Origin of the sequence: Paenibacillus sp. FSL K6-1096 (assembly GCF_037977055.1) — a bacterium.
Lineage (GTDB): Bacteria > Bacillota > Bacilli > Paenibacillales > Paenibacillaceae > Paenibacillus_AQ.
Genome location: NZ_CP150274.1, coordinates 1,787,815 through 1,845,485 on the forward strand (window position 1 = coordinate 1,787,815; position 57,671 = coordinate 1,845,485).

Sequence of the window (57,671 nt, forward strand, 5' to 3'; positions counted from 1 at the left end):
GCCGAAATGCTGTTTCCGGTCTTTGCCGCCAGCTATGAGCGCCGTATTCTAGTCCTAACCACGAATTGGAACTATCAATAGTGTTCCCCCAACAATAGCACTTCTCTATGATACGGCCTCAATATAGTTCGTGTTTCTCTCTGTATATTTTCTTCAAACAAAATAACGCCCTGCCAGCCTAAGCCAACAGGGCGATTGCGCCGATACTTTCGGACTACACGCCGGTGCTTCCGATCCGTGTAGCTTCACATTAACACGATTGTAACAATCTGTAAATCGACAATTTCTAGTCATAAAGTGGCTACGGCCATAGCAACCCAGCGGTCAGAAATGGTGCCAATGGCACAGAGATCCGGGTCTTTACTGACAGCAACTTTTCTTCCTCCCAAATAAAAACACACATCAACCATAGAGTAACCACCGCTCGTTCCATGCCTATACATAATCCAAGCAGTCCAACCAATTTTACATCACCTGCCCCCAATGATCGGGGGCTGATCGTGAAGACCAGGAACAACACTGCGCCTGGGACCAGTCCCCATAAATATTCGGGACTGAATCCTATCCTGAGCACTAGCAGTGATAAAATTGTTGGGTACGCCAGCTTATTTGATATCCGCCGCTCCGTGACATCCGTGTAGCTGAACCAGCAGCAAAGCATAATTAGGGATACTATCAGCAACATATTGACTGTGGCCATCAATCTATACTCCTAGTTCCGGAAATAGCAGTTGCAGGCCACAAACCACGATTACCTCCAGCAGTGTACATAAGTTAGATATCATGTTTTCCTCCCTCATACGAGCCTTCTCGTTACTTCACAAGTAAAACCCCAGCGAGAACGATGGGGTTAGATGTTTACTGTTTATTTGATCAATCTGACATTCTGCACATCATCATACATACTGCCATAGTTTTCTACTTGCTTCGTGATACAAGTTACTAAGCTATACATCCCTGCAGGATCGGTGGAAATTTTAATCAGGTAATAGCCATCTGTAGCCGTCACCGAGATGAATTTTCGGTAGAGTTGTTCAGCTTTTCGTGCTGCCGGTGCTGCCCCGATGTATGCCGGAGAACCAGGATACTCTCAAAAACTTGATCGAGACAGTGACGGCGAAGCGTGTGAATAGATTTAACCCCGAATAAATTATCCGGGGTTTTATTATGTACTAAAGCCGTTTTTAATTATGCGCCCCAGTTCTGAGGTATACTTGGTAAGTCGTAAGCTTATCTCAGTGCGCATCACATCCCGTGTGAGTCCAAATCGCTCCTCGTAACCACGGCAAAAGACTTTATGATATATGACGAAATCGGTATGTTCGTCTAGGACAAAACGGATGTTCCTTTGCTTCAGCTCCTTCTGAAGTCTTTGAGTATCCTGCATGACCTTTCTTTGGATGGCCTCACCGGCTAGCAGACAAGCCCGCTTAAGGATGCTGCTGGAGTGCTCCAGTTCTCGCAGACTCTTGGTGACCATCGTATCTATATGAGGTAACAAGATCAGATCCCTTATTATGGTCCGCTCTTCAGCAGTGAGCATCCTATTACTGCCACCAGCCGCCTGTTCCGCTTTCTCATACGCCTGAACGTGCTCCGTCATGAGCATCTTAGTCTTCCAACGCTCGTTGCCATCCAACTTACTCATAGCAACCTCCTAATGGTATAGCCAGTAATCCCACGCTGCGCCGTCTGTGCGCCTCCCTGCGGTGCTGAATCATCTGATAAATGGCGTTCCCATCCCTCCACTATTACCGCTGTCTGAATGGGCTTACCCGCATCCCATACTATATAATGCTCTGCCGCCAGCACTTTAAAACCTTTGATCACATCCGCCGGCCTCCGCCCGCTTAATTTCCCCAGTTCCCGGATCGTTGGCATCCTTTTAAAAGGATACTTAAACTGGACGATGATCCTAAGCAGCTTACGCGGGGTATCGTCAAGCATGCTGCCGCTCCGGCACCGGACGCCAAGACAAAATATTGGCCGTCAGGAACACACGGGGCTGGCCGGTGCTCAAACAAGTAGCCCGGATTCGACCGCCCCGAATCCCGCGCACCTCATTTTCCGTTGTGTGATCTTGCCCGCTTTGTCCAGATATATCAATTCTATGGTTTGGCCGATGCTCATCTTCATGACTGATCGCCTCCGAATTAAATAAGAACACTTGTTTGTATTATACCCAAACAAATGTTCTCTAATCAATCATGATTATATGCCTATCTTCCCATTATTATGTACTTTTAATGTCTTAAATCTATATATCCCAAATATAAGAATTAATGTTTAGACATATCCCAATTATTGCCTTAGGATAGTCCAGGCAACTGAATACAAATTAATCTACGAAAGGGGAAATAAGACTGTTGTATATTGAGTACATAGAAAACTATTAATGATGACTTAAAAATTATTGTGAGGTGGGTTAATTGAAAAAGGTATTATTAATCATTGTTTTATTGTTTGCGGCGCTGCCTATGCAGGGGGCTTTTGCAGCCAACTATGACCCAGACAATTATATTGATGGGGTTAAGTATACGGTGACTGATACCGGGCAGGATGTAACCAGTATTTTAACAGACAAAAAATACGGTACATCAAATCCTTATATTACGCTTAAAGCTTATGGTACCAAAAATAGTAGATTAACAGTGGAATTTGCTGCGCCTGTTAATATTGCGTATATAACGATACGGGCACAGTATCCGGCTTTTGTAGCTTTTTATGGCGAAGACGGTGCTTATTTAGGGCAGACCAATGCTAACCGCGATCCTGTTGTTTCAAGGTACAACAATGTTAAGAGTGCGCAGATATACCATCCTTATGACTTTGATAATCAGATTTATGAGGTAGGGTTTCATGCTTTCATATCGGATACGCCGACACCAACGCCGACGCCAACTGCTACACCAACACCGACCGCTACACCTCAACCTACACCAACAGCAACACCTGAACCTACACCAACAGCAACACCTGAACCTACACCAACAGCAACACTTGAACCTACACCAAGCCCTACTCCAACACCAGCACTGGAGCCCACTCTTGATGTAGCCATCGCACCAGAAAAGATTGGTTTAGGCAAAGAATTTACAGCTGATGTATCCCTAAAAAATGTGAAGGATATTTATGCGGAAGACTTTGAAGTGAAGTACGACAAGGAACACTTGCAATACCTCGGGTTTGAAGAGGTAACCGGCTTTAAGGTGTACAATAATCCCGTTGATAAAAACGGCGTTGTCCGCTTTGTAGTAGCCAGCCAAGGTGAAGAATACGGCATCAACGAAGACACAGTTGTTGTAAAACTCAAGTTTAAGGCCAAAGCCAAAGGTACAGCCATTGTCGATGCAACCAAAGCGAGGATTGCAGATACCGAAGAGGAATATGACCTGGAGAAAGATAACTGCCTAGAAGACAGTGTAATCATCGAGGCAACAGACGTCAATAAGTCTGGTACGTATACTCTTGTTGACCTTGCTATTGATGCCAGGTACTTCAAATATTTTGCGCCTGATGTTGATCCGGTAAAATACAATGCAGACCAAGCCGGCGATGAATATGTAAATGATGATGACTTGCTTTTTATTGTTGATCAGATTTTAAACAACCCGGATTATTTGCCGAATACTTAACTAATGAATAAAAAATGAGCTCGCCGACCGTTTAAGGTTGACAGGCTTTTTAACTTTTCTTGAGTTAACCACCTGTTTCCATAATTATGTACTTTCGATGTCTTAAATCTATTTATCCCATATATAAGATTTTTTGTTTAGACAATACTCACCTTTAATTTTACTATTACAACATCTAATTCTATAAAAGGTGGAATATATAAGTGTCTAAAAGATTGAAAGTTATTTTTTCATCATTGGCAGTGGCTTTAATCATCGCTCTAGTTTCATCGCTTTATCCAGCCTCTCCGTCGTATGCTTACACCGGTGGATTATTAAATGGGAAGAGTATAAATTACGGTCCGAATGAAATTACGATAAATGGAACGTTTTCAGAACTTACAGATAATAATGAAACTACATCTTACAGTTTAGGAGGATATAACTCACCTTCTATTAAAACTATTTGGTACAAATTTCCTGAGGTTGCCTCAATTAATGCTTATCAGATAAAAGCGATCACAAATAAAATGAAATTTAGTTTTTATGATCTTACTGGTAATTTGATAGGAGATGTGGCTTCACCTGATGTTAGCGGCACGAAAATTGATGGGCTTTCATTTGATAATGTCTCTAAAATTGCTATAACAAATACTACAAATTCTGCATTTGGAATTTATGAAGTTGACTTTTTTGGGGAGGAACATGCTGCTTCAACACCAACACCTGAGCCTATACCAACCGTAACACCTGAACCATCACCTTCCGCAACTCCAGAAGTACCTTCGGGTGGTCGTGCGATTCTCACAATCACTTTAACCACTGGTCTAGATAAAGAATTCGATCTTCCTATTTCTGAAGTTAATGAATTTCTTAACTGGTACGACTCGACGAACGGATCTGCTCGGTACGGAATTGATAAGCACGACAACAACAAAGGCCCGTTCAGTAAACGAACTGAATACGTAATACATGATAAGATCCTAACCTTTGAAGTAAGTGAGTACACAGCTCAGTAAAAACAAAACCGTCTGGCATACGCCAGGCGGTTTTGTTTTTATCGACTCAGCCTTCATTCTCATAATTGTGTACATTAATCGAAAACATCTAATAAATCCATTTTTTAGGTTTTAATGTTTAGACATAGTCTTTTTTTCATAATAGTATTTTTTTGTAGATTTCAAAGGTTGAAATTTTTTTGATAAAAAAATCTATATTATAAAAAGGAGGCGTGCAATAAGAACGGCATACGAACTAAAGTCAGAGACTTAAGTTATATAATGGAGGGTTAACATTGAAACGTAAAATATTAGTAATACTCTTAGTTTTCAGTCTATTAATTATTCCGAGTACTCGAAATCTTCCCCAGGTACACGCTACTCCATTGTTGAAGGAACCAGTTAAGTGGGCAATAAAGGAGTTAATCAAAAAAGAGACAAAATCCGCAGCAGAATCCATTTTGGTAAAGCAAGGTGTAAGAACAACAGAAAAAAGGGCGTTAGAGAAGGCGAATGAACGGTGGTTTCAGAGGCTTACTGCGGAGGAAGTTGCGGGCGTGCAAAAGGCTGTAGAATTTGCGGTCCCTAGTGGTACGCCTGGTTGGCTTAAGACAGTTGTAGGTGCGGGTATGTGGATTTCGGGTGCGGATTTAGCTTATGAGATTTACGACTATATGCGCCCGTCTAATGTTGGTGTTCCTGATTCCGTGTCTTACTATACGACTTCGGATTATACACAAAATGATCTTACTGGCATGGTTTTAAGTTCCGATAAAATTGAACGGTTCAAACAGTATCGTCCTATATATGCTTGGCTTGACCCTGTAGTACACTCCTTTGCAGACGGAATTGTTGTTAAAGTTGATGGTAAATTTTATTTCCGGTTGCATGGAGTGGATTACCTATTTACCAATGGTTACGATTATGAGAATACCGCAACATATCCTCATTATGTAGACTCGTACGATTGGAACAATGGTTACTGGAGCTTATTTGCTTTACCACCTGAACCTACATCAAGTGTAGATAAGAATTTTGTGTATATCGCATTAGCTTATCCTTATGGCTCTCAAATTATTTACGCTCTCAATCCAAGTACGAGTGAAGTAGAACGAAAAGGTTTTTTGGATGCAGCTTATCATTCTAACATGTCTTATGGTTACGCTAAAGTTCCGAAGTCTGTGCTTGAAGCAGATATGAGTACAGGTGTTGGCAGGTACAGTGTACTGATTAACAGCAGTGAAGGCGGTGACTATGAAATTGATCGCAATGCTAAGACAGCCCCGGAATTGGTTCCTATTCCTGATGAACTTAAAGAGGCATGGCCTAATGATTCTGAAGGCGTTGAGATTTTGTTTCCTGATCCGGATTTCTTCCCAGATACTACCGCGACGATAATCGCCAATCCGCAAATTGTGACCAACCCAGTGCCTGAGCCTAAACCGTCTGCACAGCCTACAGTAGCGCCTAATCCATCCGCGCAGCCTACATCAACACCTAACCCGTCTGCACAACCAACTGCCGAGCCAAGTCCATCTATAGAACCTACACCAAATGTTGATCCTACACCGTCAGCAGTACCAAGTACACAACCTACTAATCCTCCTGTTATAGGTGGGGAAGATCCTAATCCAACATCATCACCAGACGACGATGACGACGATGGCTACAACGGTCCACCTATTGACTTTCCTGAAACTCCAGAGGAAGCGATAGCTGAAGGTTGGGAGGATGTTACTCCTCCACTTATAAAAGAATATAAAGATCCAAAGACAGGTACTGTGGTGAAATTTAATACTAAGACATGGGAGATCACTTATAATAAATATTATGAAGTTGAAATCATAAATCCTCAAGGAAAACCGATTGGCGAAATTGATGAAATTGATATGGAAAAAGAGATTTTTTATGAAGATAAAGCTGCTAAAGGTCTTGAAATTATTAATCCCTCAACAGGCCTACCAGCCCAAACCGCGCAACAATGGGCCGAAAAACAAATATTAGACAAAACACGAAAACGTATTGATGAAGCTCTCAAAACTGGAATCGCTACGCGAGCAACAAAAAGTGGATCTAAAATAGTACCAGATATTGAACTAATCAGAAACTTCAAGGAGTTTGTTTTTAGGCTAGATGGAGATTCTGCAGATTTAATACAAGCGACTGATAATGTTGTAAATCAGCTTAGAGAGGAATATCCTGATTATAAATTCAGTGCTACCTATGGAGGTAAATAGTATATGACAGTAAGCGCATTTGTTCTTAATGCACAAAATGATTTTGAAGAAAAATTTTTCATTCCAATTGCTGGTGAAGCTTTTTTTTATAAATGCTGGGTACCTGGAATTCAAGCTTTAAAGTTGAAATGGTTGAGTTGTTTTCAGGTAGGTCTTGATACAAGATTGGAAGATTTGCCCAACTTATTTGCAGAACTAGAGCAATTGAAAAAATGGGCAGACCTTAATCTTAAGGGTGATGAGAAAGAACATTTCTTTACGAGAGTAACCTTATTTGAGGAACAATTACCAAAAGCATTTCAACGTAAGGACGCTGTTGTTTTTATCGGTTAAGAACTTAATTTAACAAAGAAACTTTACACGCATTAACCCCAAAAACACAAAGACCCGTCAGGCATAAGCCCGGCGGGTTATTTTATGTACGCTCTGAATTCAAAACGATCTCGTTTGAACCATTTCCATGCAATCTTAACCATACACGGATGATACCCTTCTACTTCTGGATAATCATTATATTGGTGCCAGACAGATACTTTCGTTTGTGAAATGTCCGCAATCATGAAGTCTGTATCGCTCTCTAGGACTTTATATGTAGTACTCAAAACAATCACTCCTACGTATAGTAACGAATCTTTAATGTACTACTTTTGCCACTCGGCGTAGAGAAAAGAATCTCATCAATTCTCTTTTTATAATCGTACATCGCTTCGCAACAAATTGGCATCCTGTGATTTCCATCTTGCGCAGGGTATCCACCAAGGTTTTTATGAACCTCACCAGATACTACATCTACATACTCTGCCCCTGCCTCACGAGCTTCATCTACTAGTCTTTTAACTTCGCGGAGAAATTCACTTCTTTTTGGAGTTTGACTCATAACTCATCCCGCTTTCTGCTTATATACGACCAGTATATTTTATTTGGAACATTATGTATATGTAGGTAAGAGAACTTTTCCTGAACACAAAGAAATACCCCACCAGTAATGGCGGGATAGGCTAAGACAATATTCTATTCTGCGGAGTATTCGTCCACACTGAATGTAAGTATCTTATCAAAGATTACATAATCTTTACGGCTGGTAAATGGCCCTTTGTTGTTATCATGTTTATTAATACCATAATGGGCCGATCCAGAGGCAGTGTCGTACCAGTTTAAAAAGGCATTGACCTCAGACATAGGAAGATCAAATTCTTTTTCAAGTCCATTGGTCATCGTTACGACCAAGATTGCTCGGTTACCTGTTGGCTGTTCTGGAGTCGGTGACGGTGTTACCGTAGGTGTTGGCTCAACGGTTGGTTCTGGTGTGATAGTAGGCGTTGCTGTTGGTGCTATAGTCGGCTCAGGTGTCACAGAACCTATAGTAACTTCCGTAATATCGATCCAAGTTTGACTTGAAGTAGCTACTATTCGAATCCCGCTATATTTTCCGGGGGTTATTTCGAACGGATCAAGAATGGTATAGGATTTAAGAGCATGGTGTTCCACACTTTTAGTAATATTGCCAGTTATCTTTACCCAAGTGTCGGACTTTAAACCGTATAAACTATAGGTAACATCAGATTTAGGATTTGCAGTGGCCGATAACTGAACAAAATCAAGATATAGTTCTTCAGGAAAAATAATATCTAGTGTGCCATTGTACCCCCCACTGTTCCAAAAACTTTCTAAATTCGAATCTATTACATTGTTAGGGGTCATATCGAGATATGACTTATTTGCAGATGCTATAGTACCTGCAGGCGGTGTTACTCCCTGCATTCCATTAACTACTTTCCCGCCCTCAGCATATGAAACATCCCCTTGAACTGTTGGGTGGATTAAAATAATAGATAACAATAGACTCACCGCCATTACCAACTTACTTATAATGCTCATTCTCTTTTTCACAAATGTCCATCTCCTTTAATATGTATGCTTCAAGCCTACAACAAAAAGAGGCGAACAAACAGTCTGTTTCTCGACAGCAATTTACAATACACTTAAGGGTTATTGAGGAAATATGTGGAATGATAAAGAAGTGAGGGAACAGGTGAAAGGCATTGCAGAGGTATCTGCTGATCCTGATCGAGCTTCGGACTCACCAGGGATTTGATTCGCACAGAGATCAGCCTGCGGCTGACCCGATAAACGGCTGTTTAGCTAAGTCTCTAGAGTTTAAAAAGCCCGTCAATCATATCAGATTGACGGGCTTTACCCTTGAAACTCATATCATATTAATGACGATTAAATATAATTAGCAATACACTTAGCTACTTTTTTGTATTCTCCGATAACGGACGTATGTGTCCCAAACTCCAAATAATAACTAAGTGAACCCACAATACCTGCTAAAAGGCACTTGCTACTCTCAGCTGTAGCCGTCATATCCGTCCCACTATGCACTACTAAAGTAGGGACATCCAACTTAGGTAGCATATCAGTTAAGTCGCATGATTGTAACGCTTTAATATCTGCAATACAAGCTGCTGCGCTTACTGACATATCCGGAATGCGGGCAATTAAGTCTCTGGTTCTTTCCTGGTTGTTGATAGCTTCAAATTCACCGATCATCATTTGCTGAAATGCTGCTACTAATTGATCCCCGGACATTTCACTAAAAGGTGCCATGCTAGGCCATGATGCTGCGCTCTGAAGTAAACCTAGTTTTGTTACCTTCATTCCATCTATAACAGCTTTAGCTGCTACAGTCCCACCCATTGAATGACCAAATACATAAAGCCCCTCTGTAAATATAGCACTATCTTGCATGGCTTTAACAAATCCACACACGATATCAGACAAACTACTTATTGTTTCAAGCGGATCTCCTCCAGATGCTCCATGTCCGGGATTATCCATTTGAAATACACAAACATCAGGTCTTAGCAAGGCTAATTCATTACACATGTCAGTGGTAGTTTCAGCATTACCGAGAGCTCCATGTAACACTAATACTGTTTTTTCAGGCAAGGTACTACCAGCATAACGACTATAATAAGCAATCGGAATGCCCCCCACTTCAATAACTGCTTTACCAACAACTACTGCATTTTTCGTCTCATTCATCACTAACAACCTCCAATAGTTTTAATAGAAATTTGTAGAACGACAAATAACCCCAAGCTGAGAAATGGGGAAAGGGGAATTGAGTTAGGTAATTTACCTGAGCGGAGTTTTGTATATCCGAGATACAGATATACGAAAATACACATCATTAACAATGCCGAAATAGTTCGCTCAAAACCTACACTCATTCCAATTAGAGCGATTAACTTAATATCTCCAGCTCCAAGAGCTCTTGGGTTGATCATGAAGACCAGGAACAACACTGCAGCCGGGACCAGTCCCCATAAATATTCAGGGCTGAATCCTATCCTGAGCACTAGCAATGATAATATTGCTGGGTACGTCAGCTTATTGGAGATCCGCCGCTCCGTGATATCCGTGTAGCTGAACCAGCAGCAAAGCATGATTAAGTGTATTATCAGCAACATATTTACTGTGGCCATCAATCTATACTCCTAGGTCCGGAAATAGCAGTTGCAGGCCGCAGATCACGATTACCTCCAGCAATGTACATAAGTTAGATATCATGTTTTCCTCCTTCATACGAGCTTTCCGTTACTTCACAAGTAAAACCCCACCGAGAACGATGGGGTTAGCTATTTATTTGGCCCGTCTTACATTCTGCACATCATCGTACATGCTGCCGTAGATTTCTACTTGCTTCGTAATACAAGTCACTAAGCTATTCATTCCTGCGGGATCAGTTGAAATTTTAATCCGGTAATAGCCATCTGTCGCATTCACAGAGGTCATGTATTTTCTGCTTTGATAGACTTTTCCAGAGTCAGAGGTGATCTTCGTTAAAGGTAACTCCCAGGTAGCGTTATTGCGGTCCCCGCTAGTCTTCTCCAGCTTAACTTGCCGCTCGTACTTCCAGTTCGAGTCATAGAAGGTAGCGTACACCGCATCAGGACCGTAGTAAGTTCCCCCTAACGGATAGGCTGTTCCTTCCAGGCCTGTCGGTATCTTAGTCTCCCAATTAGTGTTGTACGTTGTATTCACTTTAAGCTCAATGCCGTAACCGGCTCTGGTAATTGTATTGGCATCCTTTCCGCTTCTCTTGGCGTAAGGTATAATCTCCCAGGAACCCCGACTCTCCCTGTCCGTCTCTTTGGGGCGATTAAGATCTGTTGCTATGCCCTGCTTGGTGTTCACTTCTGCAGAGATCTTCAGATGCTCCTGGTACGTTACAGGAGTATTGCTCCAGTTAGGGTCACCGTAGTCGGTGTAGTACTCAGTGAAATAGTGAGTCTTACCATCCGCCGTTGTGTAGCTTGAAGTGTAATACTTCGTAGGATAACCAGTGATCACTGGATAGGATACAGACCATTCGCCAGCAGCCTCCGGCTGATTACATTCGCTTCCACTTCCTGAAGCTCCTGAGACGACACTACAGCCTGTCGTGACTATGTTATTGCTCCTATTCTGATCTACCTTTTCTTTCTCGGGATCAACGGAGAGCGTAAGATTGTGAATTCCTGTCGAGGTGCCTGTCCAATTAAAAGGACCCACGGTTAGCGTCTGACCCGCAGCAAAAGATTTTCGCGTCTCATAGATTTTGCTGGCGTTATCGTATAAGCGAATGAGCACATCATTCTGGTCAACTTCGCTGTCGTTCTTCACCTTGCCGGTGATGCTTGAATGGCCTCCCTTGGTGATGGAACTTGGAGATGCTGTGATCGATACCGCAATGAGATCCGCCTTCGGAGCTACACGTTCAATCATCCATTCCCCATGTAGCTTATTGTTGTTGTACGCTGCTGCCGGTGACTCTAGCGCCCGATCCTGATGCACCGGATTGTTAATCGTAGCATCGACTTTGATGTAGTACTTCCCTGGATTATCACCAATTTCGATTTTACCGAGCATGTAGTTGAACTCCTGCCCATTCACTATTGTCGCAGGAAGAGATTGGTTCATCGAAGCCAGCGAAAACTCTGCGGTAAGTACACCGCCAATCTTGACTGCAGCATTCATTGGCATCCCCCGCGTATTCGCATAATCGGAAGCCATAATATCATCTCCGTCATAACGGAACTTCACCCATAGCTGTCCACCGTCCGTAAGAGTCAACTTGGTAGGAACGAAGTCCAATGCTTGCTCATCTGGAAGCGTAATGCTCTTAATGGCTGTCCGGCCATAACCATCATCCACGATGATATCTACGTCTTTGCCGAGGACTTTGGAGATATCCTTCGCATTCACGCTTACATTGCCGTTATAGACCGTTTCAGCAGTGTGAATGAGTTTACCATCCGTTAGACTAACCACTTTGGATAAGTCCGGAAAAGCCCCCTTCGGGACTGCGATCACCCGAATATCCCGTTCAGAGTATCCGTAGGAGGAGAAAGTGATATTCAATGCGTTACCTTCAACATTACTTTGGAAAAGTATCTTTACGAATATCTTGAGACTCACGCAAAACCAAATTTTAAACCAACATCATACGATACAGAAAAAACTATTATCGAAGCCCGAATTATTCCGGTACTCGGCAAAGTAAAATTGCAGGCACTTACCCCGCGTGCCATCAAGGGTTTTTATGCTGAACTCAGAAAGAAATATTCAAAAGATTATGAAGAACATTCTCGGAGTGCTGAAACGCGCGCTTAGACTTGCCTATACAGAATCGGGGTTACTGGCAGAAGACATCATGAGTAAAGTGTCCATGCGGAGCAAAGTAAATGTAAACGAACAAAAAGAAATGCATTCTGGACCATTGAGGAATTTACTCACTTTTTGCAATTCTCAAAACATCATGTTCACCACATTGCTTTTTCATTAGCAATATACACTGGAATGCGGCGCGGTGAAATTCTGGGGCTCCGATGGAAAGATATTGATTTCGAAAAGAAAGAGCTGAAGGTTATTCAAACAGCGAATTGGACGCGGGATGGATTGGTGATCCGGCGGCCCAAGACAAATGATTTGATCCGGCGGGTCAAGCTCTTTCAAAACTCAATAAATTCGCAGAAAAACAGCTCGAAACTGTAGAATAAAAATCTTCGTTAGCAAATCCGTTAGCAAGCTAAAAAATACGGCCTTTCTCGGCACAAGTATATTCAATCCTATCAGCCTACATACAGCAAAAAACCCTTACATAGTAAGGGTTTAAGTGAAGTGGGCCCTACAGGACTCGAACCTGTGACCAATCGGTTATGAGCCGACCGCTCTAACCAACTGAGCTAAGGGCCCGGACTAGGATATCCGTTATATACAAGTGCTGTCCGGTGGGAAGGTAATTGCGGGGGCAGGATTTGAACCTGCGGCCTTCGGGTTATGAGCCCGACGAGCTACCGGGCTGCTCCACCCCGCGTCAGTTCACAAATATTCAAACAGCGACAATAGATAATATACAATATAGACAGGGATAAAGTCAAGGAGGATTTTGGTTTTTATGGGCTAAGGCAGAAAACGTACGCCATACCGGCCCTTGCGCGAACGGTATATTTCCACAAAACGCGGATCATGATACCCGTAGATCCAGCCGTCCTGCTCCAATCTTTTGGCGAGACAGCCTGCTTGAAACCGAGTTCTGAACAGCTTGGCGAAATAGATCCAATTCATGATGCCTTCTTCTCCTTCATCTCAGATAATGTATGCCCCGGTGCTACTTATCATGCCCAGTCTTGCAATAAAATCTGTGGATTGCCGTGCGGAGAGGATGGCAATTTCTGTGCGTGCTGCTTCAACCCTTGGATTACAGACGCTGCTGAGTATAAGCGGGAATAGTCCAGGAGTGGAGCAGATGATGATGAGGCTCGAATCGGAAACAGTTGGATTTTGCACACTTGCTTTGCCGAAATTTGTTGGTTTCAAGGAAATAAGTGGATTTATGTTATCTAAATTCTGGTGGTTTCTTCGTTATCGTCTGTTTCGGGCAGCAACAAGTGTCTTTTATCCAACTACAATCCTCAAAAGCTTGAGTATGTATCCAATAGTTGCTCTAATTCCACTTGCTTCCCCAGAGGAGGATCTTACATCACGTCGTCAAAAGCCGAAGGCCCAAGGAAACAAAAGAAGCCCTATCCCCCAACAACGGGGAACCAGGCTTCTCTCTGCTACCACAACCCTACACGCCGAAGGCGGCAGGGTCCTTGCGCCAGGATTGCAGCAGCGCTACGTCGCTCTCGGCAATCTTGCCTTGAGCCAGCGCTACATTAATTAGCGTGCTGTAGTTGGACAGGCTCTGCAGCGGGAGTCCGGCTGCGGCGAAGGCATCTACGGCGCGGTCCAGCTCGTAGCTGAAGATGGCCAAGACGGCCAGCGGGAGGCCGCCTGCTTCCTGCACAGCCTGTGCGGCCTTGATTGAGCTGCCGCCGGTGGAGATCAGGTCCTCGATGACGATGACCTTCTGGCCGGGGGCGATCAGCCCTTCGATCTGGTTCTGCTTGCCGTGGCCCTTGGCCTTGTCGCGGATATATGCCATCGGCAGACCGAGCTTATCGGCCACCCAGGCGGCGTGCGGGATACCGGCGGTTGCTGTCCCGGCAATGACCTCAGCGTCCGGATAGCTGGCTCTGATCAGCTCTGCGAAGGCATCCGCTATGTAGTTGCGTACGGCCGGGAAAGACAAAGTCAGACGATTGTCGCAGTAGATCGGCGACTTGATGCCGGAGGTCCAGGTGAATGGCTCCTGCGGGCGCAGGGCCACCGCTCCGATCTCCAGCAGATGGCTGGCTACCTGCTCACTTCGATTCTGGAATTCGCTCATGCTTGGCTCATCTCCTCAATAATAGTTAATGCCGCAGCGCGCGGGTCTGCCGCTGCTGTAATTGGGCGGCCTACTACCAGATAGTGGCTGCCCTGCTGAATGGCTTGTCCGGGAGTCATAACCCGGGACTGGTCGTCCAGGGATGCACCGGCCGGACGGATGCCCGGAGTGACCGTGCGGAAGTCCGGTCCGCAGGCCGCAGCAATGACTGCGGATTCCTGCGGCGAAGCAACCACGCCGTGCAGCCCGGCCTGCGCTGCAAGCTTCGCGTAACGAACGACTGTATCAGTCACTGTTCCGCTAATACCGATCTCACTGTTCATTACTTCCTGGCTGGTGCTGGTCAGCTGGGTGACCGCAATGATCAGCGGCATGTGCAGCGACGGCTTCAGGCTGACCGCCTTAGCTGCTCCTTCCAGTGCAGCGGCCATCATAGCAGCTCCCCCGGCGGCATGGACGTTGAACATGTCCACACCAAGCCCGGTCAGACTCTCTGCGCCGCCACGGACGGTGTTTGGGATATCGTGCATTTTGACATCCAGGAACACCGAATAGCCGCGCTCCTTCAGCTCCCGGATGAAATCCGGCCCCGCCGCATAGAACAGCTGCATTCCAACCTTCATGTAACAGGGAATGCCTTCGAGCTGCTCAATCAGCACTCTTGCCTGAGCTGCATCCGGGTAATCCAGAGCAACCATCAGGCGTCCGGCCATTTCATTCCACTTCTCAATCTGTCCGACATTCTCATGCCCCTGCTGCTGCTCTGCTGCTGTCCGCTCCATTCGCCAACCTTCTTTCTTCGTTATGTTATCCATCGCCCCAAGCTGCAAGGTCCCGGGCATAGGTGAACGGTCTGCGCTAACGCAAACCGTCCCTGTAGCAGCCGGTCAAGGCTGCCTTCACCCTATTATCTTATTGTCCGACAAAAGCGGGCATCGACTGTGACGAGAAGTTAATCGTCTGCAGCATTCTCAGCAGCGCCGTTACCGTATCGAGCGAGGTCATACATACGACGCCGTTCTCAACCGCTTCACGGCGGATGCGGAAGCCGTCACGCTCAGGGGTTTTACCCTTGGTCAGTGTATTGAAGACGAAGTTCGCCTGGCCGCCGCGGATCAGGTCCAGAATGGTCGGCTCACCCTCATCCAGCTTGTTGACGTTCATGACGTTCAGCCCGGCCTGCTCCAGCGCGGAGGCGGTGCCGCCGGTGGCAATGATTTTGTAACCCATCGCATGGAAGCCCTTCATCAGTTCAACCGCTTCAGCCTTGTCTTTGTCCGCTACCGTAACGATGATTGCTCCGGTGGCCGGAATCTTCATGCCTGCCCCGATCAGCCCTTTGTACAGCGCCTTGGCATACAGCTTGTCGCGGCCCATGACCTCACCGGTCGATTTCATCTCCGGCCCGAGGGTCGGCTCTACTCTGCGCAGCTTGGCAAAAGAGAACACCGGCACCTTCACCGATACATATTCGCTCTCCGGCCACAGCCCTTCGGTATAACCGTCTTCCTTCAGCTTGCCGCCCAGAATAACCTTGGTCGCCAGATTCGCCATCGGAATGCCGGTTACCTTGCTCAGGAACGGAACGGTACGCGAGGAGCGCGGATTCACTTCAATGACATACACTTCGTTCTGGTAGATGACGAACTGGATGTTAACCAGCCCAACCGTCTTCAGCTCTTTGGCAATCTTGATGGTGATCTCGGAAATCTTCTGCTTGAGTCCTTCATCCAGCGTCTGCGGCGGATAGACGGCGATGGAGTCGCCGGAGTGCACCCCTGCGCGTTCCACATGCTCCATAATCCCCGGAATGACCACGGTCTCGCCGTCACAGATGGCATCGACCTCGACTTCCTTGCCCAGCATGTAACGGTCGATCAGCACCGGATGCTCCGGATTCACCTTAACCGCCTCCACCATGTAGCTCAGCAGCTCGGTGTCATTGTAGACAATCTCCATAGCCCGGCCGCCCAGAACATAAGATGGACGAACCAGCACCGGATATCCGAGCGATTGGGCGGTAGCCACGGCTTCGTCAATGTTGACCACCGTCTTACCCTTCGGCTGTGCGATATCCAGACGGGCCAGCAGTGCTTCGAACTTCTTGCGGTTCTCGGCCTCGTCGATGCTCTCCAGGCTGGTACCAAGAATATTCACGCCCGCAGCAGCCAGCGGTGCCGCCAGGTTAATGGCCGTCTGTCCGCCGAACTGGACGATAACCCCGATAGGATTCTCTTGGGCAATCACGTTCATAACATCCTCAAAGAACAGCGGCTCAAAGTACAGCCGGTCCGAGGTATTGAAATCCGTCGATACGGTCTCCGGATTGTTATTGATAATAACCGCTTCGTAGCCGGCGTTCTGAATCGCCCATACCGCATGCACGGTGGAGTAGTCGAATTCAATCCCCTGGCCGATACGGATCGGGCCGGAGCCAAGCACAATCACCTTCTGCTTGTCGGAATGAATGACTTCATTCTCCGTCTCGTAAGTCGAATAGTAGTATGGCGTAGAAGCTTCGAATTCTGCGGCGCAGGTGTCGACCATTTTGAACACAGGTACCAGACCCTGCTGCAGACGCATTACGCGCACTTCCGATTCTTTGGTGAATGCTCCGCCCGGACGTCCTTCAGCACGAATCTCGGCAATCGCCCGGTCCGTGAAGCCCTTGCGCTTGGCCTGATACAGTGTATCCGCCGACAGGGTCTCTTCGGCCCGCAGCTGATCCTCGAATTGGACAAGTCCTTCGATCTTGGAGAGGAACCACCAGTCCACCTTGGTAATATCCTGAATCTCCTGCAATTCGTAGCCGCGGCGGAACGCTTCGGCAATCAGGAACAGTCGCTCATCATCGGCCTTAGCCAGTCTGGTACGCAGCACACTGTCCTCCAGCTGCTCTGCTCCCGGCAGGCGGAAACGGTGTACCCCGATCTCCAGGGAACGGATAGCCTTATGGATCGACTCTTCAAACGTGCGGCCAATCGCCATCACTTCCCCGGTCGCCTTCATCTGGGTTCCGAGCTTACGGTTCGCCGAGGTGAATTTGTCGAACGGCCAGCGCGGGATTTTGCTGACGATGTAATCGAGCGTAGGCTCGAAGCAGGCATAGGTCTGCCCGGTAACCGGGTTGACGATCTCATCCAGCGTGTAGCCGAGGGCGATTTTGGCAGCCATTTTGGCAATCGGGTAACCGGTCGCCTTGGAGGCCAGCGCCGAGGAACGGCTGACGCGCGGATTCACTTCAATCACATAGTACTGATAGCTGTGCGGGTCGAGAGCGAACTGTACGTTACAGCCGCCTTCGATGTTCAGCGCGCGGATAATCTTCAGGGAAGCGCTGCGCAGCATCTGATACTCACGGTCAGACAGTGTCTGGCTTGGCGCTACAACGATACTGTCGCCAGTATGTACGCCAACCGGATCAAAGTTCTCCATGTTACAGACGACGATGCAGTTGTCATTCGCGTCACGCATAACCTCGTATTCGACTTCCTTCATGCCGGCGATGCTCTTCTCCACCAGACATTGGCCGATCGGGCTGTAGCGGATACCTGCCTTGACGGTCTCAACCAGTTCCTCTTCGTTGTCGCAGATCCCGCCTCCGGTTCCGCCCAGCGTATAAGCCGGACGCACGATCAGCGGATAGCCGATGCCGGAAGCGAAGCCCAAGGCTTCTTCGACACTGGTAATAATCGCACTCTCCGGTACCGGCTGGTCCAGCTCACGCATCAGCTCGCGGAACAGATCGCGGTCCTCTGCCTTCTCGATGGAGTCCAGCTGGGTGCCCAGCAGCTTCACGTTCTCCTGCTTCAGGACTCCGGCACGGGCCAGCTCCACCGCCATGTTCAGCCCGGTCTGGCCGCCCAGTGTCGGCAGCAGCCCGTCAGGACGCTCCTGGCGGATGATGCCGGTGACGAATTCAAGCGTAATCGGTTCGATGTATACTTTGTCAGCCATATTCGTATCGGTCATAATTGTGGCCGGGTTGCTGTTGATCAGCACAACCTCCACGCCTTCTTCTTTCAGCGCCTGGCAGGCCTGAGTTCCGGCGTAGTCGAATTCAGCCGCTTGGCCGATGACAATCGGACCGGAGCCGATGACCAGGATTTTTTTGAGTTTCTCGTTCTTAGGCATTATTATAGAGCTCCTTTCACGGCTTCAAGCTGGGGGTGAGATGATTTCGGTGCCGTGATTCTGGCATTCGCCGCAAGCTGCGCCTGGCGTGAGCCGGCCGGAAGCGATGCCTTGTGCTCGGCGATCAGCTGCAGGAACCGGTCGAACAGATAGCTGCTGTCATGCGGGCCCGGCGCCGCTTCCGGGTGGTACTGCACCGAGAAAGCGGGATAGCGGGTATGCTTCAGACCTTCAACGGTCTTGTCGTTGTTATTGATATGGGTAACTTCCAGCTCGGTGCTGGCAATCGATTCTTCATTCACGGTATAGCCATGGTTCTGGGAGGTAATGAAGCAGCGTCCGCTCTCCAGTTCCTTCACCGGATGGTTCCCGCCGCGATGGCCGAACTTGAGCTTCTCGGTGTCTGCACCGCAGGCCAGCGCGAACAGCTGATGACCCAGGCAGATGCCGAAGATCGGGTATTCACCCAGCAGCTCGGAGATCGTCTGTACCGCATACGGCACATCCTTCGGGTCCCCAGGGCCGTTGGACAGCTGAATACCGTCCGGGTTCAGGCGGCGGATCTCATCGGCCGTCACATCGTGAGGGACAACAACGACATCACAGTCGCGGTTGTTCAGCTCGCGCAGAATCCCGGTCTTCGCGCCGTAATCGACCAACACGATCCGTTCTTTGGTGCCCGGGCTGCTGTAAGCCGCTGTTGTAGAGGTGCGTGCTACCTGATTGCGCAGCTCTTCAATCGTGGTATCGCCCATCATTTCCATTAATTCTTCCACACGTTTGTTAGAAGTGGTCAGGATGGCCTTCATTGTGCCGTAGTGGCGGATGATGCGGGTCAGCATCCGGGTATCAATCTCGCTGATGCCGGGAATGCCGTACTCCTTCAACAGGTCGTCCACACTGTATTCCGCTCTCCAGTTGCTCGGCACCGCCTCATGACGGCGCACCACGAAGCCGTGCACGAACGGGCGCACCGATTCGAAATCGTCGCGGGTAATCCCGTAATTCCCGATCAGCGGATACGTCATCGTGACGATCTGGCCGCAATAGGAAGGGTCCGACAGTACCTCCTGGTAGCCTGTAATTCCTGTGTTAAATACAACCTCGCCTGTCTTTTCACCCTCCGCGCCAAATGCGGTGCCGGTAAACAGCGTACCGTCCTGAAGCAGCAATCTCGCCTGCATGACCTTCCACTCCTTCTTGTTCTGTAGTCTGATTCTTATGTCACAGCCATGCAGCCTGCTGCATGTACTGCCTGTTAGGCTTCACTCCATACGGCCTTGCCGTCCACCCAGGTCTTCACCGGCCAGCCCTTAAGCTTCCATCCGGTAAAAGGTGTATTCCGTCCCTTGCTCGCAAACGTAGCAGGGTCAACTTCCTTCTCTTCATTCAGATCAATCAGCGTCAGATCCGCAGGCGCACCTTCAGTAAGCCGCCCGGTATCCAGCCTGAACACTCTCGCCGGATCAGCGGTCATCCGCTGCACCAGCAGGGACAGATCCCACTTCCCTGTAGCGACAAAAGCGGTATACAGCAGCGGGAACGCCGTCTCGAAGCCGACGATGCCAAACGGTGCCAGCTGCATTCCCTTCGCCTTCTCTTCCTCGCTGTGCGGGGCATGATCGGTGACGATGATATCCAGCGTGCCGTCCAGCAGCCCTTCGATGCAGGCTTCCACATCGCGGCGGGAGCGGAGCGGCGGGTTCATTTTCCAATTGGCGTCCAGTCCCGGAATGTCTTCCTCGGAGAGCAGCAGATGGTGCGGGCATACCTCAGCGGTGACCTTGATCCCGATTTGCTTCGCCTGACGGATCAGCCGTACCGATTGCTCGGTGCTCACATGGCATACATGGTAGTGGACACCCGTTGCTTCAGACAGCAGAATGTCACGGCCTACGTGAATGGCTTCCGATTCATTCGGAATTCCCTTCAGGCCATGTCTGTCGGCAAAAGTCCCCTCCGCCACCGGCGCTCCCTCCACCAGCGAGTTATCCTCACAGTGCGCAATCACCGGCATATCGAGTCCGGCTGCCAGCTTCATGGCATCCTTCATCATCTGGGCGCTCTGCACGCCTACACCGTCGTCGGTGAAGCCGATCGCTCCGGCCGCCTTCAGCGCCGCAAAATCGGTCAACTCCCGCCCCAGCTCATTCTTCGTAATCGCCGCATACGGCAGCACCTTCACAAGCCCGGCTTCACGCGCCTTATCCTTGACCAGCTGCACAATCTCCGCACTGTCGGTCACCGGCCGGGTGTTCGGCATACAGGCGATGGTGGTGAATCCGCCCTTGGCAGCCGAGCGTGCGCCCGTCTCAATCGTCTCCTTATGCTCGAAGCCCGGCTCGCGCAGATGCACATGCATGTCGATCAGTCCGGGAATCAGCAGCTTGCCTTCCGCTTCTACGACCTCCCCGGCTTCTGGAGCCGCCTCGGCGGCATCCACAATCTTCGAGATCACTCCGTCCTGCACTACGATATGTTTGCGCTCCAGCGCGCCTTCCTTGTTCAGTACACTGGCGTTTTTGATGATCACGGTTCGAATTCTCCTTTGTGTCTTCCGGCCGCAGCCGTAAGCTCTGAAGTTATTATATAATAAAAATTCACCTTTGTGTATATTTATTAATGGAATGATGTCAGGTTTTTTTGCTGTCCCTATCCGGCCTGTCTGGCTGCTATTGCAGCGCCCGTTCCATAACGGCCATCCGTACCGGCACACCGTTCGCCATCTGCGGGAAAATGCGGGACTGGCTGCTCTCCACCACTGCGTCGTCGATCTCCACATTGCGGTTCACCGGAGCCGGGTGCATGATGATCGATGCCGGGTTCAGCCGGGCTGCCCGTTCTTCCGTCAATCCGTAGTCCCTGCGGTATTCCTCTGCCGACAAAATAATCCCCGATGCATGGCGCTCCAGCTGCACTCTCAGCATCATAACCACATCCGCCTTGAGCGCTTCTTCCATAGATACATAGGGAGCGTAGGCCGCCAGCTCAGGAGCCTGCATGTTAGCCGGCGCACAGAACTGCACGCTCGCCCCCATCTTCGTTAACGCCCACAGGTTGGACCGCGCGACCCGGCTGTGCAGAATATCCCCGATAATCGATACCTTCAGGCCCTTCAGTTCGCCAAAATGCTGACGCATCGTATACAGATCCAGCAGCGCCTGGGTCGGATGCTCGTTGTTGCCGTCTCCGGCATTGATCAGCGGGATGCTTACCTTCTCGGCAAGCTGCTGCAGGACGCCGGGCGGCTTCAGCCGCACTACTCCGGCATCGATTCCCATGGACTCCAGGGTGCGAACGGTGTCGTAGATCGATTCACCTTTCTCTACACTGGAGGCCGCTGCGGTGAAGTTGAGCACCTGAACGCCCAGCCTTTTCTCGGCCATCTCGAAGGAGAAGCGGGTTCTTGTACTGTTCTCAAAAAACATGTTGGCAACAAAATGCGACCTCAGCACCGGCGTGAGCTTCTCGCTCTGCTGATCCCAGTATGCCGTCCGCTCCAGCAGCTGGTGAATCTCTGACCCGTCCAATTCCTTAATCCCCAGCAGACTGCATTCCTTCACTTTCGTTGCCGTCATCATTGTTATCGTTCCTCCCGGTTTGAAATAATGTACACTTCGTCCTTGCCGTCGTATTCGGCCAGCGACACTTCAATCTGCTCATGCCTGGAGGTAGGTACGTTCTTGCCGACATAATCCGGCCGGATCGGCAGCTCCCGGTGTCCACGGTCCGCGAGTACCGCGAGTTGGATCATCCGGGGGCGGCCGCAGTCCATCAGCGCATCCATCGCCGCGCGGATCGTCCGTCCGGTGTATAGCACATCGTCGAACAGGATGACTTTCTTATCCCGGATGCCGCTGCTGCCCGCAGGCAGGATCAGGTTGCTGTTCAGCACCGCCTTGTCCATGGCCTCCCGGTTGTCACCACCGCCTTCGCGGTCATCGCGGTAATGGGTGATGTCCAGCTCCCCGTAAGGGATGTCCACGCCTTCGATCTCCTTGATACGCTCTGCAATCCGCTGGGCCAGGTAGATGCCCCGGGTGCGGATGCCGACCAGCAGGCAATTCTCAATACCTTTGTTTTTCTCCAAAATCTCATGTGCAATGCGTGACAGTGCCCGGCGAATCGCCGTTTCGTCCATAATGACATTTTTTTCAGTAACCATCCTCGTGCCATCTCCCTGCTTGGTTGCCCTCAACCCTTCCCCGGATAAACCAAAAAACTCCTTGCCTGAAGCAGGCAAGGAGTGAAATCCGCAGATTCAAAAAGATGGCGTGTCCGCGCGCAGAACAAGGCGCTCCGTACGCATACGGATTCCTTCTGCTTGTTCGCGAACCTCGATTCACGTTACCTTGCCAGCCTCACGGGACTGAATTAAAGGTGCTATTTAGCTATAGGGAATTATGACAGAATGATTGCAGGATGTCAACATGGTTCAGGCTAAACGAAAAATGCTCCTAATGTACAACCTCTATACTCTCGACAATGTTCATTCTCTTCATACTACTTAACGGAATGATCGTGGCAACAAGGCAAGTCACCCCTGCCAGTGTTGTAGCCAGAAGTATAGGGATAATTGGAATATTGCTAAAATCCCATACATCCATCGTTGCCGATTGAATAAACACAGAGAGAAGATAACCCGCAATGGAACCCAAGAGAGAAGCAAAGCCGGCATAATAGGCCCCTTCCCACAAAAAGATTTTGTACAAACTGCTCTTATCCATTCCAATCGCCCGCTGAATACCAATTTCATTAATTCTTGTATTAATATTCGTATAGATAGTATTCATTATATTCAATATTCCAATAAAACTGATAAACAGGATCAGCCCCCACATGAGTATCTTGATTTGCTCAAAGGATTGCTGGAGCTGCTCATCGGCTTTTTGGTATGAGAGCCAGCGAGAACCCTGGTTTTTGTCTACGATCTGTTGAATCAACGACTCTACCTGTGAATGATCTGCGCTATCGTTCATAAAGATATTCATTTGATTCACCATGTGATGGCCTGTCAACTTATCATAAACCTTGTCATATACAATGATATCAACCCCGTTGACCCACCCTGTCCCTTGCAGTTGCAAAGCCCGGGGAGTGACTGCCTCCACTGTAAGCATGTTATTATTAACCGTTACCGTATCTTGCGGTTGCAGCTGAGTGGTCTGGGATTGGACTCCGGCGATTTCTATCGGATTTTTGACAATACACAGCGTGCCGTTCTGAAAATCCAGTTTCTTCTGATTATCCATGGATGGATATAATTGATTCAGAGTTTCCATATCTACTCCAATAATTTTTAGCATATCCCCGCTTAATCCAAAAGTGAGATCACTTTCAATCTCGCCCGGCAAATATTTGGAATATTTCATATAAGAGATGTTTTTCACCCCGGAATGGGCTTGCAGTTGGCCCATGGCACTCTCTGGTATTCCTACCGTTTCGCTCGTAATCGAATAATCCCCTTGTTTCAAATCACTGATTTGACCCGTAGTGTCCAGCACATCTCCAAAAGAATGCAGCGCTACAAAGATGGTAATACTCATAAACAATGACAGTATCGTGATTAAGGATCGGGACGGATTCCGCTTGAGATTGATAAGTGCAAAATAGCGGTTAAAGTTCTTGATCGGTTTGCTATTTCTTCTTTTTCGATGAACGGTTGTCTGGTTCCCGGCTATGGCTGTCTTGGGGGAAACTCTGGCTGCATACGATGCGGATGGGAAAGAAGCTGCGCATGTAAATATGAACGATATGACCGTTCCAAACAGGATAGCCGTGACATTCTGGTTCGGATAATCGGCGAGAAGTTGTTGAAGCTCATTCTGATCCTTGACAATCAGGGTGTCCGGTTGAATGATGGTCAATGCCATCTCCGTGATGGCCCCGGAAGTGAACAGTCCGATAACAAGTCCCACTGGAATTGCAATCGCGCTGTAGATCAATACTTGAAGGATAACAATCATGTATAATTGTCCCGGTTCTGCTCCGATGGCACGGAGATATCCGTAATTCTTCATTCTTTTAACAATTGAAATTTTGAGTACATTATAGATGACCAGACCGGAGGCAAGCAGCACCAGCAGACCGACCACATACGCGATGACAGTGATGGATGTGATATTGTCCGTCTGCTCAGATTCCCCGGTGTCAAACGATACACCCAGAGCATCCAAATAAAAGGCATTATACGAAACAGAGGAAGACTCAAGCTGCAAATCCCGGACGATCTGATCCACCGTTGATTGAAACGCATTTAACGATTTAACCTTGAATTCCGCCGAGGGCAGCAAATACTGCTCGGGTAAATAACGTTCTGCCGTACCTTCACCCACGAGAGCCAGCGACAACCCCGACACATAACCTGTATAATCATCCTCCAGCACCCCGCTCAAAATAAAGGAGGCCGTATAATCGAAGGAACCCTCTTCTACGTTGTTAGATGCAACATTTAGCTTCATTGTGATGGGCATTCCGATTCTCGGTTCCAGCTTCATTAATTTCAAGATATTATCGGTAAGGGCAATCTCATTGGGCCGCTGTGGCAACTCGCCTTCTTTCATCTGAGTAACCCGGGAATGATTTCGCAAACCGTCTGTATTATATTCAAGGACACTGGCACTTATCCCTGAATCTTGGATGGTGCTGTTCCCCAGAGATAGATACAATCCGAGATTGGATATTCTGCTCTCGGCCTGTAATTTGTGAACCTGATCTTGATTCAAATGGTTAAAGGTAACATGATAATCGCCATTGACGTAACGGGCTTGCTCTGTTCTTAATGTCTGAAGGGTGGTAATGGATTGGGCCACTACAGTTGTCATTACAGTGGACATCACAATAGCTATGATGATCAACACTGAGGTCAGCGGGCTGCTCCGCAGCTCCTTGGCAGCATAACCTAGATAATGTTTCATTGGCTCTCAACCTCCGATAGTACACCATCCGAGATGGTGAACCGCCGTTCAGAGAGCTGTGATAAGGCAAGATCATGGGTTATCATTATTAAGGTGGCCCCAAATTGTTTGGTTGCGCGGGTGAGCAGCTCAATAACTTCTTTACTGCTTTTACTGTCCAGGTTCCCCGTAGGCTCATCGGCAAATATAATTTGAGGTTTGGCAATCAGCGCTCTTGCTACCGCCACTCTCTGCTGCTGCCCCCCCGACAACTCATGGGGCAGGTGGGAGAGACGGCCGGAAATCTCCAGGAAATCGGCTAATTCTCGCAAATACTCTTGATCGGGCTGTTTCCGGTCCAATAACACCGGCATACCAATATTCTCTTCCGCCGTTAAAATGGGAATCAGGTGAAATTGCTGAAACACAAATCCGAATTTCTGGCGGCGAAATGCAGACAATTCCTTCTCCCCCAGAGCATACATATCTTCATTATTAAATAACACAGTCCCGCCAGTTGGCTTATCTATCCCGCTAAGCAGATGCAGAAGTGTGGATTTCCCACTCCCCGAAGGTCCAATGATCGATACGAACTGGCCATCCTCTATAGTAATAGATACATTGTTTAAAGCGATTACTTTGTTCGACTCCGTTCCATAGATTTTGGAAAGAGCTTCGGCCTGTAACGGCATGAATACACTCCCTTTCAAATAATCCCAATAAATCCAATATACCATCTAATTGCATTTAAAGGAAATTACATGGATTTGACAGTATCAACTTCAGCACTGCTAGTATACAGCCGATAATAGACACTCTGTTGCGCCATGAGCTGGCGGTGTGTTCCGCACTCCACAACTCGCCCGTCTTGGATAGCATAGATGATATCCGCTTGTTCGATGGTAGAGAGTCTATGAGCAATGATAATGACGGTCTTGCCTGTAAATAACATCTGGAAGGCGCTTTGAACAGTTTGTTCCGACAGGGTATCCAAAGATGACGTTGCTTCATCCAAGATGATAATCGGCGTATCTCTTAATATTGCGCGTGCAATGGAGATTTTTTGCTTTTGTCCGCCCGATAACATCACACCGTTCTGACCGACCTTGCTGTCGAACCGGGCAGGCAAAGACATAATAAAATCATAAATATCGGCAGCTTGGGCGGCAGCTATAATCTCGTCCATGGGCAGATCCGCAGCTAAGCGCAAGTTATTAAGAATCGTATCATTAAAGATAAAGGTATCCTGTGAGACGATACTTATGTTTTTGCGTAAATAGTGCAAATTATATTCCCTGATATCAATCCCATCCAATAATATATTCCCATGGTCAACATCCCATAACCTGTAAATCAGGTTCGTGACCGTCGTTTTGCCTGAGCCGCTGGTTCCCACAAGAGCAGACACAGTATTGGATGCAAAAGAGAGATTTATCTCCTTTAACGTCTCGCCTTGATCGTTGTAAGAGAAATTCACATTATGAAACTCGATGTCCCCCTTGAGTACCATTGGTTTGATTCCGCCATTGTCATGCTGAATGTCAATCGGTTCGTCCAATACAGCCATTATTTTTTCCATTGCTACAATCGTCTGCTGAATATTCATTTTGAAATGAGCAATTCTAAATATCGGATTTAAAAGTTGTTGTGCATATGTATTAAAGGCAACCAACACTCCCACCGTCATGGCGCCAATCATTACCTTGTATCCTCCATAACTTAGAATAGAGATTGTAATGAAACCGCTGATGATATTGGAACTTAGCATACTGGCAGAGAGGTGGAGTTGTAGCCTCACTCCTTCTTCGTAGAAACTTCTTGCCGATTGATAATAATTTCTAAAAAATAATTTTTTGGCATTTTGAAGAGTAAACGTTAACATGGATGACAAATATTCTTCAACTACAGATACATACCGGCCATGGTGATTACGCAGACGGGTCACTATCGAATGGATCTTCTGGTTATATCTTCTTTGCAAGATGAACATAAGCGGCTGCAACGCTACGGAGACCAGCAACAAATCGAACTGCATAATCGATAAGAAAATCAGCATAACAACCGCCGTGATGATATCGGAGATAAGTGTAAAGATCATGCGGGTGGAGAAGTCTTCGACAGTAGCCACATCGCTATTGATTGTTGTGAGTAAATCACCCGAGTTCGCATCCGAATAGTATCTGCCAGACATTTTATTCAAATGATTCACAAGCTTCAAACGCAGATCATAGACCACTTTTTTGCCGATTACTGCATAATAATAATCAGAGATTAATTTACTTCCATTTTGCAGGACAATAATCGCTAGAAAAGCAATGACCACTTGCAGCAATAAAGTATAGTCTTTATCGGGAATCACATCATCAATAATTCGAATGAGTATGTAGGGTGTCATGATCGACAGCAGTGAGTTTATCAACATAAACACGCTGGCTAGAACGTGCTGTTTTTTGTATTTGAATATAAGCGTAAACAGTGGTTTGAAATGAACATCAACTTTCATTGGCTTCAAGCCTGCTTTCGACAAATTCAGATAGCGACATGGATGATTGAAATACATTCAGACTCAGCAAATTGTAATTGACTGTAATCGAAAAATGTCTTTTTATCTCTTCCATAAGCGGATAATAATCATCTTGCTTCAACCACTCGAATAAAGTCTGGTGCGTCAACTTGTCAGTCTGATGGTCAAGGATAGAGAATGTTTGACGGATAATATGTATAATTTGTTGGTGCACCTCTTCATTCGTGGTAACAATCCCCTGCTTGTCGAGTTTAAAATCGGGGCGTTTGCCATTCTCAATATCTTCAGCGTTCCAGTGATTTAGACAGGCTTTAGCTTCGAGTGCAGTATTTAGTTGGTTAAAAGACCGGATGTCCTGCTCACGTGACAACAGGTTTGCAATGTAGCCGGAAAAATAGGCCGTTGCTTTACTGTTACCTCCAAACATTCTGAACGAACCCTTTAGCGTAGGAACCATGACAGGAGTAATATCGGCCACACATTGGATACGTTCATGCCGGTTATACCAGAAAGAATTGGCATCGTTGAAGCGGATACTTTCTACTCCAATGACAGAGGGTATCGCAGCGGGCATACTGTAACTGTGTCCATTGGCAAGTGATGACACGATAAATTTCCCTTCATGACTCAGCTTGTTGCAGATAGCTGTCAATGGTTCAGCGTACATACTGTTCATAGTAGCCAAGCTTAGATTGACTATTCGGGCATCCAGATCACAAATATACTCCAATGCCTCGATTAATCTTGACGAACTAGTCTCCGCGTTGTGGTCGAGAATTTTGACGATATCCAATTCGGCGCCAGGATACACGTTATTAATAATAGCCGCGCAATATGTGCCATGACCACTTGAGTCCTGAATATCGTTCAGCCCTCCCCTGCTTGAGAAATTTATACCTGAACGAATGTTGAAGTCAGCGTTTTCCATATCAATGCCACTGTCCACGATAACAATCCTCTGCTTCTGTCCCATACTGTATCCACCTTATAGTAGGAAAAAGCAAAGACATAGAGAGTCTACATCTTTGCCCATTCCTCAATTAAGTATTATTAATGCCTGTTATTCATATTTCTTCTTACCACCCACTCCAGCCTTTCGGGGAAATGGTAACGACGCAGCCGATTGGGTTAGATCCTTTGTTGCCTGACCAATCTGCGCAATCATCGGTACATCCTTGACCGTGAACGTCAAGTTCTTCGATCTTGTCAGTGACTTTTTTGATTTCTAAACTCATTTTTATCACCTCCTTTCAAGTGTAAATGGTATTGTTTTTCTTTAGAATCTGATATTTCGTGTTCTCCATTGCACAGACGACCGGAGATGGTGTCAGATCATTGCCGGTTAATACTTTATTGATGATTTTACAACGGGAGCAAGTACATCCGGTATACAGTGAGCACCCCTTGCAATCGGGATTGATTTCTTCCGCACTGCGGAGTATAGAGGCAAGTTTATCAGTATCTAGTGGGGTTGCGTCTTTCACATTGCCGATTCGAAATTCATTGTCACCGATGCCATAACTGCATGGATACAGATCGCCATTGGGCAAAATATGAAAGCTGTCGGTCCCTCCCGTACAGACACCCAATTTGAAGTAAGGAACATTCAATAGAATAATGTCCAGGTCCGGATGATTTTTTTGCGCTTCTCTAAGATAAATTTGTACTTGCCCGGCTTGTTCAAGAAGCAGTTTCATATGATCTTCATTCCAGCGGCTATCATAATAGTCTGGAATACAAGCCACTTTGCCAAAACCAAGCTTCACCAGATGGACAGCATTATCATACAGCTCGGCCACTGTTTCTGAATTAAACGTTAACCGGGCTCTGATATCGGTTCTTAAAGTCAACAATTGTAAAGCGTTGGAAGTGACCAGATCATAGGACCCTTTGCCATTATGCAGTTTTCTGTGGAGATCGTGTGTGTCTTTGCGGCCATCTAAACTGATTGATAACCCATAGTTAATATTCGTAGCCAGAAAACTCATTTTCTCCGCGTCCAATAATGTTCCATTGGTGGTCATTCCAAATAACAACACATCGTCTTGTCCAATAAAAGCTTCTTTGATTTGGTTTGTGGTATATTTCACAATCTCAAAATTCATTAATGGCTCTCCGCCATGAAATTGTACGATCAGCGTTGTATCCGCCATTTGCTTATATTGGCTCAAGATATAATCGATGGCGATATCCACCGTCTCCCGGCTCATCATCTCATATGATTTGTCCATGCCTTCGTAGCAATAATCACATCTCATGTTGCAAGCTGTCGTTACCCATATACTGGCTAACATAAGAACCACCCTTTTATGTATGACTTCCCCAAACCGCTTGCTGCAATTCTCGCTTCTGTTCACTGCAATCAAATTCGACAACATGATCGCCCTTCTTGAGTAGATCCAAGAAATGAACACAGTTCCAACAGAACAGATTGACATCGCAATCTGCACACTTATTGAAGTTCTCCGGTTGAATGTTTATCAAGGACTGGTACCCCCCGCAATCTTGATAACATTTCTGACTGTAAAAGGATTCGAAATCCTCTATATCATTTACATGACATAGGCGATATTCTTCCTTCTCAAGCAAGCCGCATGGATATACATTTCCTTTATAGTTGATATACAACGTTTTTTGGATTGCGCCGCAATGACAGGTCTTCAGATTATGAAGAATCTCACTGTTGTTCAACTGCTCTATGTTCGACTTGAAGTCGGAATCAAGGTTGACCTCCAATTGACTTTTATTGATACGTCCTCTACCAATCGGACTAAAGATTCTGGTTACCCCTTTGGTGCCCAACTGTTCATTCAGATGGTCGAATTCTTCGCGTAAATGTTGGGTATCACTGGTGATAACCATGGACAACGATATTTTATCCAGACCATTCTCTTGCAGCAGCCGGATACTGTCCACTACTTTTTGGAAGACACCTTCTCCTCTTATTTTGGAGCATGTCTCTTCATCAACACCATCAATGCTAATGTCAATCGAGTCGGCATATTTCGCCAATGCTATAACATTGACTTCATTAATAAGTGTGGCATTTGTCATTACGCCGATGATTCCCTGGTAATGCTCACGTCCATATTTAAGAATATCCAAGAAATCTTCCCGGACCAGCACTTCACCACCTGTAAAATTGATTTGGGCGGGGTGGAGGGCTATGATTTTATCCAGTATCCCCAGGATCTCTTCGGTCTGTAGAAACTCCTTGCCTGCGATAGAACTGGCCGCGACGCAGCAGTGGGAACAGTTCAAGTTGCAGCGGTGCGTAACCGCAAAATCAATAGCCCTCGCTGGAACCTTCTCCTCGTCGCTCTGCAATCGGATCACTCCGATGGCTCTGAGTTTCGTAAATAATTTCATGAAATAAGCTCTATCTTCGTCATCAGCCAATGCTTGAAGCAATTCAGCAAAAGTGGCCTGATGATCCACACCCATGTTCAGAATATCGAAACACTGCTTGCTGATCTTCATCCATTTCCCGTCGTCCCGGTTCCCGATAACGACTTGATTACCGTGTTTAAGCGTTCTCAAATTGCTCTTGAATTGATATTTCTCTTCAACTTGCATGAATACCAAACCTCCCTGCTGAACGTTGTAGCTGTCTGCCTCACACAAAAATCATAACATAAAATAAAGATTATGGTGTAAAATGGGTTTTAATTGCATAAAAAGGGGGTAAAGGTCGCGAATTACAGAAATTTTTAAATGACAGGAGGTTATACCTTGTTCAACGTAGCCGTATGTGACGCTGATGAGCTCTGCCACGCTCAAATTGAAAATTTCTTTCGTAGATTCGAACAAGAGACTAAATTCTACTTTCAAATCAAGTATTTTTTTTCTGGGGAAGAACTGATCGAATATGTGAAAAGCCATGCCGGTAATTCATTTCATATCTTGATTATGGATGTCGTGCTGCAAAAGATGAATGGCATTGAGACGGCAAAATGGATACGTAATAATCAAGACTATGATTTACAAATCATCTTTCTTACACACGATCAGCAATCTATGTTAGATTGTTTTGATGTACAACCCTTTCAGTTCATTATTAAACCTACTTCCTATGATTTGTTTTGTATGAAATTGTTAAAATTATGTGAATATATCGTCTCGTTATCCGGGCGATACCTAACGATCCGGACAGAGGGAGAATATCGCCTGATAAAAGTCACCGAAGTCCTATCCATAAAGAAAGTGAAAGATGCCGTTATCAGAAATCAACTCGAAATTTCAACCGCAGATTGCCAATATCAAAGCAAAGGCGTTCTTAACAAATTCAGATTCGAAAGGGAATCCCCGCTGCTTATGATTCACCGTTCCATTATTGTGAATATTGAACATATCCATAAAATCTCGTCCAACACGGTATCCATGTCCAATGGCGATCAATTCCCCATCGGGCGCTCGTATATGAAAGAGGTCAAAGATGTGTATAACTGTTATATGACGTCCCAATATAAAAAAAGAGTTTTTTTAGGTTAAAAACGAAAATGCAGCGATTCTCCTGTTGTTGGAGGATCGCTGCTCTGCGTTATTGATATAAATAGTGCTAGTATTGCTTATTTCTTACCGAATTCCCGAAAAAGGGTGGCGCGTACCGGCGGATCAATTACATATCCAGCAGTCCCTTGGTTCGTCAACGATTGTGGAAAAACGATGGGAACAACGGTCCATTCATTCGCATAACGTTTCCCCCTAGTACTCACGTTGACCCTACTTAAAAAACAAAAAGGACTATCCCAATTAGCCACTTCATGGCTTGTGGGACAGCCCCTTATTCATCTTAGAATTCAAATTCAACGTCGCTCAGGCGTCTTTGAATCTCGGAAATGACCCGCTTCTCTTCTTCTTCACCCTTGGCCACGAAGGTGACGGAGAAGCGCACGAATGCACCGGCATCATCCCAAGGCACGGTGGAGATCAGCTTCTCGCGGATCATGAACTGCGAGAAGTCTTCGCCCGATTCAAAGCGGCGTCCGCCCTTAACGCCCTTAGGAGCGGCGACATAGAGGAAGAATGAGCCCTTCGGCTTCTCGGCCTTGAAGCCCAGGCTGTTCAGGGCATCCACCAGCATGTTGTGGCGGCGGGAGTACTTGGCGGCAATCGCTTCGGTAATCTCCGGATGAGCCAGACCGTAAGCGGCAGCTTTCTGGATAGCGATGAACTGGCCGGAATCATTATTGTCCTTCACATCACTGAACGCCTTGACGATCAGCGGGTTACCGGCCACGAAGCCGATTCTCCAGCCGGTCATGTTGTAGGACTTGGACAGGGAGTGCAGCTCAACGCCGACATCCTTGGCCCCTGGTACGGACAGGAAGCTCAGCGGCTTCACGCCATCATAAGTGAGTGCTGCGTAAGGAGCGTCGTGAATGACGACAACATCATATTTCTTAGCCCAGGCCACGACTTCGCTGAAGAACTCAGGGGTTGCGCTTGCCCCGGTAGGGTTGTTCGGATAGTTGAGGTAGAGCAGCTTCGCCTTGCGGGCTACATCCTCTGGAATGGAGCTCAGGTCAGGCAGAAAGTTGTTCTCCTTCTTCAATTCTACGGAGTATACTTGTCCGCCCAGATATTTGGTGTGGGTGCCCAGTACCGGGTATCCCGGAATGGTCATAATCGTGATATCGCCCGGATTAATGAACACGGACGGCAGCATGGCCAGCGCCGGCTTGGAGCCGATGGAGTGCACAATTTCAGTTACAGGATCAATGCCCTCTACCTGGAATACTTCCTTCAGATACACGGCAGCGGCTTCCTTGAACTCAGGGATACCATTATCCGAATATCCGCGGTTCTCTTCCTTCGCCGCTTCAAGCGCAAGTCTGGCAACGATGCCTTCATCCGCCATTTCGTCCGGTTCGCCTACGCCCATATCGATCAATTCGATGTTAGGGAAGTCCTGCTTCGCCGAAGCTTTGGCGCGTTTGATCTTCTCGAATTTGTAGATGGAGGTGTCCTTGCCATATCGTTCGCCGCCGATGCGGTCTGCAAAATTCGTCTGAATGTAGGTATTCTGATATTGTTCAATACTCATATTCTTCTTCTCATCTCCTGGCCTATATTGTGAAACCATGCTCTAAATATGACGCAATTCCGGCCGCTGCACCATGGATTTATACTCTTTTGATTTGCACTTATCTGCTGCGGAGCGCAAACAGCACATCTTCCATATCTGCCGGAAGCGGTGCACTGAACTCCTTATATTCGCCTGTAGACGGATGCACAAATCCCAGTACCGCCGCATGCAGGGCTTGTCCGTTCATTGTCGTTCCTTTACTGCGCCCGTACACCGGGTCGCCGACCAGAGGATGGCCGATGAACTTCATATGAACACGGATCTGATGAGTCCTTCCAGTCTCTAATTGCAGCTCCAGCAGCGTACAATCCCCGAACCGTTCCAGCACGGTAAAATGGGTCACGGAATGCTTACTGTTCTTCTCCGTCACGGTGTAGAGCTTGCGGTCATGCGGATCACGCCCGATTGGCGCATCTACCGTTCCCTTGTCATGAGACAAATTACCATGCACAATTGCAATATAACGGCGGGTTACACTGTGCTCCTTCAGCTGAGCGGCCAGCGAGGCATGACTGGCGTCATTCTTGGCAGCCATAATCAGACCCGAGGTGTCCTTGTCAATCCGGTGGACGATGCCCGGGCGGATCTCGCCGTTGATGCCGGACAGGTCCTTGCAGTGATACATCAGCGCATTAACCAGCGTTCCCGACGGATGCCCCACTGCCGGATGCACCACCATACCGCGCGGCTTGTTGACCACAATCACGTCACTGTCCTCATAGGCCACCTCCAGCGGAATATTCTCCGGGGTCAAGTCTGTAGCCTCCGCTTCAGGGACGGTCACCTGCACCTTGTCGCCTTCAGCCAGCTTATAATTCGCTTTGACCGTTGCGCCGTTCACGGTAACATGCCCGCCGCTGATCCACAGCTGGACCTGGGAACGCGAGATTTCGTCCTCCCAGGACTCCGTGATATATTTGTCAATCCGCTCCTTGGCGTTCTCCGCGGCAACCGTCCATTCGGTGACGTCTCTGTCTTCTTCAGGTGCTGCGAAATCTGCCTGCCCTTTGACGTCCTGATTCAAATTATTCATTCCCTTCTTTGACTTCCGGTGATTCCTTCACCTCGATGACTTCCTGCTCGCCCTTCACTTCCAGCAGCGTATCCAGAATAATCAGGCCGACCCCGATCACTATGCAGGAATCCGCCACGTTGAAGATCGGGAACGTATAGCTGCCGAAATTGAACATCAGGAAATCGACAACCTCGCCATTAAGAATCCGGTCCAGGAAGTTGCCGACTGCTCCCCCGAGGACAAGCGCAAGCGCTGTCGGCAGCAGCCTGCGGGTCTTGCGGGTTTTGTTCAGATACCATACGATACCGGCCACCACGATCACCGTAATTACAATGAAGAACCACTGCTGTCCCTGCAGAATGCCAAAAGCGGCTCCACGATTGCGGTGGGAGGTAATAATGAAGAAATCCTTGATCACCGGAATCTGCTCTGCGAGCTCCAGGCGGGTGGCAATCAAATATTTGGTGCCCTGGTCAATCAAAAATACAATTAGCGCAATCAGAAAGTACACCACTGAGGTTGTCACTCCGTTCTTATTTTTCCCGCGGCAATGGCGGTACGAATACTGTATAAAGACTTGTATATTGTAGCACAGGCCTTAAGATACCGTCTATTGCATGAGTATGCAGAGGCCCAGTCTGTGCACTATTTTCCATCGCTAAAAAAGCACAGCACAGGCCAAGCTATCGGTAGAAGGAACGGCCCCGCCGATAAGCCACCGAAAGGAGCGTTACTGCAATGAGCCATCTGACACCACAGCAGCTCTCCGCGCTGCGTACCACCCTGCTGCAGCAGCGGGAGGAGATCAAGCACAGGCTGAGTAACAACGAACAATACGGGCTGCAGGAGGCCATGCGGGACAATACCGGAGAACTGTCCGAAATCGACAATCACCCCGGTGACGCCGCCACTGAGCTGTATCACCGTTCCATGGATATCTCCCTGCTGGAGCGGGAAGAGCATGAGCTGGACGACATTGAAGCCGCGCTGAAAGCGATGGATGAGGGGACTTACGGCATCTGCGCTGCCAGCGGAGAGCCGATTCCATATGAGCGCCTGTCCGCCCTTCCCGCAACCCGTTTCACCAAGGAGCAAGCCCCCCGCCAGAGCGCCCCGTTCACCCGGCCGGCCGAGGAGGAGCTGCTGTCACCGCCTTTTGGCCGCACCAGTCTGGATGAACGGGAGGAACAGAACCGGTTCGACGGCGAGGATGCCTGGCAGATTGTCGAGAGCTGGGGAAACTCGGATTCGCCGGCCATGGCAGAAGGGAATAACATCGACTCCTACAATGATATGGAGATTGAAGCGGACGAAACCGAAGGGTTCGTGGAGCCGTGGGAGAACTTCGTCGCCACCGACATTTCCGGCAATCATCTGATGATTATCAAAGGCAACAGCTACCGCCATTACATGGACGATGAGGAAGGTGACTACCTGCTGGACCCGACGAGAAACAAGCGGCGTTAGCGCTATTTTGCAGCAATCAGGCTGTGGACCTTAGAACGTCTTCAGCTCCAGCTGATGCTGGACAATCCGCACAATGTCAGCGATATAATCGCCGATAATCGGCAGATTCAGCGCACCGAGTACCTGCAGGATATAAATAATGGTTGCTGCAAAAAAGGTAAACCCGAGCGCAATCCCCAGCCCTCTGGCCGCCCCGGAGAGAACATTCAGCCAGATCAGCTTGAACGGAGAATACAGCAGCTCGGTATACTCCGAGATCCGCGACTTCTCCATCTGCTGGGCCAGACTCGTGGTCATCCGGTACAACGCATTCAGCTTCTCCTCCTGCGAAATGCTGTTCAGCGGATCGGCAGGCGTTACAGGTGGAGTTATCTGATGCGGTTGATCGCCCTGTAAGTGTGTTCCTACTCTGCTTCCGGCGGTCTGCTGAACCGGAGTATCCTGCTTATTGGGTTCCGTTGGACGAATAGAGATTCTGCCCGGCCCATCCGGCTTCTTCGTCTGCGGTTCATCCGGATTCCCGTTCCCTCTGCCCATGTTCCTGCACCTCCTGATTCTCTAGTCAGCCGCAAAACAAACGAGCCCGGTCAAAGAGAGATTCTCTCTTCAAGCACAGGGCTCGTTGTTGTGCAGCTAACCCGTAGAAGCCTTGCCTTTGCGGCTAGTATATGCCGGAGCAGGACAAGTCATGCAGGTCACGGTATTTCCTTAAGCGCCGATATGAATGCCGATGCTCTTGCCGCCGGCATCAACCGTCTCATAGGTATAATCTCCGCCATACGTAACGGAAGTCACCAGGACATTCTCACGCAGCACATGCTCGAATGCAGTGAGTGCCGCCTTCAGTTCATCATCCACCTGCAGGGTCAGCTCTACCCGCTTGTCGATCGGCAGATCCAGACGTTTGCGGTAATCCTGCACTGCGCGCACGACCTCGCGTACCCAGCCCTCCTGCACCAGCTCCGGAGTGATTTCCGTGTTGAGAGCCACCGTCAGACCATACCCGGAAGCGGAGGCGAAGCCGGGCTTGGCCTGCTTCTCCACCAACAGCTCCTCGGCGGTAATCTGCAGCTCCTCGCCGTCCGGGGAGACAATGGCAACTACGCCTTCCTGTACTGCTTTGCGGGTCGCATCGCTGTCCATCGCTTTGAGGAAGCCTTGCAGGAAGCCGACATTTTTGCCGTATTTCTTGCCTGCCACCTTCAGATTCAGCTTCAGCGTGAAGTCCACGAAGCCGCTGTCGCTATGCTCGATCACAATGCGCTTCACGTTGATTTCGTCTTTGATCAGCTCTTCATAATCGACCACATTGAAGTCATCATCGATGGAGGCGATCAGCTCGGACAACGGCTGGCGGTTCTTGATGCCGCTCTCGTTGCGGACGTTACGGGCCAGCTCGACGATGCCGCGGGCGCTCTCCATGTCTTTTTCCAGACCGAGATCGATCAGCTTCTCATCCACTGCCGGGTAATCGGCCAGATGCACGCTCTCCCCGCCGCCCAGGTTCGTGAAGATATCCTCGGACAGCATCGGAGTGAACGGAGCCATCAGCTTCGCCGTGGTCAGCAGGACATGCGTAAGAGTACGGTAAGCGTCCAGCTTCTCCTCGCCCAGCCCGCTGCCCCAGAACCGGTCACGGGAACGGCGGATGTACCAGTTGCTCAGCTCATCCACGAAGTTCTCGATCGCCTTGGAGGTATTCACGAAGTCGTTCACGGCCAGCCCTTTGTCCACCAGCAGAATCAGGCTGTTCAGACGGGAGAGAATCCAGCGGTCCAGCTTATGCTCTGACACCTTGAACGGATGCTCCGCCGGATCATAACCGTCAATCCCGGCATACAGCGTCAGGAAGGCATGCGTGTTAACCAGAGTATCCACCACTTTGGACTTCGTCTCTCCGACCAGGCCGCGCGAGAAGCGTTTGTTGTTCCATGGCGCACTGTCCGCCAGAATCGCCCACCGGAACGCATCTGTGCCGTATTCGTTAATGATCTCCCACGGGTCGATGACATTGCCTTTGGACTTGGACATCTTCTGGCCGTTCTCATCAAAAATGTGGCCGTGCGCGATAACCGCCTTGTACGGCGCTTTGCCCGTGAACAGGGTCGATACCGCCAGCAAGCTGTAGAACCAGCCGCGCGTCTGGTCGATCCCCTCGCAGATCATATCCGCCGGATACTGATCCTCGAAGCGGTCTTCATTCTCGAACGGATAGTGGCTCTGGGCGAACGGCATCGAGCCGCTGTCGAACCAGACATCGATGACTTCCGGGGTACGCACCATGACGGCACCTTCGCTAAACGGGCTGCGCAGCTTGATGTTGTCCACATACGGCTTATGCAGCTCGATATCCTCCGGCACCTCTTGGGTGGCCATTGATCTCAGCTCGGCAATGCTGTGCGGTGCGAATTCCTTGCCTGTCTCCTGACAGACCCAGACGTTCAGCGGTGTGCCCCAGTAACGGTTACGGCTGATATTCCAGTCCACCAGCTCCTCCAGGAACTTGCCGAAGCGGCCTTCGCGCACATGGTCCGGATACCAGTCCACACTGTTGTTATTGGCAATCAGCTGATCCTTGATCGCAGTGGTCTGGATGAACCAGCTGTCTGTCGCATAATAGAGCAGCGGCGTATCGCAGCGCCAGCAGAACGGATAGCTGTGCTCGTATTTCTCTTTATGGTAGAGCAGTCCGCGTTCGGACAGCACCTTCACGATATCGAGGTCGCAATCCTTTACGAACCGTCCGGCAAAATCACTGACAACCTTCGTATACTTCCCGGATACATCCACAACATTGACGAAGCTGATGCCGTTCTCGCGGCAGCTTTTGTAGTCATCTTCCCCGTGTGCCGGAGCCATATGCACGATCCCCGTACCGCTGGAGTCCGTGACAAAGGAGGCACCAACGATCACATTATGCTTCTCTGCCTTGATATAATCGAACGGAGGCGTATAGCTCCGGCCGATAAAATCAGCGCCTGTATGGGTAGACAGAATCGTGTATTCGCCCTTCAGCACCTCATCCACCAGATTCTTCGCCAGAACATAGACGCCGTCTTCCTGCTGCGCACGTACATATTCCATCTTCGGGTTCATCGCCAGCGCCATATGCGCCGGAAGGGTCCAAGGCGTGGTCGTCCAGGCCAGGACATAATCCCCGCTGCCGTCCAGCTTGAACTTGGCCGTTGCACTCAGGTCCTTAACCGTCTTGTATCCCTGCGCTACCTCATGGGAGCTCAGCGTCGTCTGACAGCTCGGACAGTACGGGCTGACCCGGTGACCACGGTACATCAGGCCCTTGTCATGCACCGTCGCCAGGATGTTCCATACACTTTCAATGTAAGTATTGTCCAGTGTTACATATGGATGATCCAGGTCGGTCCAGTAGCCGATGGCTTCTGTGAACTCGCGCCACTGCTTCTCGTAGCCGAAGACACTTTCCTTACATTCCTTGATGAACTTCTCCACGCCGTACTCTTCGATATCCTGCTTGCCCGAGATACCCAGCTTCTTCTGCACGCCCAGCTCCACCGGCAGCCCGTGCGTATCCCAGCCCGCCTTGCGGATGACCCGGAAGCCCTTCATCGTCTGATACCGGCCGATAAAGTCCTTGATAACCCGGCCGAGCACATGCCCGATATGCGGCACCCCGTTCGCAGTCGGCGGTCCTTCGTAGAACACATAATTCGGGCGTCCTTCGCGGTTCTGCATCGATTTGCGGAACGTGTCCTCCTCGTTCCATTTCTTCAGGATCCGGACCTCTCTGTCCCGGGCCTTTTCTTTGACGTCTACCTTAAGCATGATGGTCAATCCCTCCGTTTAGTCTTAAACCTTATTCGGATTACATCCGAGCCTGTTTTATAAAACAAAAAATTTTTAAACCTCGAACATTTTAAACCCTCAGAACCTTTTAATCCCTTTTCGATCCCTCCCAAACCCTCCCTTCCCCAAGGGAGGGCCCCAAGGGCTGGCCGCCCTCTGGACACCCGCAACAAGTGCATCGTGCTGAGAGGGGCGCCCCAGGACAGGAAAGGATTACTTCGGCGGGCGGATCGGCCCTTCTTAGGCTGCCCTGACGGGTTCGCCTGCGGGGCCTTAACAGCGTTAAGGGCACCAGGTTCTTGGGCCACCCGGCCCGCGAACCCGAAGGGCAGACCGGGCGGGGGCCACGCTGTTCACTCGTTGGCCCCCCGCCCCGCGAACCCGAAGGGCAGCACTGGGCGGGAGCCACGCTGTTTGCTTTTTGGCCACCCGCACCGCGAACCCGAAGGGCAGACCGGGCGGGGGCCTGCTGTTCACTCTTTGGCCACCCGCCCTGCGAACCCGAAGGGCAGACCGGGCGGGAGCCACGCTGTTTGCTCTTGGGCCACCCGCCCCGCGAACCCGAAGGGCAGACCGGGCGGGGGCCTCGCCCTTAGCTCTTGGCCACCCGGCCCGCGAACCCGAAGGGCAGCACAGGACGGGGGCCATGCTCTTCACTCTTTGGCCACCCACCCTGCGAACGGGCGGGGGCCAGCCTTTGCCGTTGTCGCAGTCAAGGCCCCGCAGGCGTTCCCGCAGGGGAGCCTAAGAAGGGCCGCTCCCTCCGCAAACAGAATCCATTCCCTTCCTCGGACGCCCCTCCAATCTCGATACGCACCTATTGCGGGTGTCCAGAGGGCGGCCAGCCCTTGGGGTCCCCCTTGGAAGGGGGATTTAGGGGGATGTCAGACGATTTAGGGAGATCTTAGCCGAGTTAGAGGCTTAAGACAACAACAAAAAGCCCCGCCCCCAAAGGGGCGAGACAGCGCTCGCGATACCACCCTAATTTGCACCCCACACGCACTGCAAGGCAGGCACTGTTGTACAATCTCAGTCCGCAGGCAACAAGAGGCCAGCGGGTCCGGGATAACGTCCGGCAGACGGCAGAGCTTACACACGCAGCAGCGCTTCAGCTTAGCTTCTAGGGGAGGATCTTCCGGCAAGGCGTGAACAATCGGCTCGCAGCAACCGCCGACTCTCTGGAGAACGTTACCTTAACGTACTTGTCCCGTCATCGAATTTCATCAAATTCAATACAAAAGATACAGATATGTTCTAGTTATAGACGTTTTTGCAGCAATTGTCAATACGGTTTACAGCAGCAGGTCCCAGCTCAGCGGAGTTCCCATGGGCAGATCCCGCCTCATTTGTTTGCCAAGGAGCATTTCGTAGTATTTAGGGGCGAGACCATATCCCGGGCGGATGACCCGGATATTGTCCCGCGTCAGCACTTCGCCGGCCTTAATGTCCTTGGCAACATAGATGGACCGGCGGAACTGAAGCGACTTCTCTTCCGCCTTCGTCGGGCCGATAGCGACTCCGCCCAGGGCCTTCCAGGCGGTATCGGTCTCCCGCACCAGCGCAGCGAACTCTTCGGGCTCCAGGGAGAAGGCCGAATCCACCCCTCCCTCCTTACGGTCCAGGGTGAAGTGCTTCTCGATGACGGTGCTGCCCAGCGCGACACTGGCGACAGCGGCCCCTACGCCAAGGGTGTGATCGGATAAGCCGACCTGGCAGTGGAAGACGTCCCGCAGGTAAGGGATGGTGTTCAGATTGGTGTTCTCCGGTGAAGCGGGATAGCTGCTGGTGCATTTCAGCAGAACATATTCCTGGCAGCCTGCTTCGGTGATGACCTCTACCAACTGTTCAATCTCTCCGAGCGAAGCCATACCGGTCGAGATAATCATCGGTTTGCCTTTGGCTGCCACCTTCTTAAGCAAGGGGATATCGATATTCTCAAAAGAAGCGATCTTATAGCAGTCCACGCCCAGTGTCTCCAGGAATTCGAGCGAGGTCTCGTCAAAGGGGGTGCTGAAGGGGATCATCCCCAACTCTCGGCAGGCTGCAAAAATCGGTTCATGCCACTCCCATGGCGTATAAGCCTCCTGGTAGAGCTCATATAGGGACTTTCCGGTCCAGAGACCGCCCTCGTCTAAGATCATGAAATCCTTCTGCTTCGATTGGAGAGTCATGGTCTCTGGCGTATAGGTTTGGATTTTGAAGGCATGTGCGCCGGCCCGCGCTGCTGCCCCGACCAGTTCAAGCGCCCGGTCCAGGGAATGGTTATGGTTGCCTGACATTTCCGCGATGATAAAAGGCGGATGTCCGCTGCCAATACGCCGGTTACCGATGGTGATGTCCTTCATTCGCGTCTGCCGCCTCCTCTTTCAGCGCTTTGCTGCGTTCTTCCCACTGCTCCCGGAATAAGCCCATCAGCACCACATCGGCGTACCGGTGAGGTCTGGCAATTTGTTTCATTAAGCGGCCTTCTTCCACGAATCCGAGCCGCTGATGATAGGATAGACTCTTTTGATTGAATTCGAGGATCTGCGCGTTTACCTTCCGCATTTGCTCGTCCTGGAAGATCAGATCCAGCGCCAGAATGCCCATCATCTTCCCGGACCCGCGCGGACTGCTCTGATCACCGATGTAGAAGCCCCAATCACAGGTACCATTCAGGCGGTCCAACTGAGTGAATTGAACAAGACCTATAGGCTTCTCCTGATAAAAGCATAACTTCACCAGCTTGCCGCTATCCTGTAACGTGGAATCCATCCATTTGCAATGGTCCTCCAGCGGAATCAGCCGGTCATGATTCATAAAAGGCCGGATATGGCCGCTATTCCGCCATTCCCATACCAGGCTGCTGTACTCTTGACGGAGTGTCTTCAGCTTGTAATCGTCAAGGTCTGCCATCGTCAGTCCCCTCCCATAATTCTCGTAATAACCTCATCCCACCGGTCCTCTCCCATAAGCTGAAGCGCCTTGTCCGACATCTCCTTCACCAGGGAGGGATGAGCCAGCATGAGGCTTAGTCCTTGCTCAATATCGTGAACAGTAACGTCAGAGGTCTCGCCCAGGCGGTAAGCTGCCCCCAGATCATGCACCAGACCGGTAATTTCCCGCTGGTTATCCGCCGTCACAATGGTCAGGGAGGGCAAGCCGAGATAACACCGTTCCCAGGTGGTGCTCCCGCCTGCTCCAATCGACAGATCCGCCTTCCGCATCAGCTCAGCGATGTAATCAATCTGACAATGATACTCCACACCCGGCATTGAACTGCACAGCGCTGCAATAGCCTCCTTGCTGCAGTTCATTCCGCCTACCACCACATCAGCGTGCAGATGGGCAAAAGCAGGGTTCTGCAGCGCATGCAAGGCTCGCAGCGTCTCGCCGGTAGGATCGGTGCCGCCAAAAAACACCAGCACCCGCCGGACCCTCCCGTCCCGCTCCGCCAGCCGCCGCTTCGCCAAGCGGAATTCGGGACGGAGAATGGTGTACCCCGTGCCCGTTAATTTCACGCAGCCGTCCGGGACCAACCCCTGATAACGGTCCCGGGCACTGGACGCATTCGCATCCAGCAGCAGGCTGCAATGATGCGGCCGGTCGGCCAGGTCGTCGATCACCATCAGCCTGTTCACCTGTGCGCTGACGACCTGCTCCCATCTGCGGTCTATGCCGTAATGATCGGCGATCAGACAATCCGCCGGGGCCGGGGAGGCCTGCGTAAGCCGCTGCACCGTCTCCAGCGCATCGGTCCGCCAGTCCGTCTGGAGCCAGAATGCCGCATAGGACGGATCATCCGGCCGGGGCAGCAGCTCCACCGTATAGCCTTGGCTGCGGATATGGCCGGCCAGATTACCGGGGAGATCACGGCAAATGAATGTGACCTCCGCCCCTCTCTGCCTAAGCTCAGCGGCAAGGGTGAGGCAGCGCATCACATGCCCGGTCCCCATCTGGTAGGAGGAATCCACCCGGATGAAGATGCTCTTAGGGCCGGATGCGCCCGGTACAAGTCCGTTATGCATCATCCGACGCCCCGTTTACCGGAGGTTGCTTCTTTTGCAGAGTGGTTGCTGCATTCAGCTCCTGAACCAGCCGGGTATCATCCCGCCACTTCAGCTGGATTCCCCTGTTCAGCTCCAGAACCTCCGGATGGATCCGCAGATACTCGTATAATTCACTGAAGCCAAGCGGTCTGGCCCCGATGTCCAAAGCCTCGTAAATATGGTTAAGCAGCTCCAGATCCTGTTTCTCATCTAAGGTTAACCGCCAGCCGGGATGCACCCACTCCTCCGGAAAGGCCACATTGTTAATACGGAACAGCTCAGGATTGTTCATAAAATAAAAGGACAGATACTCGGCATGTGTAAGTGAACCGGAATAGCCCAGCAGCCGTCTGAGAGCTTCCACGGTGTAGACATCTCCTACGGTGCCGACTGTCGATTCCTTGGCATAGGTGAAATCGGCTCCCGTGTGCAGATGCTGTCCGATCATATAAGCCATCATCTCCGGTGAGACTGCGGGAGTATCGCCGGTGACCCGCACTACGATATCCGATTGTGTCGCTTCCGCCGCACTCAGCAGTCTCGCGGCTACATTGTCGGGATCACCGGTGACGATCCTCACCCGGTTATTCATGGTGAACTTCGTCAGCGGCTCATCCTCCGGAAGATCCGAGGTGGCCAGGACCACTTCATAGTTACCGGGGATAGCCAGACAATTAAGCAGACACCTCTCGATAGAGGCCATTCCATGAACCGGGAGCAGCGCCTTCCGGCGGAGCCGGGTGGACTTCAACCGGCAGATCACGGCAATACATACCTTGGGCGTCTTCACCATGACCGGTGTAACCGGGGTATTGGCGGGTATTACGGATCTCGCAATCAGCGGAAAAGACGCGGAAGCCTCCCCGGCCATGAAGGCCTCGGATACGGAGGAGCGTTTATAACGGATATTCCCGGCGGTGATAATCTCACCCGGTCTGATGTCCCTGCCGGAGACGACCCGCAGAGTTGAATCCTCCAGATATTTTCGCTCCGACTCGCGGATGTCCAGGCTGCCCTGCACCTCTTCGGCTCTGCGCAGCTTCTCTACCATCACTTTGAATTCCTGCGGCTCCAGCGAGGAGTAGTAATCCGTTCCTTTGGCTGCACGGTTCAGGGTAATATGCTTCTCTATGACATCAGCGCCCAGCAGATAAGCATACACAGGCAGGTCTACCGCCAGCGGATCATCGCCATCCACATGATCGGCGAACCCGACCTCCAGCTGGTATTTATGCTTCAGGTGTGCAATCCGGCTCAGGTTAGAATCCCGGGGGTCTGTCGGGTATCCCTGAAAGCCGTGCATCAGAATAACCGGTCCCTCATGATGGCTTCTTATATAGGACAAACGGTCATCCAGTTCTTCCTCATACCAGCCCCCTACACCGATGATTAACGGCTTGCCGAAGTGCTGCAGCGCCTCAATCAAGGAGCCGGATTGCAGCACGGTTGTCGGCAGCTTCACTCCATCCACCTGGTCAGCAAGCTCGGCCAGCAGCTCCGCGCCCCATTCATCGTAGAGATCGACCCACACCTTAAGGCCGGAAGCTCTGGCCAGCTGCACGGAGCTGATCCAGACCTGCTTGTCGATTGCCAGATCTTTGTAGAGTTCATAATAGCTGAAATCCGGTGTCGCAAGGCTGTCATAGTGGAACCATTGAAATTTCACCCCATCCGCCCCGCTGGCTGCGGCTGCCAGAATCAGCTCCCGCAGCCGTCCGGGGTCGCCCATATGGGCGTTCGCAATCTCGGCAATTACGTTGACGTTAGCCACTTCAATCCCTCCTCTCTATTTATTTGAATAATGGCCAATCACCTTCTTCACCGCCGCTACTACATCCATTACATCCTGAGCTTCCATGCCCGCATATAGCGGGAGGGTAATGAATTCCTCATAGCAGCTCTCAGCGACAGGGCATAATCCCTTACGGAAGCCCAGGCTCTCATAGTAAGGATGCAGATAGGCCGGAATGTAGTGGACATTGACACCGATATTCTCCTTCTGCAGCGCCTGAAAAACCGTTCTCCGCGTCGCCGACAGCCCGGAGAGCCGGAGTCTGACAATGTACAGATGCCAGCTTGACTCAGCACCGGGAAGCTGCCGGGGAAGAATGAGCTCCTGGACATCGCTCAGCTCCTTTGTATACAGGGCTGCAAGCTGCTTGCGCTGCTTGATGAAGCTCTTGATTTTGCGCAGCTGGGAGATGCCGAGTGAGGTCTGAATATCTGTAATCCGGTAGTTGTATCCCAGAAACTGCATTTCATAATACCAGGGCCCGTGATTCTCCCTTAACCTGCGCTCATCCCTGGTAATGCCATGGGTTCTGAACTGGAGCAGCTTCTCATAAAAGAGCGGGCTATTGGTGGTGATCATTCCGCCTTCTCCCGTTGTTATGTGCTTTACAGGATGGAAGCTGAACATCGTCATATCCCCGATAGAGCCTATGCGGGTATTCTTGTAGCTGGCCCCAAGCGCATGGGCTGCATCTTCAATGACGATCAGGTTATGCTTGCGGGCAATCTGCAGAATCTCATCCAGGTCAGCCGGCTGGCCGGTGAAGTGAACGGGGATGATCGCTTTTGTCCGCTCTGTAATACGTTCCCTGACCCGGGCCGGATCGAGATTATACGTCTGCGGGTCAATATCGGCGAACACCGGGACGCCTCCCTGATACAGCACACAGTTGGCTGTGGCGGCAAACGTCATGGGAGTGGTGATCACCTCATCCCCTGCACCGATTCCGGCCGCATAGCAGGCTCCATGGAGTGCCGCCGTGCCGCTGGAGAAGGCCACAGCATACTTTGCGCCGGTGAACGCGGCAATCTCGGCCTCAAATTGCTCAATGGCCGGGCCGCTGGTCAGAAAATCACTTTGCAGCACCTTCACCACCGATGCGATATCCTCCTCATCAATCACCTGCTTGCCGTAAGGCAGATAATGGGCACGTACCGGCTTTCCGCCGTCAATGGCCAGTTTGCTTGTCTTCATGTTGGAACGGCTCCTTCCGGTGATAGGTTTCTACAATCCATTGCTCGGTCTTGCGAATCCCCTCTTCAATGCTAACCTTCGGGGTCCAGCCCAGCCGCTCCTCCGCCTTGCGGTAATTGCACAGCAGCTTCTGGATCTCGCTCTGCGGATGGATATGGGCCACATGCTTTACGGGAGCCTGCCCGCCAGCAATGAGCGCTGCCAGCTGATTCACCGTAATATCCTCGCCCGTGCCTGCATTCACAATTTCACCATTCAGCTTATCGCTGTAGCCTGCCCCGACCACGAAAGCGGCGCAATCCTCCACATACAGCAAGTCCCGTGATTGTGTGCCGTCACCATAGATATTCAGCGGTGCACCCTTCAGCTTGTTGTGAATGAAGATCGCCACCACGCCGCCTTCGCCGCCGGTTTTCTGATATGGGCCATACGTGTTAAAGGGTCGCACGACCACAACCGGCAGGCCATAAGCGAAGTAATAGGACAGCACCATATTCTCTGCGGCAATCTTGGCACCGGCATACGGGGAAGCAGGCTTTATGGGCGATTGCTCGTCAATCCCCTGCTCACTGTCCGCTCTGGCGTAGACCATGCAGGTGCTCATGAACACCATTTTCACCTGGTGCTTACGGCATTCTTCCAGCAGATAAAAGGTTGCTAACGTATCATTGTTAAACGTAGTCTCCGGATCATCGATACTGTCCTGAACATTTATACTTGCTGCCAGATGGTAGCACAGGTCGAAGGAGGTCTCCCGGAAAAGCTGCTGCAGGGCTGCTCTGTCCTTGAGGTCCAGCACCTGCACCTTCTGCAGATGCTCACTGGCCTCATACTCCTTCAGATTATCCAGCGAGGAATTGGCCAGATTATCGACGACCCATACCCTTTGTCCATCCTGTAACAAACGCCCGACCACCCATCTGCCAATGAACCCTGTACCGCCGGTTACGAGTATATTCATAATAGCCTCCATTAGATTAGATTTTGATCCAGCACCAGTCTCCTTACCTGCTCCTTCGTCAGCGGAGCTGCTCCCTCCGAGCTGTAGGTGCCCGGCTCCGGTCTGCCCGCATCGCCGTAGGACTGCACAGAGGCATAGGGAGAAGGAACAATGTAGACATCCGGCAGCTCATAAGCGCTCAGGGATTCCTCATACGTCATCAGCTCTTCGTATCTTTTCTCACCGGGCTTGAGTCCGACCTCAGATATCTGCGCCGCAGCGGGAACTCCGAATTTCCCCGAAGCCTCCTCGGCCACCACCTCAGCCAGATCCTGAAGCCTGATCACCGGCATCTTCAGAATGAACGTCTCGCCGCCCTTGGCGATTCTAAGGGACTGGACGGTAAGCTTCGTCGCCTGCTCCAGGGTCATCATGAACCGGGTCATCGACAGATCGGTGACAGTGATGGCCTTGCCCTCCCGGGCTTGCTTCACAAACAAAGGGATCACCGATCCCCTGGAGCCCATGACATTACCAAACCGCACGGTGCAGAATACCGTCTGCCCCCGGCCCCCCAGGGTCTCTGCGGAAGCGATCAGCTTCTCTGCCGTCAGCTTGGTGGCCCCATAATTATTGGTCGGTGAAATGGCCTTATCGGTGCTGGTGAACACGACCTTCTGTACCCTCTGCCGCTTCGCTGCCCGGATCACATTATGGGTGCCGACAATATTCGTCAGCACCGCCTCGAACGGGTTATATTCGCAGAAGGAGACATGCTTCATGGCCGCTGTATGGAACACATAGTCGATATCCTCCATCGCAGCCAGGACACGCTCATAATCCCGCACATCGCCAATCAGGCAGCTCAGCTTCCCGTGTCCGTTCACTTCATTCAGCAGCCTGAATTGCTTGTATTCATCCCTGCTGAGAATGCGGACGGTTTCCGGCTCCTGCTCCAGAATCAGCTTTACCAGGCTTTTCCCGATCGTGCCGGTTCCGCCAATCACCAGAATCTTTTTGTTTCTAAAGAATCTTCCATTTTCTTTTTTCATAGATCTGTTCTCCCATGGATCAGAGCGTCCAGCAGATCTGCTAACACTCTGCCGGAATGCCTGATCTGATAGGTTTGCTCTAAGAATCTGTTTTTTACCGCCCGGTAGTTCATTTTCTCCAGGTTGCTGGAATAGTAGCGGGTGATAATGCGGGTCAATTCAGCCGGCTCCTTCCCGGTATACCGCTCCAGGGCATTATAGTAGAGATATTCCCGGTTAGCCTGAATGAAGTTGTAGACGAACACAGGCTTACTGAACAACAGGCCTTCAAGGGCAATAGTGGAGACCGTGGCGACCATGGCATCCGAATGCATAATCAGCGCATGAGTATCCGCTTTTTTATCAGTTACTACATGGATATTGTCATAGATTGAAGCAAGCTCTGTGTATAATGTTATCCGCTTCTTGGAGAGCTCCCAGGGATGGGGCTTGATGAGCAGCTGGAATTTCGGTTGTGCGGCAAGCGCGGTGAGCAGCTCCCTGACCTTGTGTACATCCAGCGCGGGTCCGGTTGCAAATAATAAGGTGATTCTGTCAGGTTCAAGCTGATACCTCTCCCTGAACTCATCCCTCGCGGCAGGCCCGGCAGTGAAAATATCATCATACCGCGGATGCCCGGTAATCACGATCTGCTCTGTGGCCACTCCCCGGCTCCGGTACCAGTCCTGCTCAACCTGCCCGTAGATGCCGATATAGCTGGTGAACACAGGCATGAACGCTTCCTCGCCCATCAGAATGCCATGCTGGAGGCACACACTGGGAATTCCCTTCATCCCTGCCACAACGGCCAGAGCCCGGCTGACTGCATCCTCTGTCGTTCCTACCATTACCGCAGCTGCCGGAATCTGATGATACACATTAAATACCATTTCAATAGCGTCAATGATAGCGGGAATGCGCTGAATGAAGGTCTGGCAGAAGAAGCTATTGCTGAAGGCTGGATGCCCTTTGTAAGTGGCGAAGATGAGGGCAGCCCGCCGGATCAGCTCTTCTGCGGCAGAACGGGTATCCTTCTTATAATCAAGGCTGTAGATATTGGGGATTCCGTACAGCTCGGGGGCTCTGGACCGGGACAGAATCATGGCCTGGTCTCCGCTGAAATGCTCACGGATTGTTTTCTCGGAGATGCGGATATAGTCCAGATTAATCAGTATTTTGCCCTCCAGATTGGACTTTACAGGCTGATAGAGCGGAGAGAGCTTCGTCGCAAAAAAAGGCTGAATCTCCTGCTGCTCCTCAATGCCGGGGTGCTTCAGCTTCTGCCGGAAGGTGGTGCTTCCCATCTCACTCCTAAGCTCATCATCAATCAGCTGATAGAAATTGATCATGAGGCCGAGCGGGACATCCCTGTACGTTAGCTCCTCTGTTGCCTGGATGAATTCGCTATAGAGCGGCCAGTAATTCGCCAGATAGATAGACAATCCGATCCCTCCTTTATTGCGCGTTGGTGCACAGCGATTCTATTTCTTTTGCTTCATGGATCTCAAGCTTTCTCTTAGCTCCTTGCAGGTCCGCTGCGGGGGAAGCAGCTGGATGAACCGGCTTTTCTCCTGATGCTGCAATTGATAGTGAATGGATAATTCGGTGATATAGTTATCGTCCAGCACCTCGTCGACCGGGTAGAACTCCCAGGACTGATTCAGCCGCCAGAAAAAACGTCCGTCCCCAATCCGGTAAAACTCGGGATTCTCATCCCAGTAGGAGCCAAATTTCTGCTTGATTACAGGGAGAATGGAGCTTCTGTGCATAATGGAGCAGTGATCGATGACGCACGGGGCTACCGGAACAATCTTCTTCGCCGGTCTAACCAGCGTTTTGGTCACTTCATTGTGTTCATTCAAATAACTGACCAGCGACGCCGAGTAGGCAATCATCACCTCAGGCTGCTGCTCCATATAATCCACCATCCGCTCCAGCCTGGTTTTTCTGTAGCAGTTATCATCGGTGGCATAAGAGATATACTCACCCTCTGCCGTATGCAGGGCCTGGTTGATCAGCGCGGCGTACCGGACCTTCTCCACCCGCTGCTCCAGCGTCTGTATATCGCTTTTGAAGAATTTGATTCTCTTATCTTTGAGATAGGGCTCTATTACTTTCTGAGTTTCTGCATTCGAGTTATCATCCATCAGATAGAATTCAAAGTCGGTTAACGTCTGGTTCAGAATAGATTCAATGGACTTTGCGATATATCCGGCCTTGTTGTAGCTGGTCATGATGATCGTGACTTTTGGCAATCTGCTCCCTCCTTCGCTGTTTACTTGCTATCATATGTCTCCTTGCTCGAAACGTTATAGGTTAGTAAACTAACTTTTCAAATGAAGGACAGAATGACACAGCAAAAAACGCCAGGCAGGATCAGCTGTCAGGCGTTTGGCCAGTCCGGGAAATCCGTCTATTAAACTTGAATAATTCCTAGCAGCTGCTGAATCCGGTGTTCAAAAGTATGTGCCGCGAGCACCCGCCTTCTGGCCGCATCGGCAATGTGCCTGCGCTCCTGGTCATGGGCCATATAATAATGGAGCTTCTGTAGGAAATCATATTTATCCAGGTACGGGATGATCTCTTGTCCTGCCGCAAACTGCCCGCTCAGCCCGGGCTTATCATCTGTAAGCTGGAACGCTGCACAAGCGGCTGCGTCAAAGGTGCGGTTGTTGATGCTTTTGGCGGCTACTCCCATGCGGTTGCGGTTGTATCTCTCATCAGCAAGGCGGTGGATATTCAGTACAATCTTCGCCCCGTTGTAATAACCCGCTGCCGTCTCCGGTTTGACCCAGGCGTTGACCAGCCCGACTCTCCCGCTTGCGCTCAGATTCCATTGCTGGACATAACGGCTCCATCCCCGGCCTACGAGTTGAATACGATAATCTGTAGCTGCCAGCAGGAAGTCTATCATCTCAATCCGGTTGCTGTAAGGCACGCCTACCAGACATAGTTCACTTTCAAACTCTGCAGAGACGGGCGAGGGACAAAAGAGGGCGGGATCGGTGCCCAGCGGCAGATGATAGACACGGGGATGGCCAAGCGCCTTGTACTGCTCCAGTGCTGCCTCATCGATCGTGAAGATGTAATCGACATAAGCGGCTGCCGGCACGGTCCAATCCATATAATAAGGGTCCTCCGTCATCCACACCGCCGATTTAATGCCTGATTGCCTGATGCATTCCAGCACAGGCTCCTGAACCTTCAGACCGGCCATGAGCAGAATCAGATCCGGCTGCCGGAATTGCTGCTTAAGCTTGAAGACATTCAGCATACTGCCGGCCTGGAACGCTGCACAATGATGTCCCGCCTTCTGCAGGGCCCCAGCAATCCGCCGTTCAAAAAAGGAATACACGCCTTGGAAACCTGAAGATATCAATAGAATATTCATAGTTTCACCACCATAAGTTCCGGTATTTTTCCAAGTCATAGGATGTTGTCTCTGACATAATATTCAATCAAATCATAGGATGGAACCATGACATCATAGGGAGGTGAAAAAATGCCATATACCTTGGTTGAATTCGCCAGGAGTGTCGATACCAATTTATCATTTGGACCTACCATTCCAATCGACGGGACCCCACGCCTGATTCTAGAATTCGGTATGCCTGTTCCTTCTCCAACCAATTTCGTAGAGCTCACTACAACGGTTGGCTGGTTGGTTACGAACGTCTTTGCTACACCGCCCGTTCAGCCCACGCTCCTGCTTGAATTGCGTCTGGATGGAATCCTCGTAGGCAGTGCTGAACAATCCGCCATCCCGGCGGATGGAGATGAGACGGTTCGAATGACGACCATGTTCCAGACCATCCTTACCGATCTTCCTGAAGGCTATTATGCGTTTCAAGTCTTTGCCTCCAACCTGGAGGACCTCCAAGGCGAAATCAATCTGAGTGGCCCTACCCACGTTACAGGCAAAGTCATCGTCCCCGTCTAGCGTACACACCAAAAAAACTCCTTGGCCGAGGTCTTGACCGACCTTCAGCTAAGGAGTTTTTGGTGAATCATGTGTAAGCTATCCGTCATCTATGCTCAAACTCAAAGCAGGTTCTCCGTGACCTCGCGGCTCTCCAGCGCATTCCAGTCATCCTGGGACAGCAGTTCCAGCTGAGCCTCCAGCAGTGTCCGGAAGCGGGTACGGTAGATGGAAGCCTGCTTGCGCAGCTCCTCTGTCTCGATCGCTATTCTACGTGATTTGGACAGCGCTTCATTGATAATCCGGTCAGCATTCTTCTCGGCTTCCTTCAGAATCAGCTGTGATTCCTTCTTGGAGTTGTTCTTCACATCATCGGCAGCCTCCTGGGCCACCAGAATAGTCTTGGACAGGCTCTCTTCAATATTCACGAAATGATCCAGGCGTTCCTGAAGGGATAACAGCTGGTTCTGCAGTTCCTTGTTCTCACGGATTACACTCTCGTAATCCTTAATCACCTGATCCAAAAATTCGTTGACCTCATCTTCATCATAACCGCGGATTCTCCGGGAGAATTCCTTGTTATGTATATCGAGCGGTGTTAATGGCATGTGGTGCACCTCCTAGAAATTTCGGACATCAATGGTCCCTGAGCGATGGTTCTGTCCTGAAGACAATAGATGAACGGCGTTATCGGCGCCGGCGCCGCTGCATGATCAGCATCCCTTGAGACTATGAATTTCGACAAGGACGGCTGTAATCCTGCAAAGGCTTCAGACAAATTTGCCTGTTAAAATCCGGTAACGGCCTTTCTTCGTCAATCCGCTGACCTCCAGCAGCTTGAACCGTCCAAATCCCTGGATCGACACCATATCCCCTGCCTTAAGCGGAGCCGAGGGGTCCTCCTCCACCTTCCAGTTCACCCGCACCCGTCCGGCCTTGATCGGAACAAGAATCTTGCTCCGGCTCAGCCGGGTCATATCCGCAGCAATTCCGTCCAGCCTCAGCGAGGCCACGGTGAATTCCATTGTCTCCAGCTTCACCTCACGGCACCGCAGCGCAGAGACCGGCAGGATCTCCGTGCTGACGTTCACCCGGTGCACACCGGTCAGGTGAATAGCGAGATACTCCGCAATATCGGCAGCCACCACCACATGGCAGCCGTCCTCCAGCACATGAATGTCGCCAATCTTACCTCTTGAGATGCCAAGACCAAGGATCGCACCCATATAATCCCCGTGCTCCAGTGAGAGAAATTTCTGCTCGCCCGAGGTGATGGCCAGCACCCGCAGCCCCATATCCTCATCTGTGAGGTCACGGTAATCCGGAGCCACCATGGCCCGCTTCCGCTCGGCATCCGAAGAACCGCCCTCCCACCGTACAATGACATCGGGATGGCGGTTCACCAGGCTCTGCAGAATATAGCCCTGCCGGGGGTCCAGAAATTCAGTCAGCTTCGTCTCATGGTATTCTCCGGCATTCGTAACCCATTCCCAGGCCTTGTCCACAAACTGCCGCTCGTCCGGGTGGAAATGCCCGTAAATTTCATTCTTCATCGGATTAGCCGAAGGCCATGGCTACAAGGGAATTTAGCCCGACTACAGCAAAGCGCAATGCGACAATGGCAATGATCGGGGAAATGTCAATGGTCCCAAAGAGCGGCGGAATAATCTTCCGGAACGGTGCAAGGAACGGCTCCACGAGCTTGCCCAGCAGTTCGCCGATAAAGTTCTCCCGCAGATTAGGCAGCCAGGACATGAGAATATACACTAGAATCATGTAGTAGTAGATTGTGAATAGGATGTTGATAATTGAAGATATTTCGTTCAAAGCCTGATCACCTCATTTTGTTGTAATCTTGTTCGTCGCTCAGGATCTCTGTAATGGAGCCTTGAATCTCTACAGTGTCCGGGGTGCACATAAATATATTGCCCCCAATTTTGGATATTCCTCCACCAAGCGCATAGACTGTTCCGCTCAGAAAATCGATAATCCGCATCGCCTGGTCATTGCGCACCCGCTGCAGGTTGATAACAACAGTACGGTGGGAACGCAGGTGGTCGGCAATCTCCTGGGCCTCGTCATACGAACGCGGCTCATAGAGCACTACCTTAACATTCTTCTGGGAATGGATGCTGACGACGTTGCTCCGCTGATTTTTGCGCGTTTCTACAGGGGCGGGCTCGTATTCATCCTCATCCCGGGATATCTGCTCCCGTTCCACAATCTCCTCTTCCTCCTGCAAGCCCAAGAAACTCATAAACCGGTTCATCACGCCCATCAATCTCCCTCCTCGTGACCTACTAATACCGTTCCCAGACGCACCCGGGTGGCCCCTTCCTGAATTGCCACTTCAAAGTCGTTCGACATGCCCATCGACAGCTCCCGGATCGGCTCCGGGGTCAGGCCCAGCTGATTGAGGCGGTCCCGGAGCAGGCGCAGTCCGCGGAATACCGGGCGGGTCGCCTCAGGGTCTTCCTCGTGAGGGGCCATGGTCATCAGTCCGATGACCTTCACGCGGCTCAGCGGGGCAATCTCCCGCAGGAACTCTTCCACCGCTTCCGGCGCCAGGCCAAACTTCGTGTCCTCTCCGGAAATATTCACCTGCAGAAATACCTTCACATCCAGCCCGGCGGCATCCGCCTTCTTGTGCAGCTCCCGGGCCAGCGATAACCGGTCCAGGGAGTGGATATATTGAAATTTACCGATAACGTCCTTGACCTTGTTGGTTTGCAGATGCCCGATGAAATGCCAGGTTCCTCGGTCGCCGAGCGCTTTCCATTTGGGCTCGGCATCCTGCCAGCGGCTTTCAGCGATCTCGGTCAGTCCGGCTTCCAGACATGCGGCAACCGTATTCAGCGATACGTACTTCGTAACCGCAATCACCTTGACTTCACTTACATCCCGGCCGCTGGCTGCACAGGCTTGTGCAACACGTTCCAAGACAATGGCTTTTCTCTCCTGTAGTGAGGCCAAATTCAACTCTCCTTTATTCCAATCCAGCTCGTCATTCTTCCGGTAACCCCATTCTCCTTCCGGTAGGAGAAGAACTGATCACTGTTACAGCTTGTACACCAAGTTGTACATTCGATATGAATCGGCAATATTCCTGCTTTTATCATAATGCGTTGGTTCATTTCTTTCAAGTTCAGCATATATTTGCTGCTGTCCTTCGCCGAGCGGCTATATAATTCCTGCGCCCCTGCCTCCGTGCCCGGCAGCTTCAGCTCTGTCTCCATCCGGCGGACATGATCCATTACGTAATCGTCCACCTCGTAACAGCATTCACCAATAGAAGGTCCTATTGCTGCTCTTATCTCCTCCGGACGGGTTCCATAGACCTGTTCCATCTTCTGCACCATCGCTGCCGCTATCCCGGCTACGGTCCCTTTCCAGCCCGCATGGGCCAGACCAACCGCCTGATGCACCGGATCATAGAAGAACAGCGGAACACAGTCGGCATAAAAGGAGGTCAGCAGCACTCCCGGCACACTGGTCAGCAGCCCGTCTGTCGCCTGAAAGGCGGAAGTGCGGTCCAGACTGCCTCTGCCGCGGTCCTGCTCTGTAATTACCGCTATATCTATACCGTGGGTCTGCTCCCCGCAGGTCCAGTCCTCCAGCCGGAAGCCAAGGCTTGCAGCCAGCAGCCTCCGGTTACTGAGCACATCCTCCGGATCATCGCCGACATGGAAGGCGCAATTGAAGCTGTCATACGGCTGTTTCCCTGTGCCGCCTGTTCTGCCCGTAAACCCGGCTGTTATCTGACCGTACGGCTCCCGCCACGGCTCCAGGTGCAGCAGCGCAGGTACGGATTCACTTTTCATAAACGGTTCCATTTCTTCACCTCCGTCTAAGTGTAACATAAACTCTACCCCACAAACTCTTCCCCACAAAGTGAAGTAACGCTTCGGAGTGAATTCAAGTACTTTGCGGGGGCCCCGAAAACATTCCATAAAATGAAGCAGCACGCCGGTGTCTCAAACAAGTACTTAACCATTTAAGCAGAAAAAAGACGCACCCGGTCAATAAGTGCGCCGTTCACTGCGGTCCGGACGTTCGAGATACATCAGCTCCCGCTCCTCCTGTCCTTGAGCGCTGCGGGGCTCCTCCAGCTTCACAAGCACAACATCTGCTCCGATCTTGACGATGTTCCGCCACGGGATGACGAGATCAGTACCGCCGCCGAACAGGCCCATGAACCTTGTGTAGCCCG

General features: G+C 50.2%; 52 protein-coding genes, 2 tRNA genes, 1 pseudogene and 1 other annotated feature (1 of these 56 running past the window's edge). Of the genes and pseudogenes, 10 read left to right on the forward strand and 45 right to left on the reverse strand.

The window, feature by feature from the left end:
- Positions 1-1,028 precede the first annotated feature (1,028 nt).
- Positions 1,029-1,133, forward strand: a pseudogene (locus tag MHI24_RS07850) (excalibur calcium-binding domain-containing protein); the annotation flags it as partial.
- Between the two features lie 32 nt (positions 1,134-1,165).
- On the opposite strand, the gene MHI24_RS07855 reads toward MHI24_RS07850, so the two are convergent.
- The gene (locus MHI24_RS07855; protein ID WP_340025087.1) at positions 1,166-1,648 is read right to left on the reverse strand and encodes a hypothetical protein; all 483 of its coding nucleotides are present in this window, start codon (positions 1,646-1,648) and stop codon (positions 1,166-1,168) included.
- 781 nt (positions 1,649-2,429) lie between these two features.
- Between MHI24_RS07855 and MHI24_RS07860 the strand changes: the two genes are divergently transcribed.
- From MHI24_RS07860 to MHI24_RS07875, 4 genes are all read left to right on the forward strand, one after another.
- Positions 2,430-3,635, forward strand: coding sequence for a cohesin domain-containing protein (locus tag MHI24_RS07860; protein ID WP_340025088.1), 1,206 nt, complete (start codon positions 2,430-2,432; stop codon positions 3,633-3,635).
- 203 nt (positions 3,636-3,838) lie between these two features.
- Entirely contained in the window at positions 3,839-4,633 is a 795-nt protein-coding gene (locus MHI24_RS07865; protein WP_340025089.1) for a hypothetical protein, read from the forward strand.
- A 275-nt stretch (positions 4,634-4,908) separates the two neighbouring features.
- Positions 4,909-6,849 (forward strand): hypothetical protein, encoded by a 1,941-nt coding sequence (locus MHI24_RS07870; protein ID WP_340025090.1) that lies wholly within the window; start codon positions 4,909-4,911, stop codon positions 6,847-6,849.
- 3 nt (positions 6,850-6,852) lie between these two features.
- Positions 6,853-7,182: a hypothetical protein gene (locus tag MHI24_RS07875; RefSeq protein ID WP_340025091.1), complete on the forward strand. Its 330-nt coding sequence runs from the start codon at positions 6,853-6,855 to the stop codon at positions 7,180-7,182.
- 280 nt (positions 7,183-7,462) lie between these two features.
- Here the strand turns inward: MHI24_RS07875 and MHI24_RS07880 are convergent, their stop codons facing one another.
- From MHI24_RS07880 to MHI24_RS07900, 5 genes are all read right to left on the reverse strand, one after another.
- A complete protein-coding gene (locus tag MHI24_RS07880) occupies positions 7,463-7,726 on the reverse strand; it encodes a hypothetical protein (protein ID WP_340025092.1) in 264 nt (87 codons plus the stop codon).
- A 134-nt stretch (positions 7,727-7,860) separates the two neighbouring features.
- On the reverse strand, positions 7,861-8,739 hold the full coding sequence (locus MHI24_RS07885; RefSeq protein WP_340025093.1) for a hypothetical protein: 879 nt from the start codon (positions 8,737-8,739) through the stop codon (positions 7,861-7,863).
- 336 nt (positions 8,740-9,075) lie between these two features.
- Positions 9,076-9,897, reverse strand: a complete 822-nt coding sequence (locus MHI24_RS07890; RefSeq protein ID WP_340025094.1) for an alpha/beta hydrolase — start codon at positions 9,895-9,897, stop codon at positions 9,076-9,078.
- A gap of 2 nt (positions 9,898-9,899) precedes the next feature.
- Positions 9,900-10,340, reverse strand: coding sequence for an A24 family peptidase (locus MHI24_RS07895; RefSeq protein WP_340025095.1), 441 nt, complete (start codon positions 10,338-10,340; stop codon positions 9,900-9,902).
- A 157-nt stretch (positions 10,341-10,497) separates the two neighbouring features.
- A complete protein-coding gene (locus tag MHI24_RS07900; RefSeq protein ID WP_340025096.1) occupies positions 10,498-12,258 on the reverse strand; it encodes a CARDB domain-containing protein in 1,761 nt (586 codons plus the stop codon).
- 21 nt (positions 12,259-12,279) lie between these two features.
- Here MHI24_RS07900 and MHI24_RS07905 point away from each other — a divergent pair, with 21 nt between their 5' ends.
- Positions 12,280-12,510 carry an N-terminal phage integrase SAM-like domain-containing protein gene (locus MHI24_RS07905; protein ID WP_340025097.1) on the forward strand — a complete coding sequence of 77 codons (231 nt, stop codon included), beginning with the start codon at positions 12,280-12,282 and terminating at the stop codon, positions 12,508-12,510.
- A gap of 126 nt (positions 12,511-12,636) precedes the next feature.
- Positions 12,637-12,891, forward strand: coding sequence for a tyrosine-type recombinase/integrase (locus MHI24_RS07910; protein ID WP_340025099.1), 255 nt, complete (start codon positions 12,637-12,639; stop codon positions 12,889-12,891).
- A gap of 127 nt (positions 12,892-13,018) precedes the next feature.
- Here MHI24_RS07910 and MHI24_RS07915 read toward each other — a convergent pair.
- The 17 genes from MHI24_RS07915 to MHI24_RS07995 form a co-directional block, all read right to left on the reverse strand.
- Positions 13,019-13,092: transfer RNA gene (locus MHI24_RS07915), tRNA-Ile, on the reverse strand.
- Positions 13,093-13,139: 47 nt separating this feature from the next.
- Positions 13,140-13,213, reverse strand: a tRNA-Met gene (locus MHI24_RS07920).
- Between the two features lie 86 nt (positions 13,214-13,299).
- Positions 13,300-13,464 (reverse strand): hypothetical protein, encoded by a 165-nt coding sequence (locus tag MHI24_RS07925; protein ID WP_019909365.1) that lies wholly within the window; start codon positions 13,462-13,464, stop codon positions 13,300-13,302.
- Positions 13,465-13,969: 505 nt separating this feature from the next.
- Positions 13,970-14,611 (reverse strand): orotate phosphoribosyltransferase, encoded by a 642-nt coding sequence (gene pyrE / locus MHI24_RS07930; RefSeq protein ID WP_340025100.1) that lies wholly within the window; start codon positions 14,609-14,611, stop codon positions 13,970-13,972.
- Positions 14,608-15,324, reverse strand: a complete 717-nt coding sequence (gene pyrF / locus MHI24_RS07935) for an orotidine-5'-phosphate decarboxylase (RefSeq protein ID WP_340026630.1) — start codon at positions 15,322-15,324, stop codon at positions 14,608-14,610. The genes pyrE and pyrF overlap by 4 nt, the downstream gene beginning before the upstream one ends.
- Positions 15,325-15,523: 199 nt before the next feature.
- Positions 15,524-18,745 (reverse strand): carbamoyl-phosphate synthase large subunit, encoded by a 3,222-nt coding sequence (gene carB / locus MHI24_RS07940; protein WP_340025101.1) that lies wholly within the window; start codon positions 18,743-18,745, stop codon positions 15,524-15,526.
- Positions 18,746-18,747: 2 nt separating this feature from the next.
- Positions 18,748-19,929, reverse strand: coding sequence for a glutamine-hydrolyzing carbamoyl-phosphate synthase small subunit (carA, locus tag MHI24_RS07945; protein WP_340025102.1), 1,182 nt, complete (start codon positions 19,927-19,929; stop codon positions 18,748-18,750).
- A gap of 74 nt (positions 19,930-20,003) precedes the next feature.
- Positions 20,004-21,287: a dihydroorotase gene (locus tag MHI24_RS07950; protein ID WP_340026631.1), complete on the reverse strand. Its 1,284-nt coding sequence runs from the start codon at positions 21,285-21,287 to the stop codon at positions 20,004-20,006.
- A 130-nt stretch (positions 21,288-21,417) separates the two neighbouring features.
- Positions 21,418-22,326 (reverse strand): aspartate carbamoyltransferase catalytic subunit, encoded by a 909-nt coding sequence (locus MHI24_RS07955; protein WP_340025103.1) that lies wholly within the window; start codon positions 22,324-22,326, stop codon positions 21,418-21,420.
- Positions 22,327-22,328: 2 nt separating this feature from the next.
- Positions 22,329-22,910: a bifunctional pyr operon transcriptional regulator/uracil phosphoribosyltransferase PyrR gene (gene pyrR / locus MHI24_RS07960; protein WP_340025104.1), complete on the reverse strand. Its 582-nt coding sequence runs from the start codon at positions 22,908-22,910 to the stop codon at positions 22,329-22,331.
- Between the two features lie 292 nt (positions 22,911-23,202).
- Positions 23,203-25,662 (reverse strand): FtsX-like permease family protein, encoded by a 2,460-nt coding sequence (locus MHI24_RS07965; protein ID WP_340025105.1) that lies wholly within the window; start codon positions 25,660-25,662, stop codon positions 23,203-23,205.
- The gene (locus MHI24_RS07970) at positions 25,659-26,333 is read right to left on the reverse strand and encodes an ABC transporter ATP-binding protein (RefSeq protein ID WP_340025106.1); all 675 of its coding nucleotides are present in this window, start codon (positions 26,331-26,333) and stop codon (positions 25,659-25,661) included. The genes MHI24_RS07965 and MHI24_RS07970 overlap by 4 nt, the downstream gene beginning before the upstream one ends.
- Positions 26,334-26,398: 65 nt before the next feature.
- The gene (locus tag MHI24_RS07975) at positions 26,399-28,144 is read right to left on the reverse strand and encodes an ABC transporter ATP-binding protein (RefSeq protein ID WP_340025107.1); all 1,746 of its coding nucleotides are present in this window, start codon (positions 28,142-28,144) and stop codon (positions 26,399-26,401) included.
- The gene (locus tag MHI24_RS07980) at positions 28,134-29,138 is read right to left on the reverse strand and encodes a S8 family serine peptidase (protein WP_340025108.1); all 1,005 of its coding nucleotides are present in this window, start codon (positions 29,136-29,138) and stop codon (positions 28,134-28,136) included. The genes MHI24_RS07975 and MHI24_RS07980 overlap by 11 nt, the downstream gene beginning before the upstream one ends.
- A gap of 103 nt (positions 29,139-29,241) precedes the next feature.
- Positions 29,242-29,400, reverse strand: coding sequence for a hypothetical protein (locus MHI24_RS07985; RefSeq protein ID WP_340025109.1), 159 nt, complete (start codon positions 29,398-29,400; stop codon positions 29,242-29,244).
- Between the two features lie 15 nt (positions 29,401-29,415).
- A complete protein-coding gene (locus MHI24_RS07990; RefSeq protein ID WP_340025110.1) occupies positions 29,416-30,459 on the reverse strand; it encodes a radical SAM protein in 1,044 nt (347 codons plus the stop codon).
- 13 nt (positions 30,460-30,472) lie between these two features.
- Complete coding sequence (locus MHI24_RS07995) at positions 30,473-31,741, reverse strand: radical SAM protein (protein WP_340025111.1); 1,269 nt, start codon at positions 31,739-31,741, stop codon at positions 30,473-30,475.
- A 156-nt stretch (positions 31,742-31,897) separates the two neighbouring features.
- Here MHI24_RS07995 and MHI24_RS08000 point away from each other — a divergent pair, with 156 nt between their 5' ends.
- On the forward strand, positions 31,898-32,656 hold the full coding sequence (locus MHI24_RS08000; protein ID WP_340025112.1) for a LytTR family DNA-binding domain-containing protein: 759 nt from the start codon (positions 31,898-31,900) through the stop codon (positions 32,654-32,656).
- A gap of 301 nt (positions 32,657-32,957) precedes the next feature.
- Here the strand turns inward: MHI24_RS08000 and MHI24_RS08005 are convergent, their stop codons facing one another.
- The 3 genes from MHI24_RS08005 to lspA form a co-directional block, all read right to left on the reverse strand.
- Positions 32,958-34,211 (reverse strand): LL-diaminopimelate aminotransferase, encoded by a 1,254-nt coding sequence (locus MHI24_RS08005; protein ID WP_340025113.1) that lies wholly within the window; start codon positions 34,209-34,211, stop codon positions 32,958-32,960.
- A gap of 100 nt (positions 34,212-34,311) precedes the next feature.
- A complete protein-coding gene (locus MHI24_RS08010) occupies positions 34,312-35,286 on the reverse strand; it encodes an RluA family pseudouridine synthase (protein WP_340025114.1) in 975 nt (324 codons plus the stop codon).
- Positions 35,279-35,782: a signal peptidase II gene (gene lspA, locus MHI24_RS08015; protein WP_340025115.1), complete on the reverse strand. Its 504-nt coding sequence runs from the start codon at positions 35,780-35,782 to the stop codon at positions 35,279-35,281. The genes MHI24_RS08010 and lspA overlap by 8 nt, the downstream gene beginning before the upstream one ends.
- A 224-nt stretch (positions 35,783-36,006) precedes the next feature.
- Here lspA and MHI24_RS08020 point away from each other — a divergent pair, with 224 nt between their 5' ends.
- Positions 36,007-36,735, forward strand: a complete 729-nt coding sequence (locus tag MHI24_RS08020) for a TraR/DksA C4-type zinc finger protein (RefSeq protein ID WP_340025117.1) — start codon at positions 36,007-36,009, stop codon at positions 36,733-36,735.
- Between the two features lie 30 nt (positions 36,736-36,765).
- Here MHI24_RS08020 and MHI24_RS08025 read toward each other — a convergent pair whose 3' ends face one another.
- The 12 genes from MHI24_RS08025 to MHI24_RS08080 all read right to left on the reverse strand — a co-directional run bounded on the left by MHI24_RS08025 (position 36,766) and on the right by MHI24_RS08080 (position 52,933).
- Entirely contained in the window at positions 36,766-37,077 is a 312-nt protein-coding gene (locus MHI24_RS08025) for a DUF5665 domain-containing protein (RefSeq protein WP_340026632.1), read from the reverse strand.
- Between the two features lie 366 nt (positions 37,078-37,443).
- Positions 37,444-40,536 (reverse strand): isoleucine--tRNA ligase, encoded by a 3,093-nt coding sequence (ileS, locus tag MHI24_RS08030; RefSeq protein ID WP_340025119.1) that lies wholly within the window; start codon positions 40,534-40,536, stop codon positions 37,444-37,446.
- A 970-nt stretch (positions 40,537-41,506) separates the two neighbouring features.
- Positions 41,507-41,780, reverse strand: a binding site (T-box leader).
- Positions 41,781-41,849: 69 nt separating this feature from the next.
- Entirely contained in the window at positions 41,850-42,902 is a 1,053-nt protein-coding gene (gene pseI / locus MHI24_RS08035) for a pseudaminic acid synthase (RefSeq protein ID WP_340025120.1), read from the reverse strand.
- Positions 42,880-43,452 (reverse strand): UDP-4-amino-4,6-dideoxy-N-acetyl-beta-L-altrosamine N-acetyltransferase, encoded by a 573-nt coding sequence (gene pseH / locus MHI24_RS08040; protein ID WP_340025121.1) that lies wholly within the window; start codon positions 43,450-43,452, stop codon positions 42,880-42,882. Before pseH ends, pseI begins: the two co-directional genes overlap by 23 nt.
- 2 nt (positions 43,453-43,454) lie before the next feature.
- Positions 43,455-44,567: a UDP-2,4-diacetamido-2,4,6-trideoxy-beta-L-altropyranose hydrolase gene (gene pseG / locus MHI24_RS08045; RefSeq protein WP_340025122.1), complete on the reverse strand. Its 1,113-nt coding sequence runs from the start codon at positions 44,565-44,567 to the stop codon at positions 43,455-43,457.
- A complete protein-coding gene (locus MHI24_RS08050) occupies positions 44,557-46,356 on the reverse strand; it encodes an N-acetylneuraminate synthase family protein (RefSeq protein ID WP_340025123.1) in 1,800 nt (599 codons plus the stop codon). Before MHI24_RS08050 ends, pseG begins: the two co-directional genes overlap by 11 nt.
- 15 nt (positions 46,357-46,371) lie before the next feature.
- A complete protein-coding gene (pseC, locus tag MHI24_RS08055; RefSeq protein WP_340025124.1) occupies positions 46,372-47,571 on the reverse strand; it encodes a UDP-4-amino-4,6-dideoxy-N-acetyl-beta-L-altrosamine transaminase in 1,200 nt (399 codons plus the stop codon).
- On the reverse strand, positions 47,546-48,532 hold the full coding sequence (locus tag MHI24_RS08060) for a GDP-mannose 4,6-dehydratase (RefSeq protein ID WP_340025125.1): 987 nt from the start codon (positions 48,530-48,532) through the stop codon (positions 47,546-47,548). Before MHI24_RS08060 ends, pseC begins: the two co-directional genes overlap by 26 nt.
- Before the next feature lie 11 nt (positions 48,533-48,543).
- Entirely contained in the window at positions 48,544-49,563 is a 1,020-nt protein-coding gene (locus MHI24_RS08065) for an SDR family NAD(P)-dependent oxidoreductase (protein WP_340025126.1), read from the reverse strand.
- Positions 49,560-50,984, reverse strand: a complete 1,425-nt coding sequence (locus MHI24_RS08070) for a CDP-glycerol glycerophosphotransferase family protein (RefSeq protein WP_340025127.1) — start codon at positions 50,982-50,984, stop codon at positions 49,560-49,562. The genes MHI24_RS08065 and MHI24_RS08070 overlap by 4 nt, the downstream gene beginning before the upstream one ends.
- Before the next feature lie 39 nt (positions 50,985-51,023).
- Positions 51,024-51,797 carry a glycosyltransferase family 2 protein gene (locus MHI24_RS08075; protein WP_340025128.1) on the reverse strand — a complete coding sequence of 258 codons (774 nt, stop codon included), beginning with the start codon at positions 51,795-51,797 and terminating at the stop codon, positions 51,024-51,026.
- Between the two features lie 161 nt (positions 51,798-51,958).
- Positions 51,959-52,933 (reverse strand): glycosyltransferase, encoded by a 975-nt coding sequence (locus MHI24_RS08080; protein ID WP_340025129.1) that lies wholly within the window; start codon positions 52,931-52,933, stop codon positions 51,959-51,961.
- A gap of 111 nt (positions 52,934-53,044) precedes the next feature.
- On the opposite strand from MHI24_RS08080, the gene MHI24_RS08085 reads away from it, so the two are divergent.
- Positions 53,045-53,482, forward strand: coding sequence for a hypothetical protein (locus MHI24_RS08085; RefSeq protein ID WP_340025130.1), 438 nt, complete (start codon positions 53,045-53,047; stop codon positions 53,480-53,482).
- 101 nt (positions 53,483-53,583) lie between these two features.
- Here MHI24_RS08085 and MHI24_RS08090 read toward each other — a convergent pair whose 3' ends face one another.
- The 7 genes from MHI24_RS08090 to MHI24_RS08120 all read right to left on the reverse strand — a co-directional run.
- Entirely contained in the window at positions 53,584-54,069 is a 486-nt protein-coding gene (locus MHI24_RS08090) for a DivIVA domain-containing protein (protein WP_238654659.1), read from the reverse strand.
- A gap of 162 nt (positions 54,070-54,231) precedes the next feature.
- Positions 54,232-55,014, reverse strand: coding sequence for a YlmH/Sll1252 family protein (locus MHI24_RS08095; protein ID WP_340025131.1), 783 nt, complete (start codon positions 55,012-55,014; stop codon positions 54,232-54,234).
- A 4-nt stretch (positions 55,015-55,018) separates the two neighbouring features.
- Positions 55,019-55,237 carry a YggT family protein gene (locus MHI24_RS08100; RefSeq protein WP_340026633.1) on the reverse strand — a complete coding sequence of 73 codons (219 nt, stop codon included), beginning with the start codon at positions 55,235-55,237 and terminating at the stop codon, positions 55,019-55,021.
- 58 nt (positions 55,238-55,295) lie between these two features.
- Positions 55,296-55,739, reverse strand: coding sequence for a cell division protein SepF (sepF, locus tag MHI24_RS08105; RefSeq protein ID WP_340025133.1), 444 nt, complete (start codon positions 55,737-55,739; stop codon positions 55,296-55,298).
- A complete protein-coding gene (locus tag MHI24_RS08110) occupies positions 55,739-56,434 on the reverse strand; it encodes a YggS family pyridoxal phosphate-dependent enzyme (RefSeq protein WP_340025134.1) in 696 nt (231 codons plus the stop codon). Before MHI24_RS08110 ends, sepF begins: the two co-directional genes overlap by 1 nt.
- Positions 56,435-56,436: 2 nt before the next feature.
- The gene (gene pgeF / locus MHI24_RS08115; RefSeq protein ID WP_340025135.1) at positions 56,437-57,294 is read right to left on the reverse strand and encodes a peptidoglycan editing factor PgeF; all 858 of its coding nucleotides are present in this window, start codon (positions 57,292-57,294) and stop codon (positions 56,437-56,439) included.
- Between the two features lie 186 nt (positions 57,295-57,480).
- Positions 57,481-57,671, reverse strand: the 3' portion of a protein-coding gene (locus MHI24_RS08120) for a YlmC/YmxH family sporulation protein (protein WP_340025136.1). It continues 154 nt past the right edge of the window; 191 of the gene's 345 nt are visible here — the last part of the coding sequence; its start codon lies beyond the right edge, outside the window; the stop codon is at positions 57,481-57,483.

Coding starts and splice junctions, on each gene's coding strand:
- pyrF (WP_340026630.1), bottom strand. CDS start 15,324: ATGGCCGGACGCCTGATGGTTGCTCTGGATTACCCGGATGCAGCTCAG.
- carA (WP_340025102.1), bottom strand. CDS start 19,929: ATGCAGGCGAGATTGCTGCTTCAGGACGGTACGCTGTTTACCGGCACC.
- MHI24_RS08020 (WP_340025117.1), top strand. CDS start 36,007: ATGAGCCATCTGACACCACAGCAGCTCTCCGCGCTGCGTACCACCCTG.
- MHI24_RS07970 (WP_340025106.1), bottom strand. CDS start 26,333: ATGCCGTTACAGGCCGAAGCTCTTTCCAAAATCTATGGAACGGAGTCG.
- MHI24_RS07990 (WP_340025110.1), bottom strand. CDS start 30,459: ATGTTAGCCAGTATATGGGTAACGACAGCTTGCAACATGAGATGTGAT.
- pseH (WP_340025121.1), bottom strand. CDS start 43,452: ATGGCAGACCTTGACGATTACAAGCTGAAGACACTCCGTCAAGAGTAC.
- MHI24_RS07875 (WP_340025091.1), top strand. CDS start 6,853: ATGACAGTAAGCGCATTTGTTCTTAATGCACAAAATGATTTTGAAGAA.
- MHI24_RS07890 (WP_340025094.1), bottom strand. CDS start 9,897: ATGAATGAGACGAAAAATGCAGTAGTTGTTGGTAAAGCAGTTATTGAA.
- MHI24_RS08065 (WP_340025126.1), bottom strand. CDS start 49,563: ATGAAAAAAGAAAATGGAAGATTCTTTAGAAACAAAAAGATTCTGGTG.
- ileS (WP_340025119.1), bottom strand. CDS start 40,536: ATGCTTAAGGTAGACGTCAAAGAAAAGGCCCGGGACAGAGAGGTCCGG.
- MHI24_RS07985 (WP_340025109.1), bottom strand. CDS start 29,400: ATGAGTTTAGAAATCAAAAAAGTCACTGACAAGATCGAAGAACTTGAC.
- pseC (WP_340025124.1), bottom strand. CDS start 47,571: ATGAAGACAAGCAAACTGGCCATTGACGGCGGAAAGCCGGTACGTGCC.
- MHI24_RS08010 (WP_340025114.1), bottom strand. CDS start 35,286: ATGAATAATTTGAATCAGGACGTCAAAGGGCAGGCAGATTTCGCAGCA.
- MHI24_RS08090 (WP_238654659.1), bottom strand. CDS start 54,069: ATGCCATTAACACCGCTCGATATACATAACAAGGAATTCTCCCGGAGA.
- MHI24_RS08095 (WP_340025131.1), bottom strand. CDS start 55,014: ATGAAGAATGAAATTTACGGGCATTTCCACCCGGACGAGCGGCAGTTT.
- MHI24_RS08100 (WP_340026633.1), bottom strand. CDS start 55,237: ATGATTCTAGTGTATATTCTCATGTCCTGGCTGCCTAATCTGCGGGAG.
- carB (WP_340025101.1), bottom strand. CDS start 18,745: ATGCCTAAGAACGAGAAACTCAAAAAAATCCTGGTCATCGGCTCCGGT.
- pseI (WP_340025120.1), bottom strand. CDS start 42,902: ATGAAGGACATCACCATCGGTAACCGGCGTATTGGCAGCGGACATCCG.
- MHI24_RS08080 (WP_340025129.1), bottom strand. CDS start 52,933: ATGAATATTCTATTGATATCTTCAGGTTTCCAAGGCGTGTATTCCTTT.
- MHI24_RS08005 (WP_340025113.1), bottom strand. CDS start 34,211: ATGAGTATTGAACAATATCAGAATACCTACATTCAGACGAATTTTGCA.
- pseG (WP_340025122.1), bottom strand. CDS start 44,567: ATGATGCATAACGGACTTGTACCGGGCGCATCCGGCCCTAAGAGCATC.
- MHI24_RS07975 (WP_340025107.1), bottom strand. CDS start 28,144: ATGAAAGTTGATGTTCATTTCAAACCACTGTTTACGCTTATATTCAAA.
- pyrR (WP_340025104.1), bottom strand. CDS start 22,910: ATGGTTACTGAAAAAAATGTCATTATGGACGAAACGGCGATTCGCCGG.
- MHI24_RS08085 (WP_340025130.1), top strand. CDS start 53,045: ATGCCATATACCTTGGTTGAATTCGCCAGGAGTGTCGATACCAATTTA.
- MHI24_RS08060 (WP_340025125.1), bottom strand. CDS start 48,532: ATGAATATACTCGTAACCGGCGGTACAGGGTTCATTGGCAGATGGGTG.
- MHI24_RS07995 (WP_340025111.1), bottom strand. CDS start 31,741: ATGCAAGTTGAAGAGAAATATCAATTCAAGAGCAATTTGAGAACGCTT.
- pgeF (WP_340025135.1), bottom strand. CDS start 57,294: ATGGAACCGTTTATGAAAAGTGAATCCGTACCTGCGCTGCTGCACCTG.
- MHI24_RS07880 (WP_340025092.1), bottom strand. CDS start 7,726: ATGAGTCAAACTCCAAAAAGAAGTGAATTTCTCCGCGAAGTTAAAAGA.
- MHI24_RS07965 (WP_340025105.1), bottom strand. CDS start 25,662: ATGAAACATTATCTAGGTTATGCTGCCAAGGAGCTGCGGAGCAGCCCG.
- MHI24_RS07895 (WP_340025095.1), bottom strand. CDS start 10,340: ATGGCCACAGTAAATATGTTGCTGATAATACACTTAATCATGCTTTGC.
- MHI24_RS07855 (WP_340025087.1), bottom strand. CDS start 1,648: ATGAGTAAGTTGGATGGCAACGAGCGTTGGAAGACTAAGATGCTCATG.
- sepF (WP_340025133.1), bottom strand. CDS start 55,739: ATGGGCGTGATGAACCGGTTTATGAGTTTCTTGGGCTTGCAGGAGGAA.
- MHI24_RS07980 (WP_340025108.1), bottom strand. CDS start 29,138: ATGGGACAGAAGCAGAGGATTGTTATCGTGGACAGTGGCATTGATATG.
- pyrE (WP_340025100.1), bottom strand. CDS start 14,611: ATGAGCGAATTCCAGAATCGAAGTGAGCAGGTAGCCAGCCATCTGCTG.
- MHI24_RS07955 (WP_340025103.1), bottom strand. CDS start 22,326: ATGATGACGGCAACGAAAGTGAAGGAATGCAGTCTGCTGGGGATTAAG.
- MHI24_RS07925 (WP_019909365.1), bottom strand. CDS start 13,464: ATGAATTGGATCTATTTCGCCAAGCTGTTCAGAACTCGGTTTCAAGCA.